The organism is Rhodococcus rhodochrous (assembly GCF_900187265.1).
In the GTDB taxonomy this organism is placed as follows: domain Bacteria; phylum Actinomycetota; class Actinomycetes; order Mycobacteriales; family Mycobacteriaceae; genus Rhodococcus; species Rhodococcus rhodochrous.
On sequence record NZ_LT906450.1, the window covers coordinates 1663847 to 1721377 of the forward strand.

The window sequence follows — 57531 nt, forward strand, 5'->3', positions numbered from 1 at the left end:
ACGGGCGCGCAATTCTGATGTGCACGGTCGATGTCGACGAAGAGCGCTTCACGTCCGGCCGCGAACTGCGGGCTACGCATCCACGCGAGCGTCGCCGCGTCGGGAATCTGACGGCCGAGCTGACGGCGCGCCTGGGGGAGCAGCGCGACGACATCGTCCGGTGCCTGTACCCGTTCGAGAAGTGCGCGCGTACGAGAACTCGTCAACGCTGCGTCGATGGCATCCGCGAAGCGGAGCACCGCGAGAGACACGTGCTGGTCTTCGATTCCGGGCGGAATCGACCCGGCCAGCGACCACGGAGAACCCAGGCGGATCTCCAGGGAATGAGCGGCACGAGAGAAGAGCTCGAGAGTGTCTCGAATCGTGGCCCAAGGCTGAGTGGGTCGTGCGACATACCAGGCGGGGATCGGCGCAATCGGTCCGTCGCCGACCTCGAGGACGGATTCGAAGGCGCGCCACAAGGACTGATCGATGCCGTTGCGGCTGTGGATCTTGTTCGGGTAGTCGGCCAGGGGCGCCAACTTCGACCTGTATTCGGCAACCTTCGCGTCCCAGTTGTGGGAGTTGTAGTACAGGTTGTTGTCGATGGCCGTTTTGAGCTGTTCACGGATTGCGCTCGGGCTCTGGCTCTTCCCGTGCAGATCGAGCGTGAAGTTGCTCAGGCCGACCTTCGAGATGCGCTTCTTGACCACGTCCAGCGCGGCCTGCTTCTCCGCTACGAACAAGACGGTCTTTCCGCGCTCGAGCGCGTGAGCGATCAGATTGGTGATGGTCTGGGACTTGCCGGTTCCGGGAGGGCCTTCGATGACGAATGTGCGTCCGGATGCGGCCAGCGAGACCGCCCGTAGTTGCGATCCATCTGCAGGGATGGGGACGGGAACGGACGCCTCGTCCACCTTCACACTGTCGAGGCTCTCGTTGCCGAGCGGGTCGCGGAACGACTCTCCGGCATGGTGTGTGAGGTGCCGGACGATGGGGCTCTGCTCGAGGATGTCCCAGTGCTCGTTGAGGTCCTTCCACATCCCGAAGGTGCCGAACTGGCAGATCGCGACGGTGGCAACCTCGTCGACCCGCAGGTCGATGTTGTTCTCGACGAGCGCAGCCCGGATACCGCGGAGGGCATGATCGATGTCGAGGCCGCTGTCGTCCAGTTTCGGGGACTCGAGAGCGTCGATCGACACGTTGTGTTTGAGGCGAAGCCATTCGACGAGGCAATGGTTGGGAGTCGCCACCTCGGTGGTGTCGACCGTGATCTGAAACGGCTTCCGCCCGGTTCCGCCGACGATACGGATCGGCAACAAGAAGAGGGGAGCGCGGGCTTCCGCGCCCGTGGACGTGCGGTGGATCAGCGCACCGAGCGTCAGATAGAGGTTGGCGCTGCCGGTTTCCTCGAGCATGGTGCGTGCCGTGCGAGAGAGTTCTTTGAACCGCTTCGCGTACAGGTCGCGTGAAATCGCGCCGTACATACGACGGTCGTCGGTCAGATAGGACAGCAACACATCGGATTCGATCTCGGAGGCGCGCCGTGCACCCTGCAGTTCGTGGATCGACGCCAGTTCGTCGTGCGGGACGAGAGTGATCGCGTGGCCGGAATGGATGATGTCGTCGAGCTCTGAAAGCCCGCCCTGAGGTACGTGAAGATCGATGACCTGGGCCGACGGCCGCAGGTTCAACAGGCGGTTTCGGGTACTCAGATCGAGCAGGGCACGCTTCCACTTGCGAACCCTCGGGGGCGAGTGATCGGTGGTATCGAGAACCAGGTCGTCGGCATTCCTGCCGGCCGTCAGCTCGTCGGGAAGGGTGAGAACGACGTCGTGAAGATCCGCCGGACGAGGCTGAGGTGTCGGCGCAACCTCATCGGTCGAGGGCAGTGGACGAATGCCACTCTTCCTCGCCGCGACGATGTCGACAACACCGTTCAGCTTTTCGGGAGTTGCAAAGTACTCCCGAGCCCGCTTCATCGCACCCTTGAAGTCTCCGGCTTCGGCCTGGTTGTAGTAGACGGCATCCACTGCTACGGCTTTGCCCGACTCGACGAGATTGACGAGTGCGTTCGGCTCGGTCATGGTCGGATGGGGGAGGGACACGTCGCCACTCAGGAACCCGGCGAATGCATGACCGTCGACGAGCCAGAGCAACGGCCGGAGCCCGACCTCTTCGAGGCACGCGGCGTAGGTGACCGCCAAGTCGATGCAGGTACCGAAGCTCTGTTCGAGGACCTGCGCCGTGGTGCGAACCTTCTGTCCGGTGTTCTCGAACGAGGCCGGAGGATCGATGTATCGGATTCCTCGGGCGCGCAGCGATTCGTAGATGGCTGCGGCGATGAGCGCAGCTCGTTCCGGACCGTTCTGGTACCCCTCCAGCGACGAACTGCCGGTGTTCGCGCGCAGTAGCTCGGCAGCATCGCCGAGAACCGACTGCACGGCCGACGTGTTGGGCTGGACGAACGCAGCCAGGCTGTCGTAGAAGATCGGGGCGTTGAACCACTCGTTGTGTGCGAGGACCCGAATCGGAATCGTCAGATGAAGATCGGGTGCCCACATCGTCGACACGGTGACTGCAATGGTCGCCGGGTGCGCTTCGTTCAGTGCACGCAGATAGGGGATCGCAGGGACGAAGCCCGTAAAGTCGTCCCAGTAGGTCTCGGCGCCGTCGAGAAGGTCGCCGTCGTGTGTCCGGGTCCAGACCGGCGCGAGCTCCTCACCATTGCCGAGCATGCGGACGGTGACGGTCGTGTCGACCGCGGGCCTACCGGATGCGTTCGTGACGCGAAGCTCCGAGATCATCGGGACGGAGTTGTGGACCAGTGCCAGGTTGACTGCCGGCTGGAAGAGTATCCGAACCCGGAGCCCGGACTGTTCGTCGGTCTTCTCTTGCCACAACGAGTCGTGTCTCACTACTTCGTTCCACCCCTTCTGTGCACCTGCAGACGTATATCAGCCGGAACCGACGGATCGCCTACTCGCCCCTATCGCTGCGGAACGGCCGAACGTGACATTCGGCAGCTGACGTTGGCGGATGACGTTACTGGAGGCGTGGATACTCTTCCGCCAGGACCGGATCGCGCAGTGAAGACATTCTGCTACCCAATCGACGTGTGTACGCCGCGGAAGGTTACTGTGCACGTTCGTCGCCGCCGACGCGGTGGTGCTCAAAGTTTGCGAGAACGACTGGGTGGTCAACGCCTTTTCGGAACTTGGTCCCGCTTCGGTCCGCACACACGCAGTCGCGCGCCAGGCGGCTCGGCTGCATACGTGTTTTCTGATGATCTTCGTGTCCGCTGCCTGCGGTACCTTCTGGCAGTCGGGCCTGGGTATGGAAAGGGTGGGGTGTGGGACTCAAGGTCGTGTTTCTTCATGGGATCGGTGATGGCGATCCGCGTGCCGGCTGGTTGGAGGGTCTGAATCGAGGTCTGACGCAGGCAGGATACGAACCTCTCAGCCGGGCGGAAACTCTTGCTCCGCGCTACAGTGCGATCCTGTCCACGGACGGGATCGGCGCAAAGATGCCGCCGGTCACCTATCGCGCGAAGGACGACGCATCGGCGCGAATCGAGTTCGCGCGACGGCAAGCCCGTATCCAACGAGCGGTCGGACTTTCGAGTGCTCCCTCAGGTATCGGTGCTCACCTCGTTCCTGACGGTCCGCTGCATGCGGCGCAGGGTTTCGCGGTCGAGAACGTACCCGCTTACGACCTGACCCAGGTACGCCGATATGTGCGCAACGAACCGCTACGTGGCGCAATACTCCGCCACCTGCTCGATCAAGAATTCGGTGATGAAATCGTATTGATCGGCCACAGCCTCGGTAGCGTCATCGCCATCGATCTGCTGGATCACCTACCCGAGCACGTGCACGTGCGTCGTTTCCTCACCATAGGTAGTCCCGCCGCAGCGCCGTCGCTGCACGAGGGTAGCGAACGCCTGCTGAAAAAATTTCCGTACGCGCGAGTCGATGATTGGAGCAACTTCTTCAATCCGGCCGATATCGTCACCGGTGGTCGAGGTCTAGGCTCGACATTTCCCGCGGCCCAGGACTTTGCTATCGACATCGGAGTATTGGAGCACGGAGCCGCCACTTATCTGGGGCATCCAGCAGTAGCAGGACTGGTGGCTCAAGTTCTTCGACCGAGTCGAGACTTGGTCCGTTCCTCCTCAGACGTTGCAGTGCGCATGACCGACACCCAAGCATCGGTGCTGTTGCTCCTGCATTACGGCCACGCAGTGGCAAAGCACATCAAGGACAAAGAGGTTGCCGCACGATTCGCCGGGGCACTGCAGATGCGACAGGACCAGGTGATTGCGGAGATCGAAGAACTCGCTGCAGTGGGTCAACAGCCCTTGCCGGCGGAGCTACGTTGCCTGTCCGAAGGGGACCTGCCGCCGGTTCCGCACCGATGGGAGTTGCACGAAGCGGTCGGCGAACTTGCGGTTCTGGCGATGACGAACGTCGTCGATCCTTTCGAGATCGACATCGATCGGGCTCCCATGCGAGCGATTCCGTACATGGCGGTCGCACTCGGGTTCGGTACTGATGTCGGGGAGAAGGTTGTGCGTGCTACCGAAGACGTTCAGCGTGTTCTCGATCGGCGGGGTGGGGTTCCATGGGGACGAGTGTTGACCGCTGCGGCCGGTGTGGCATTGCTGGCTGCGGGACCGGTCGGATTGATGGTCGCGGCTCCAGCCGGAGCAGCCGGCGCCGCCGCTATCGTCGGGGGTTTGGCAGGGTTCGGTCCGGGCGGGATGGTCGGCGGCTTGGCGATGCTCAGCGGCTTCGCCGGAGCTGGAGCGGCGGTGACCGCTGCGGCGGTGACCGGGGGAGGTGCGGAATCGAATCCCGAAGTCGATCTGAAAACCCTCGTGCTGCGGGTAACGATCGAGCATGCCCGCCGCATGCTTGATCTTCCCTTCGATGGGAGCCTGTGGTACCAGCTTGCCGATGCCCAAACCCGGGTCAGTGCGCAGATCAATCGATATGAAACCTTCAGCGGTCCCAAGTCTCCCCGATTGATAATGCTGCGTCACATCAAGGACTCTCTCGAGCGACTGATGACGTTCGTTATAGACAATGGCCTCGCTCCCAAAGCGATAGCTGCAGGCGACAACGCACCGAACCCTGCATCGGCATCAGAGCAACACCTCGCCATCGAGGCCGGGTCCCGCGTACGTCGATGACCGACCGCATTTATGAAGCGGCGGTGAGATGGCGTGAACTCACCCGACTGGTGTACGCATCAGAAGCTCAGGTCTTTGCGGTCATCGGCGTGGACACGGCTCGGGGGGTCCCGTAACTGTTCGACCTGGGTCTCGACGGAGAGCGCCGATACGCCGAATTCGTTCACGACGGCCGCCCCCGAGCGTTCGTCTATCTCGACCATCCGTCGAGTGGCGGTAAGAAAAAGCGATTCGCGACAGCCCTGACACCAGAACGACTCGATCGCCTACGCACTGAGTTCGCAGCCACCACGATCTGACGCTGCGCGAGATCCTGGCCATCGATGCGACACGACGACGACTTGGGTGGTTCCAGCCCCGCTATCCGGGGCTGGAATGACCCAAATCAGGAGGAGCTGCACCAGCTCGCAATCCACGTCCGCAGGGATAGCTCTACAACGAGTGCACGTGATGGTCGATCATCGCTGCCAGGGAATTCTGTACGGCCCTGGCTCGTCCTCGACCGGAGTTGCGACAGGTGGCTGATGATCCCAACGCCAGCGGTAATGCTTCGATGCTTTCAGTTCGATCACCTCCGGTGGGAGAGTGCGAAGGATCCGTTCGATGTCGCGCCACTCGGCGGTGTCTGCGTCGACGCGGGCCGCGAAGGCTCGGAGCGCGTCGGATGCGGCGTCGGTTTCGGCGAGCCGGCTCATCAGTGCTTCGTCGACGTCTATCCGCGTATCCCAGTCACCGTTGCTCACCTGGTCGGCGCGGATGCGGCGGGTGTCGATGGCGTGTCCGGCGTCCTGGATCCTGCGGACGGCTGCTTCCAGGTGGAGCGGGACGTCCCTCATACGGCATCCGCCCAGGGATCGTCGCCGATGACATATCCGGACTTGGGGGCGTTGTACGTATCGCCTGCATCGGCCACACTGGCGATATCCATGGCGAGTTCGGCTTTCGTCTTGGTGTCGGTGTAGGCGTCGGTTATCGGTGCAAGCTTCTCTTCGAACTTCTCGTTGAGATAACCGGACGGAGATGCCATCGCCGCGAGGAATCCTTCGAGCGCCTCGACCATCTTCTGCACGCTATTGACGAGATCATCGATCTGCGAAGCCGCTTGTTCGATGATCTCGACAATGGCGTTCACCTGGATGTACGTGCCGATCCAGGGGATCTTCTTGACGGCGAACTTCAATGCCTGGGTGGTGTTCTCGAGTGAGACTTCCGCTTCCAGCATCGTGGCGAGTCGCCGAACCCCACTGATTGCAGCATCCCTGACCTTGTCGGAGGTGAAGAAACACATCTCCTTCGCTACTCGGCCTACCGGGCCTTCCCACTCCATAGCTGCCGCTTGGCGTTCAGCGTGCTCGGTGAAACATTGAGCAGCGGCACCGTCCCAATGCGGATCGAGTTGTTCATAACCTGCACGGACGTTGGAACCACATGTCTCCATACCTTCGGCTGCGATGCGATATGCGTCGCCGATACGCTTCAGCTCGTTCCAGTTTCCCGTCAAAGGCTCCACGAACTGCAGGAGCGGACTCCATCCCGTTGCAGCGTGAATCGCGTCGTCTACGTCTCCGAGCCAACCTGCTGCGTCCGCGATGACCTGCCGAATATCCTCGGCTCCTACTTCGGGCAGCGAAAGGTCTACTTCCTCGGCCTTGCGGTAGGTTTCCGGGTCGATGAACGGAGCTGCGGGACCGGGCGCTGGGGTGTACGAGTCGTAGTGGGCGTCGATCAGCTCTTCGAACAGTATGTTCGCGTTGAGAGCGTCGTATGTTCTGGCGTCCTGGTCGGCGTACATCCATGCAGTTCGATTCAGTTCCACACCCGTCGTTCTCGTAACGTCGGACAGATCTGCGTAACGCGTCGACATGAAATCCGCGGTAGCTGCCAGCGGGTCGCTCAGCAGTGCAAGTACCCCTGCCCCCAATCCCTGTTGAACACTGCATTCGGAACGGAGATAGTCCGCCGAAGCCAGTGCGTCGTCTGCAATGTCTTCGAAGAGCACCGCAACACCTGCTACCTGCTTGGGAACTGCTCTGAATTCCTCGTAAACCATTGCTTCATCCTCTGGAATCGAATCAGGTGGGTCGGAGCGTGGCGACGATGTCGTCGGCGACATCGACGTCGTACGCGCCTTCGTTGACCTGCACCATCAACACCACGGTTTGCGCCGTCGCATAGCCCGGGGTGGCAACGATGTCGAACCGGGCGGCGTCGGGTTCGCAACCACTGACCTCCGGAATATCAGTGATACGGGCGGAAATTCGAATGGCGGGGCGGTCAGCGATCTCGAACCATACGGGTGCGGCGTACTCGATTGTCGGCCGCGTGCCGGCGTTGTCGTCGAAGATCCACTCGACGTCTCGGATCCTCTCGGTAGCAACGGTTTCGAGGTCGATATCTCGCGAGCCCGCCACGCCGGACATCGCCAGCCAGCCTCCGTCTTTTTCGGGACAGGACCCGTAGCCGAACGAACCAACGCTGCCGTAGACGGCATGGCCTTCCTCACCGGACCATCCGGAGCTAGCGCCGTGGTCGTTCTTCCAGTCCGCCGGAATCTCATAGGTGAGGCCGTATCTGGTGTCGATCGGTTGCGGTTGCCCTGGCTCGACGTCGATCTTCGGTGGGGGAAACAACATGGAGGGAAAACCCTCCGGAAGGGGAGGTCGCGTGGTCTGCGGTGTGGAGGGGTCCGGTGCCGCGGCGGTGGTCGGCACCAAGGTGGGTACTGACGGGACTTCGGGACCGAGAACCGAGGACACCCGAGGAAGTAGCAGCAGTGCTGTTATCCCGCCGATGATCGGCAACACCTTACGCAGCAGAAACGACTTCACGTGCCCCCCTTCGACTTGATCTCGACCCCCTCGAGACCAGCGCGGAGACTGTAACAGGTGGCCCCATTGGACTCGTCGAGCGTGGTGCGTGGCCGCACGCTGCCGATCGTGGACTTCGCAGGTCGGTCGAGGTGGTGCTGGCCTTGGTAAGTTGCTTACGTCGGCCGGAGTGTCCCAATGATCTCGTCTGCGACACCGACATCGTATGCGCCGTCGATGCCTTCGTGTATCTCGACCATCAGCACCATGGTTTCCGCAGTGGCGTATCCAGGTGTCGCAACAATGTCGAATAAGGCGGCTTCGGGGTCGCACTCGCTGACCTGCGGGATGTCCGTGACGTGGGCGGAGAGTCGGACGGCCGGACGGCCGGCCACCTCGAACCACACAGGTTCGGCGTACTCGACCGTCGGTAGTGTGCCCGCATCGTCGTCGAAGATCCACTCAACAGCTCGAATCTCCTTCGACGCGACGGCAAGAAGGTCGAGATCTCGTGAACCTGCAGCACCCGACATCGCCAGCTGAGCGCCTTCGATCGCCGAGCAGTAATCTTCGCCGAAATGCCCGATTGCCCCGAAGATCGCCCGGTCGTCCTTGCTCGACCACCCGGCAATAGAGCGGTAGTCGTTGGTCCAGTCCGGCGGAATGTCGTACGTAAGACCGTACCTGGTGCTGATCGGTTGTGGTTCGCCCGGAGCGACGGTCATCTGAGGCGGCGGACGCAGCATCGAGGGGAACCCCTCCGGCAAGGGCGGGGGAGAGGTTCGTGGGCCCGTTTGTGTGGATGGAGCGGATGTCGTCGGTACCAAGGTCGGTACCGATGGAATCTCGGGACCCAGGAGCGCGGACACTCGAGGAAGTAGCAGCAGCGCCGTTATCCCACCAATTATCGGCAGCACCCTGCGCAGCAGAAAAGATTTCACGTGCCCCCTTCGACTTGATCTCGACCCCCTCGGGACCGGCGCGGAGACTGTAACAGGCGCAACTCGACGCGCTGAACCGAGGTTCGCTCGCGCTACACGCGGGGCGAGCCTCGGTTCAGCGCGCGAGAGTTAAAGGCACGCAACCGCTCCCGAGCCTATGCGAGACGTCACCAGTGGATGGCGGCCACCGAATCCAGTGGCTCGGCGATCGTCTCCGCCGCGACCTGCAGATCCGCATCACGCATGGCCTGCGGGAACCGCAGCCGGGCGCGTTGTTCGATCTCGGCCAGCGGAACGTGGAAGACCCGGAACTTGTCGAGGTCGAGCACCTCGAGCTGGTCGAGGTTCTCGGCACTGACACTCGTGTGCCCGACGCTCACACCCGGGACGATCGGATCCAGTCGCGTCTTCCGGGGCGGCGTCGCTGCTTCCGGGACGCGATCGAATGCGGGTTCGTACGACCGCTCGATCACATCGGTCGGGACCTTCACACCGTTCACGGTGATGCTCTCGGGAAGCGGGGAGGTGCCCAGTGCTTCGAGAGCCTTGGGCTTCGATACCTTCTTGTTCACTGTGAACTGCACGGCGAGCCCGCCGGTGGGTTTGCCGTCCACATGCTTGTATCCGACGCCGACAGACGAGACGTTCGGATCATCGAGGTAGTCGGCGCCCTTGGTGCGGATGAATTTCCGCAGAGCGACGGTGAGTTCGTCCTTCTCGGGGCGGGGTGTGCGATTCGTCGGCCAGGGAGAGTGCGGCGGCCTGGGCTTCGTCCAACAGTCGCCACTGTCCGGGTTGCGTACTCATTCTCGGGACTCCGAAGCGCGGGTAGTGGTGTACTCGAATTCGAGATGACCCATCAGCCCGATTTGTGTGGAATGAACCCCGCTGAGCGGGGTCGAATCCACCGAGGATCGTCGAAGGAGTGACCGCATGCGTCCGACCGGCATCACCACGAACATCAACGTCCCGGATATCGGGGAGGCGCGGAGCTTCTACGCGGACTATCTGGGGCTGAGCGTCGAAGAGATGAATCTCGGGTGGGTCGCGCGGTTCGCCACTCCGGATGGTCGTGCCGTGGTCCAGTTGGTCAGTGGCGACGAGACGGCTCCCGTGGACTCGGCGATTTCCGTCCACGTCGGCGACGAGGTGGAAGCGGCCTACGAGGAGGCGCAGCGTCGCGGGTTCGAGATCGTGTATCCGCTGACGACGGAGCCGTGGGGAGTGCGGCGGTTCTTCGTGCGCGCACCGGACGGCACGGTCGTCAATATCGTCAGCCACTCCGACGACCCGCGGTAAGGGGACAAGGACGCCGTTCCGATCCGGTGTTCTCGACGGCGTATATGTCGGTCGAGAACACCAGATCTTCCGGCTCGTCGCGCCGTCGCGTGCGGAGGCGAGGAAGTACCCAGTCCTGTAGTACGTCGGCATACATCTGGCGCATCGTCTGATGCGGACCCTGATCGTGTGGGCTCGACCCCGGAAAGCGGGGCCGGATCCACATAAATCAGCTGAGGCCGAGGTCGATGGCGGCGAGTCCGGCTTGCGTGCGGTTGTGGACGTCGAGCTTCGTGTACACGTGCTCGACATGATTGCGGGTCGTCTTGTGGGCGATACCCAGCTCGTCGGCGATCTGCCGGTTCGAATAACCCAGAGCGACGAGTCTGAGGATCTCCACCTCGCGACCCGTCAGTCCCGCAGGCCAGGGCGCGCGTCGCTTCGTCGGGTGCCCCGCCGCGAGCAGCACGGCCTCGACCGCTTCCGTGTCGAACCGGCCTGCTTGTGCGTCGCGGCACATCCGGGCGGCCGTGGCCTCGGCCGTCAGAGCTCTACGATGCGGTCGAGGTTCTCGTAGCCGCTGGTAGGTTTCCGCCGCGGCGAGAATGCGCGCCGTCACGCCCAGGTCGGTGGCCCGGAGTCCGCCGGGATATCCGGAACCGTCGAGTCGCTCGCGATGCGTCACAGCGGGGGCGACGACGGACTCCAGCCCGCCGACGCGGCTGAGGATCCGTCCGGTCAGATACGGATACAAGCGGACCCGCTCCCATTCCGCCGTGGTGAGCGGACCGACCTTCTCCCAGATCTGATTGGGCACACCCATCCGTCCCAGTCCGTGCACGAGACCCGCGCGGTAGAGGAGTTCGACCTCCGCGACCGGAAGTCCGCGATGCCGGCCCGCGGCCGCCGCCAGATCCGCCACGCGTCTCGAATGCCCCAACAGGTAAGGACATTTGAGGTCGACGAAATCCGCCATCGCACGCAACATCTCGTCCAGCTCGGGTCTGCTCAGGGTGTAGTCGTGATCGGATGCCTGCGCGAGCGCCGTAGACCACGCGTCCTGTTCGAGCACACCCGCCGTGATGGCGTCGACGTCGTCGACGAACACCTGCACCACACGTGGGCCGAACTGGGTTCCGCTCCGCGCACGAGCGACAGCGACCGCCTGCACAGGGCCGTCGAGACGGACGTACACCTCCGCGACATCGGCCAGCTGCACGATCTGCATCTCGACAGGAATCTCGTCACCGCGAACGCCAGAAGGTAGCCCCGCACCGTCCCAGCGCTCGAAGGTGAAGGTCAGCATCGCGCTCACCCGAGGGTCCAGCCCGACGCGATCGGAGAGAACACTTGCGGACCCGCAGTGGGACCGGATGAGATCGGACACCTGCCGGCGCGCGGTGAACAGGAAGGCCGTGGCGTGGAGGAAGCGCTCGGCGTACGGCAGTCCCCGCCCGCTGTGCCCCATCAGCATGCGGAAGAAGGGGAGTCCCGTCATGTCCACCGCGTAGGTATCGGCGCGGAACGCGATGTCGTCGCCGAACATCCGAGCCAGTTCGTGGGAGTCCGCGTGGCATCCGATCCAGGCCACCAGGTTGGCGTAGAAGACGACGTCCCGCTGGTCGGCGCTCAGTCCCATCCGGTCGGCGATGCGCGTGGCGATCACTGCCGAGCGCAGCATGTGCTCCATCGGCTGACCGAGACCCAGATCGATGGCGAGGGACAGCGCGGCGACCAGTTCCGCCCGTCGCGGACCGTCACCCGTGGACGTCATGGAATCAGTGTCCTCGCACGATGCCCGGTCCGAAAGATGAGGCAGCGGCCTCATGACGTGCGGACGCCGCGAGCACAGGATCGAAGTACCCGCAATCGAGGAGGACGACATGACCATCACCCCGCACGCAGCCGCCCAGCAGTCCTGCGAACTGCCCCGGGTTTCCGGGGAGCGTTTCGCCGGCTACGCCGTGATCGGCGCGCCGTTCGCGAGCGGCCACTATCTCGCGCTGCGCAGATTCCCGACCAACAGCATCGGCGACGGCTTCACATCCGTGTGGCACCGCGACCCGGACGGCACATGGACGGTGTACAGCGACGTCCCGGCCGAGCTGAGCTGCCCGCGCTATCTCGGTCGCGCGCTGAGCCGGACCGAGCAGACCGACGTGCGCGCCGAGTGGACCGGCCCGGCCGACCTGCACGTGACCGTCGGTACCGAACTGGAGTGGGACCTCCGGATGACCACCTCGCGGGCGACCACCGTCATGAACGCGGCGGGCAGTCTGATGCCCGACTCCCTCTGGCACAGTCCGACGGTGCTGGCCGCGATGGGTCGCGTCGCCGGACCGGTGCTCGGCGCCGGCCGGATGCGACTCGGTGGGCACCTGCCGAACGGGCAGTGGTTCCGGGCCAACCCGCGGCAACTGTGGGCCGCGCACACCGAGCGTGCCGTCGTCCGTGGAGTGGATCTCGGACCGGAAGGTCCACTGACCCGGCAGGACCGCTTCGGCGACTTCCGGCTCCCGCAGCGCGGACTGTTCGCGACGGTGCAGGTCTGGCTCGAACCGTACGACGCCCGGCGCCACCACCCGGCACGTCCCGACACGGTGTATGCGGACGGCGAGTGATCGGTGGGTGTTCCCGGCGGTAACAGCCTCTGGGGCAGAAGTGCCGCAAGGTTTCGTTCGAAAGTCGAGGCAACTCTTGCGCAAATGACACACAATGGATTTCGGTAACGAGTCGTCAAGTGGGAAAGGCAATTCAAGGTCAATTCACCCGCCCGCTCCGGTCTGGCTGACACTTGCGGGAGGCCTGGCGTTTTCGGGATGCGCGATGATCGAAGCAGTCTTGGGAATCCATGCGAGAGACTACGAGCCCGTCGAGGTTCGATCCGTCCCGCCCACACGGACGGACGACGACGCAGGGGGCGGCGTAGAACTCGGAAGACTGCTTGCCGTAGCGACTTTGACGCCTGCGCAGGCCGCGCTGCTCGTCACCGATACGGTCGATCAACTCGAACTCGCGCACACCCGGGGCCACCATCCGATCCGCCTCCGAGGTGACGCCGTGATGGTGTCCGAGGATGGTCAGCTCACCATCGACTGCGTCAAGAACGCGGGCTCCTGGGACGAGGTGCGCGACACGACGGCCGGACTTCTTCGCCGAATCGTGACGAACTGCCGCAACGAAGCGCTCGAGGAGAGGGTGAACGCGGCGATCGCCGAGTCGTCGGATCTCGTCGGCCTGGCGAGACGCGTTCGTTATGCTGCCGCAACCGAATTCGACGAAACCGAGGTAGGAAGGAAACGATCGCAGATCGCCGCGCTCGTCGCGGTGGTGAAGGGACATGCTCGTCCGGTGGACGGTACGGTGGAACGGGCAGACGTGCCGCGCGTGACGGAAGAGAGGACCTTCGTCCCGAATCGACGTCGCCCGCCGGCCGGGACGGTGTGGCATCGCAAGAAGCGACGGCTGCCGCGACGCCGGACGGTCATCGCGCTGGTCGCGATCATCGCGCTCGTCGGGCTGGCGTGGGTAGCTCCCGCAGCGTGGTCGGAACTGAATCGGGGCTGGCACACCCTTCTCGACCCGGTGGACTCGTCGATGGACGACCGGATCGATCCGGTCTCACCACCGCCACCGGTGCCCGAAGCGGCACCGGAGGCGGGCGTGCCGGGTCCCGTCGACACCGGTCTTCCCGCGAACGCCGGACCGATCACGCAGGTCGCCGCGAGCTTCGCGAACGGTCCGTGCGAGCCGGGACGATCGTGCACCGTCCGCGTCGACGTCGGGCTCGACCCTGCGGCGAATATCGGTGCGGTCACGTGGAATCTGACCGTCTACGACCGATGTACGGGCGTGACACTGCCGGGCGGGGCGATCACCCTGCCGGTGCCACCGGGAGGCCCCGAGGCCTACGGCATCGGAAGCGTCGACCTGCCACCCGGGTCGGCACTCGCCGTCGCCGCGGTCACCACCGTCCCCGCAGCGGCCGCGTCCGAGCCGTTGTACGTTCCCGCCGAGAATGCCGCCTGCGTGCCCGGGGGCTCTCGTGACGGCGGATAGGCACCCATCCGATCCCTGGCTCGTCACGGCGGCCGTCGCACTGGTCGCACTCGGCATGCTCAACATGATCTCGACGGGCATGTCGTCGCTCGCCGTACGTCACGCCGTGATCGCCGCCGTGGGACTCGGCGCGATGTGGGCGACCTCCCGCATGAGGATCGCCGCCCTGAGCCGATTCGGTTGGGTGTTGTTCACCGCCTCGGTGGTCCTGCTCGCAGCCGTGCCGTTGATCGGCATCGCGACCAAGGGCGCCCAGCGCTGGCTGGACCTGGGTGTGTTCACCCTGCAGCCCTCCGAGATCGCCAAGCTCGCCCTGGTCATGGTGCCCGCCGCGATACTGGCCGGCGGGTACACGCTCGGCAGATTCGTCGGGGTCCTGATCGTGTCGTCGGTGCCGATCGCATTGGTGGCGTTGCAACCGGACCTGTCGACCGCCGTGGTGCTCGTGGCGACCGTGCTGCTCATGCTGATCCTGGCGAGAGTCCCATTGCGGTCGCTGTTCCCGCTGTTCGCGCTCGGGCTCGCGTCGCTGCCGATGGCCGTGTTGTTCCTGCGTCCGTATCAGCTCGAGCGGATCCACGTCTTCCTGTCGAACGACGCCGACCCGCAGGGATCGGGTTGGGCGGCGTGGCAAGCGGACATCGCGATCGGCAGTGCGGGGTGGTGGGGTCTCGGGCGCGAACCGGACTACGATCTGCGGGCGCAATATCTCCCCGAGTCGGAACACGACCTGGCCTTCGCGAGTCTCGTGTACGGGTGGGGCCTGGTGGCCGGCATCGCCGTCGTGGCGGCCGTCGTGATCATCGTGTGGCGTTCCGTGGTCGCCGCCCGCGTCGCACGCACTCGGGAGGCGGCACTCGTCGCAGCGGGCATCGGCGGTGTGTTCGGGCTGCATACCGTGGTGTCGGTGGCCCAGAGCCTGTCGCTGTTGCCGCACACCGGCATGCCGATCCCGATCTTCAGCTACGGGGGCACCGCCTCGATCATCGGGTTCGTCTCGATCGGGTTGGTGCTCGCAGTGCGCCGCGACGGGGTGACCCGGCCGCTGTGGGTGACCGACCCCAAGAAGCGGCGTCTGCCGCGAGGAGTGTCGGTGGGTGCGCTGACGCTGACGGCCTCGCTCGCCGCCATGTCGGTGTTCGCGTGGCAGATGCAGACCGAGCACGGCACCGAGTTCCGCGCGACGAGCGACACGCAGATGCTGCGCTGCATCCGCCTGCCCGCCGAACGCGGCCACATCCTCGACCGGACCGGCGTTCCCGTCGCGACCAATGTCGCCGAGTACACCGTCGCGGTGGTCGCCCGGATGTTCGCCGAGGGCGTCCCGTCGGCGCGCTACGAACTCGCCGCCCTGCTCGGCATGCCCCCCGAGAAGCTCGACGAGGAACTGCGGAGCAGTACCGGCGGGGACATCCAGGTCGTGCTCGGACGCGTCGGGCCCGAACAGGCCCGGGCGATCGTGGACGCTCAGCTGCCCTGGGTGCTCGTCTACCCGACGGGGCGCAGGCAGTACCCGCACGGAGAGACGCTGGCGTCGCTCCTCGGGTACGTCGGGATCGCGGACGAGCAGGACATGGAGCTCTGGCCGACACTCGCGCTCGGTTCACGGGTCGGCAAGGCCGGGCTCGAGCGCCAGTACGACGCGTTGCTGCGCGGCGTCGACGGTAGGCAGTGCGTGTACGTCGATCCGTCCGGGCGCCCGGTAGGCACGGGGGAGCGGGTGGATCCGATCCGCGGCCACGACCTGCGGTTGCATCTCGATGTCGGCATGCAGCGGGCCGCGACCGACGCGCTCGCCCAGACGGTGCGCACCAGCGGAGGCGACCTCGGCGCGGCGGTCGTGATGGACGCCCGCACCGGCGCGGTGTTGGCGCTGGCCAGCGTCCCCGGCTACGACAACAACGTCTACGGACCCCCGGCCGACCTGGCCGCGATCGCGGCGCAGACCGCGGCATCGGGTCCGGGCCGCATGCTCAACCACGCGGTGCAGACGGCGGCACCACCCGGATCGACGTTCAAGATCGTGACGGCGTCGGCGAACGCAGCGTTCGACGTACTGTCACCGGATGCCTTCCTGGCAGGCGGCGCGGCGTACACCTACGGCGGTCATACCTTCGCCAATTGGCAGCCGATGGGCCCGAACAACCTGCTCGGGGCGATCCAGTGGTCCGACAACGTCTACTTCTACCAACTCGCCGACCTCCTCGGTCCCCACCGCATCGCACAGACCGCCGCCGAACTCGGCGCGGGTGCTCCCTCGGGGATCGACCTGCCCGCCGAATCCTCAGGTTTCGTCGGCACTCCGGAGAACGTCGAGAACATCGGCGGTGCCTGGTATCCGGGCTCGACCCTGCTCATGGGTATCGGTCAGGGCACCGTCACGGCGACCCCGATCCAGGTCGCGCGGTGGACGGCGGGGATCGCGTCGGGGCAGATGGTGACGCCGAAGCTCGCTGCCGCCTACGGACCCGGCGACGCGGTCCCGATTCCTACCGAGCAACCTCGGCCGTTGTCGTTCGCGGACAAGCTCGAACCGGTGCGCGCGGGCATGCGGGCGTCGGCCTCGGCCGGCACCGCCGGTCAGCTCGCGAGCCTGCCGGTCACTGCCGCCGCCAAGACCGGCACGGCAGAGGATCCCTCGGCACCGGGCAAGGGACTCAACGCCTGGTTCTCCGCGGTCGTGCCCGCCGAGTCGCCGGAGGTCGTGGTGACGGCGCTGGTGCGCGGCGGCGGTTTCGGATCTGCCACTTCGGGACCGGTCGTCAAGGGTCTGCTGGAGCGCTACCTCGCGCAGATCCGGAGGCCGAATCCCTGACAGGTCAGGCGGCGTAGGCGGCGATCACGTCGGCGTGTTCGATACAGGAGGTCGCGCCTTCGGCGACGCAGGTGAGCGGCCGCTCGGCGGTCTTGACCGGCAGGCCGAAGGCTTCCTCGAGCAGTTGCGGCACGCCGCGCAGCATCGATCCTCCGCCGATCGCCAGGATGCCTTCGGACATCACGTCGCTGATCGCGCGCGGCGGCAGGTCGTCGAGGCAGCTCGACAGCGTCTGCACGATGCTCGTCGTGGTGGGCCGCACGGCATCCATGATCTCCTCGGTCTCGAGCGTCACCAGACGCGCGCGGCCGGTCGCGGCGTCGCGACCTTCCACCACGAGCGACCGTTCGTCGGCGGTCTCGGGCGCACCCACCTTGGCGCGCTCGGCGGTGAGTTCACCGACGATGATCTGGTGTTCAGCGCGCAGGTACCGGAGGATCGCGCTCGTCAGGTCGTCCCCGGCGATGCGGCAACTGCGGTGCGACAGGACACCGCCGTAGCAGAGAGCGGTGACTTCCGAAGTGCCACCGCCGATGTCGACGACGAGATGGGTCCGGGGCTCGAGCGGGTCGATCCCACACCCGATGGCCCCGGCGACCGGTTCGGGAATCAACCCGACCTTCCGCAGACCGGCCTCGTGTCCGACCTCGAGCAGCGCACGACGCTCGAGCGGCGTGGCCCCGGCGGGAGCCGCGATGACGCCCACGGGCCGGATGCCGTAGCGGCGGCGCGGCGCGAGCTGGGCGAGCACTGCCGTGACGAATGTCCGTGCCGTTTCGAGATCGACGATCACCCCGTCGCGTATCGGGTGGACGGGGGTGATCCCGCCGGGTGTGCGGTCGACGAGGTCGCTCGCCTCCTTGCCGATCGCGAGCGCGCGGCGCGGTTCCTTCGTCCGAACCATCATCAGCGACGGTTCGTTGAGGACTATGCCCTCGTCGGGGGTTCCGACGACGGTGTTGGCTGTTCCGAGATCGATACCGAATCCGCGCACGTCGGCCTCCGAAAGAGTCCAGCAGGGTTGTTTCCGATGATGTGGTGCAGAGGCGTTAGGGGAATGGGGTGCCCCAAAGTTACCGCTGTCGAATAACCTGCAGAGCGGTGTTTGCCGGAATGATATTTTCGTGGCCCGCACAGCGTTCGGGGGGCGACCGGGCTGTGACCTCGGTTCGGGGACGCGCGGCCGTCCGCACTCGATGGTCTGAGCGGTTCCTTTGTCCTGCAATGGAAGCGAGCAACCCGGCGTCTACGAATCGGTTCCAGTCCTAGCCTGGAGAAATGACGATTCTCGTAACGGGGGCGACAGGAAACGTCGGCAGACTCGTAGTGGACGAACTGGTGCGGGCGGGAGCCCCGGGTCTTCGCGCACTGACCGTGGACCCCGCGCGGGCAGCGCTACCCGAGGGCGTGGAGGTGGTGAAAGGGTATGTGGGCAGACCACAATCCCTCGACGGCGTCTTCGACGGCATCGACACTGTCTATCTTGCTCCCGTTCCAGCTGTAGCGCGAGAGGTTGCGGCACTCGCCCGGGATGCGGGTGTGCAACGGTTCGTCACCCTCACCGGAGGACCCGGGACGGAGTGGCACGGCATCGAGGCCGACGTCGAAGCGTCGGGTCTGCCGTGCACACATCTCGAACCGGGGGAGTTCATGGCGAACGCGACCATTTTCGCGGAGCAGATCCGCACGACCGGCCGGGTCCTCGGTGCTTACCCCACGGCGGCGAACGCTCCGATCGCGCTCGAGGACATCGCCGCGGTGGCGGCCCGGGCACTGCTCGACGACTCGCATGCGGGCCGGACGTACGACCTGACCGGACCGGAGTCGCTGACCCACCCGCAGATCGTCCACGAGATCGGACGCGCTCTCGGCTGCGACGTGCCGTTCGTCGAAGTCCCGCGCGAGGAGGCCGAAGCGGTGCTCGCCGACGCGATGGGGGAGTACGCCGGCTGGTACCTCGACGGTCGCGCCGAACTCGTCGGCAACCCGCAACTGCCGACGACGGCGGTCGCGGACGTGCTCGGCCGGCCCGCGACGACCTTTGCGCAGTGGGCCGACGCGCATGTCGACGAGTTCCGCTGAGGTCTATTCCTCTGAGCGCTTCTCCTCTTCGGAGGCAGCGCCGGACGAAACCGGTATCACCGCGGTCATCAGCGTGATCCGCATCCGGTCGTCGTCGGTATCCGTGCGATAGGGGGCAAGGATGTCGGCGAGCCTGTTCTGGATCTCCGCGAGATCGTCGGTGGTGACGTAGAGCGGGGTGGTCCCGAAGCCCAGATAGTCCCGCAGGCTTCGATCGTCGTCCTCGATGAATCTGTCGAAGCTTTCACCGAGCGCGCCCAGGAAGGTGACGAAGGCATTGCGCAGCTCGGCGTCGCTCATGGCGGCGAGGTCGTCGTGGCCGACGTGCGCCATGCGGTCGCCGAGCGCAAGGGTGCGTTCGACGGTTCCACGCACGCGACGTTCGTCGACGACGGTGACGATCTCGGCGTCGATCAACGCTGCGACGTGGCGGTAGAGCGTGGCCTGGGTGACGTCGGGTAGTGCCGACCGGAGTTCGCTCGTGGTCAGCTGCCGTCCTCCGAGTTGCTGCACGATCCGCAGTCGAACCGGATGCAGCACGACTTCCGCGATCGGGGACGTCTTCGCCATCGGTACCTACCCATCATTGTTATCACCGTGATAATGTTCTCAGTGCTGTAGTCAGTTTACCGTCGACGGAAGGTCCGACGTCATGGCCGAAACGACATACGACAACGCAACCCTCCACCTGTCCTTCTCTCGGTGGGAAGCCTTCATGGTCCGCCGATCCGCGATGGAGGTGCCGATCTCGGCGATCACCGGCGTGGAGGTCCTTCCGGGATGGACGTCCGAGATCCTCGGCATCAGATCGGGCATGGTGATCTCCGGCTTCTTGAAGGTGGGCACCTTCCGGCACCCGCGCGGCATCAAGCGCCTGGTCGCCATGAAGCGAGGTCATCCGGTGCTGCGTGTCGCGCTGGGTGGCCCGGGCGTCGAGTTCGACGAACTTCTCCTGAGCTCTCCGGAGGCGTACACCCTCGCGGACGCCCTGCGCTCGGCCGGGGTCCGATGAGCGGCGGCCTCAGTCGGTGAGTTCCGCGAACAGTGCCCGCGCCGCGTCGACGGTGGCGTCCTCATCGCCGGCGATCACGGCATCCACCAGAGCGGTGTGTTCGGGTTCGAAGCCGAGACCGGTGACGCGGACGTGCCGGTCGATGGTCCGCCGGATCGACGGGAGCAGCGAGTCGTAGAACTCGAGGTACACCGCGTTGTGGCTTGCTTCGACGATGCCGCGGTGCAGGGCGACGTCGGCGGCCACCGCGGCGTCGGTGCCGGATCCGGCGAACAGCCGGTTGCGTTCGGTGAGCAACTGCTCGAGACGGGCCACGTCGTCGGGGGTGCGTCGTTGCGCGGCCAGGACGGCGGCAGTGACGTCGAGTGCCTGTCGCAGTTCGAGGACGTCGCGTTCGTGAGCGGTGGCGAAGTATTTGCCGAGGGTGCCGGTGACGTCGGAGGTCGCGATGACATAGGTGCCCGAGCCCTGCCGGCGTTCGAGCATGCCCGTGTGGACGAGGGCCTGCACGGCCTCGCGGACGGTGTTGCGTCCGGTGCCGGTGAACTCGCACAGCTGCGGTTCGGTGGGGATCTTCTCGCCGACCTTCCAGCGTCCGCTGCAGATCTCACTGCGCAGTTGCTCGGTGACCTGCTCGATCAGGTTCGTCCGCTGAACAGGTTTTCCCAAAGTCATCCCATCATCCTATGATTTTCGGCGTGAGTCTTCTTCGTGGTCGTCTGCTGGTGTTCTGTGCGATCGCGATGTCGGCCCTCGTGCTGAGACTTGCGGTCACCTCGTTCAGCCCGCTCGCCGCGCAGATCAGCGAGGAGATCGGCTTCTCGTCCACGGTCGTCGGTGTCTTCGGCATGATCCCGACCGCGATGTTCGCGGCCTTCGGACTCGCCACCCCGGCGCTCGGCCGACGATGGGGACTCGAACGCACCGCGCTGATCGCGATGCTCATGGCCGGCGTGGGCATCGCGACCCGCGCGCTCATGACCGACACGTGGTCGCTGCTGCTCCTGTCGGGTCTCGCGCTGGGCGGGATGGGCATCGGCAACGTCGTCATCCCTCCTCTGGTCAAGCGCTACTTCTCCGACACGCTGGCACTCGTCAGCTCGGTATACATCGTCGGCGTGCAACTGAGCACCATCGTGCCCGCTTTCGTCGCGGTTCCTCTCGCCGACGCCTTCGGCTGGCGCGTCTCGCTCGGGGTGTGGGCGCTCGTCGGATTCGCTGCGGCCGTTCCGTGGGTGTGGGTGCTGCTGCGTCATCGGAACGCCGATGCCGGGGAAGTGGCTCCCGTCGACCGGAACGCCGACGGCAGGGTGTGGCGGTCGCCGGTGGGCTGGGGGATGGCCGGCATGTTCGGCATGACGTCCCTCGTCACCTATTCGATGTTCACGTGGATCCCGGACATCCTCGCCGACGCCGGAGCCAGCCCCGCCTTCGGCGGCGCGATGTTGGGCTTGTTCGCCCTGCTCGGACTGGTCTCCGCGTTCGGCGCTCCGTCGCTGTGCGCGCGGATGACGAATCCGTTCCCCGTAGTCGTCGCGTGCGCGTCGTGCTTCCTCGTCGCCTTCGCCGGCCTGTGGATCGCGCCGATGAGCGTTCCGATCCTGTGGATCGTGCTGCTCGGACTCGGGCCGAGCACGTTCCCGATGGCCCTGACCCTGATCAACCTGCGCTCCCGCAGCCACGCCGGATCCGCCGCTCTCTCGGGATTCACCCAGGGCGTCGGCTACACCGTGGCGTGCCTGGGCCCGCTGCTGTTCGGAGTCTTCCACGACCTCACCTCGGGCTGGACGGCCTCGTTCGCCTTCATGACGGTCGCCGTCGCGGTGTTGGTGACCGGCGCCTATCAGGCATGCAAGCCGCGGGTGGTCGAGGACAGCTGGAACACCCGCCCGATCTCGGTGGGTTAGACACCGCTCAGCGGGGTTCAACCCACCGAAATCGGCTACAGGGCGACGTACTTGGTCTCGAGGTACTCCTCGATCCCTTCCGTGCCCCCCTCGCGTCCGAAACCAGACTCCTTGATGCCGCCGAAGGGCGCGGCGACGTCGGAGATGACGCCACGGTTGACGCCCACCATCCCGGCCTTCAATGCCGACGCGACATGCATCGTCCGGCCGAGGTCGCGGGTGTAGAAGTAGGCGGCCAGCCCGTACTCGGTGTCGTTCGCCGCGGCGACGGCCTCGTCCTCCGACGTGAAGGTGGTGAGGGCGACGACGGGACCGAAGATCTCCTCCCGCAGCACCCGCGCGTCGGCGGGCACCCGATCGAGGACGGTGGGCGGATAGAAGGTGCCCGGACCGTCGGGGACGACGCCACCGGTGAGCAGGCGGGCGCCGCGCTCCACCGCGTCGACCACCAACTCGTGCACCCGGGCGCGCTGCTTCGAGGTGATGAGCGGACCGAGATCGGTGCCCTCGTCGAGACCGTGCCCGACCGTCACCGACTCCATCCGCGCGACCAACTTCGCGGTGAACTCCGCCGCCACCGATTCGGCGACGTAGAAGCGGTTCGCGGCGGTGCACGCCTCACCGCCGTTGCGCATCTTCGCGGCCATCGCGCCGTCGACCGCGGCGTCGAGATCGGCGTCGTCGAACACCACGAACGGCGCGTTGCCGCCGAGTTCCATGGAGGTGCGCAGCAAGTGGTCGGCGGACTGCCGGACCAGCAACTTGCCGACACCGGTGGAGCCGGTGAAGGTGATCTTCCGCAGGCGCGGATCGGCCAGGAGCGGTTCGGTCAGAGGCGCGGCGTCGGAGGTGGGCAGGATCGACAGCACGCCGTCGGGCAGACCTGCCTCGGCGAAGACCTGCCCGAGCAGCAGCATCGTCAGTGGAGTCTCGGCTGCCGGTTTGACGAGAATCGTGCAGCCCGCCGCCAGGGCCGGGCCGATCTTGCGGGTCGCCATGGCCAACGGGAAGTTCCACGGCGTCACCGCGAGCACCGGGCCCACCGGCTCCTTGGTGACGAGGATGCGGCCCGTGCCGGCGGGCGACGTCGTCGTACGCCCCCCGATCCGCACGGCCTCCTCGGCGTTCCAGCGGAGGAACTCGGCCCCGTACGTCACTTCGCCGTGCGCTTCGGCGAGGGTCTTGCCCATCTCCGAGGTGATCGTGCGGGCGAACTCGTCGGCGCGGTCCATCACGAGGTCGAACGCCTTGCGGAGGATCTCGCCGCGTTCCCGCGGCGGGGTCGCCGCCCACGACTCCTGGGCGGCGACGGCCAGGTCGAGGGCGCGCGCGCCGTCGGCGGGGGAGGCGTCGGCGACCTCGGCAAGGAGCTTGCCGGTCGCGGGATCTTCGACGGGGAAGGTCGCGCCGGTGAAGGACTCGGTGAGCGTGCCGCCCAACCACATCAGGGCGGTCACTGTGCCGCTCCCACGAGAACACCGGCGGTGGCGCGCACGGCGTCGGCGAGGACGTCGAGACCGTCGACGAGCAGGTCGTCGGAGATCACCAGCGGTGGCAGTAGACGGATGACGTTGCCGTAGGTGCCGCAGGTGAGCAGGATGACGCCCTCGGCGAGCGCCCGGGCCGCGATCGCCGCGGCGGCCTCCGGGTTCGGATCGCGGGTACCGGGATGCACGAGTTCGACCGCGAGCATCGCCCCGCGCCCACGGACCTCCCCGATCACCTCCACCTCGTCGGCCAGGGCCTGCAGTCGCGGCACCGCGATCTGTTCGATCTGCCGGGCCCGCCCGCACAGGTCCAGCTCGGCCATGCGGTCCAGGGTCGCCAGCGCCGCGGCACACGCGACAGGGTTCCCGCCGTAGGTGCCGCCGAGACCGCCGCCGTGGACGGCGTCGATGAGGTCGGCCCGACCGGTCACCGCCGCCAGCGGCATCCCGCCGGCGACACCCTTGGCGATGGTCACCAGGTCGGGGACGATGCCCTCGGCGTCGCTCGCGAACCACGAGCCGGTGCGGGCCAGGCCGGTCTGCACCTCGTCGGCGACGAAGACGATGCCGTTGGCGTTCGCCCAGTCGACCAGCGCGGGCAGGAACCCCTCGGCGGGGACGATGAAGCCACCCTCCCCCTGGATCGGTTCGATGACGATCGCCGCGACGTTGTGCGCACCGACCTGCTTGTCGATCTGGTCGATCGCCCGCTGCGCGGCCTGCGCACCGCTGATCGGGGTGCCGTCGTGGGCGAGGCCTTCGCGGAAGGGATAGGACGCCGGGACGCGGTGGACGTCCGCGGCGAACGGACCGAAACCGTCCTTGTACGGCTTGTTCTTCGCCGTCATCGCCATCGTGAGGTTGGTGCGGCCGTGGTAGGCGTGGTCGAAGACGACCACGGTGCGGCGGCCGGTCGCGACCCGTGCGATCTTGACGGCGTTCTCCACGGCCTCGGCGCCGCTGTTGAACAGCACCGTGCGCTTGGCGTGGTCACCTGGGGTGAGCTCGGCGAGCTTCTCGGCCACGGCGATGTAACCCTCGTAGGGGGTGACCATGAAGCAGGTGTGTGTGAAGTGCGCGGCCTGATCCTGGATCGCCTTCACCACCACCGGATCCGACGCGCCGACGGACGTGACCGCGATGCCGGAGCCGAGGTCGATGAGGGCGTTGCCGTCGACGTCGAGGACGATGCCGCCGTCGACGTCGGCCGCGTAGACGGGCACGGACGACGCGACACCCGCGCCGACGGCATTGCGGCGACGCTCGGTGAGCGCGGCCGAGCGCGGGCCGGGTAGCTCGGTGACGAGCCGGCGTTGCTGGGGGACGCGGTATTCGATCTCGGGCATCGACGGGCCTTTCGGTACAGCAGGAGGGGGAGGGGATCAGCTTTCGGCAGGGCGGTCAAGCCTTCGGCAGGGCCATGGCGGACAGCAGTTCGTAGCCGACGTGCGCGGCCGCGATGCCGGTGATCTCGGCGTGGTCGTAGGACGGGGAGACCTCCACGATGTCGGCACCGACCAGATTGGTGCCGGCGAACGCACGGAGCATGCGCAGCAGCTCGCGGCTCGTCAGGCCGCCGGCCTCGGGAGTGCCGGTGCCCGGGGCGTGCGCGGGGTCGAGGACGTCGATGTCGACGGAGACGTAGACCGGGCGGTCGCCGATGCGGGCGAGCATCCGCTCGATGGCCGCGGCGACACCGTCGATCTCGATCTCCGGCGAGGTGACGGCGGAGAAGCCCAGCATCTTGTCGTCGGACAGGTCCTTGTCGCTGTAGAGGGGGCCGCGGGTACCGACGTGCATGCTGGCCTCCTTGTCGATCAGGCCCTCCTCCGATGCGCGGCGGAACGGCGTGCCGTGGGTGATCGACGCACCGAAATAGGTATCCCAGGTGTCGAGGTGCGCGTCGAAGTGCACGACGGCGACGGGGCCGTGGCGACGCGCGACCGAGCGCAGCAGCGGCAGGGCGATCGTGTGGTCGCCGCCGATGGTGAGCAGGCGCGTGCCGTCACCGGTGAGGGCGTCGGCGCCGCGCTCGATGTCGGAGACGGCCTCGTCGATATCGAACGGGTTGCACGCGATGTCGCCGGCGTCGGAGACCTGCATCTCCGCGAACGGGGAGACGTCCAGTGCCGGGTTGTAGGGGCGGAGCAGCTTCGACGAGGCGCGCACGTGGGCCGGGCCGAGACGCGCACCGGGCCGGTAGCTCACGCCGGTGTCGAAGGGAACACCGACGATGGCGACGTCGGTGCTGGTGACCTCGTCGAGGCGAGGCAGTCGCGCGAAGGTGCCGGGCCCGTTGTAGCGGGGGATCTGCGAGGCGTCGACGGGTCCGATGGGAGTCATGGGAAGCAGTCCTTCTTCTATGGGAGGAATCAGTCGGTGTAATCGGGCGCGATGCGGTCGAGCAGGCGCAGCATCGCGGCCCACGCGAGGTCGGCGCCCGGATCGACGAAGTCGTCGTTGGTCTCGGTGCCGGTGAACTGGCGGGCGCTGCGTTCACACACCTCCGGCGGGGGAAGCACGAGAGGTCCGGTCGCGGCGGCCGTGACCTGGATCTCGCAGGCCCAGTTCAGATAGAACATGCGCAGGAAGGCCTGGGCCGGGGTGCTGCCCACGGTGAGCAGACCGTGGTTGCGGAGGATCATGACGGGATGGTCGCCGAGGTCGGCGACGAGGCGGGTCTGCTCGTCGAGGCTCAGCGCGACACCCTCGTAGTCGTGGTAGGCGACGCGGTCGTAGAACTCCATCGACATCTGGTTGACGGGCAGCAGACCGTGAGTGGTCGCCGCGACCGCGCAGCCCGCCCGGGTATGGGTGTGCAGGACGCAGTGCGCGTCGGGGCGGGCCGCATGGATCGCGCCGTGGATGACGAAACCGGCCGGATTGACCAGTGCACCGGTGTCACCGACGGGCATGCCGTGCGGATCGACCACCACGAGATTCGACGCGGTGATCTCCTCGAACAGCAATCCGTAGGGGTTGATGAGGAACCGCGGTTCGGGCCCGGGCAGCCGCAGCGAGATGTGCGTGAAGATCAGGTCGGTCATCCCGAAGTGCGCGACCAGCCGGTACACGGCGGCCAGTTCGCGGCGCAGCCGCAGTTCCTCGGAGACGACGGTGTCGGTCACAGCTCGATCACCGCCCTCGAGATCGGCCGGGACACACACGGGAAGAAGCACTTCCCCTCGGCCCGCTCGGTGTCGTCGAGGATGTTGTCGCGGTGGTCGATCTCGCCGGACAGCACCACGACCTCGCAGCTGCCGCACGTGCCTTCGCGGCACGACCACATGACATCCGCACCGGAACGCTCCAGGGCGTCGAGGACGGATTCGTCCTCCGCGACCTCCACGACCGGACCATCGGCGCCGAGTTGCACCGAGCACGCGGACGACTCGCCGGCGGGTGCCGCCGCGGGTTCCGCGGGGGCGGGGGAGAACGACTCGATGCGCAACGCTTCGGCCGGAAGGAGTTCCGTCAGCTCGGTGAGCATGCGTTCCGGGCCGCACGAGTACACGAGCGTCCCCGCGCCGAGACCCGCGCACAGCGCCGCCAGGTCGAGACGCTCACCCTCGGCGGAGGGGTGCAGGTGCACGGGCACACCGGTCGTGGCTAGACGTTCGACGAACCGCGCCGGAGCGTGAGCCGAATACGCGTAGTGCACTGTCACATTCGCGCCGCGCGCGGCGGTGGCCTCGATCATCGGCAGCAGCGGCGTGATGCCGATGCCGCCGGCGACGAAGACGTAGGCCGGGGCGTCCTCGAGCGGGAAGTGCTGCCGTGGACCCTGCACGCGCAGGATGTCGCCGGGTCGCAGCGTGGAGTGCACGTGGGCCGAACCGCCGCGCGAGTCGGCGGCGAGCCGTACCGCGACCGTCCAGCTGCGCAGGTCGGCCGGGTCGCCGCACAGCGAGTACTGGCGGGTGAGACCCTGCGACAGTTCCATGTCGATGTGAGCACCGGGCTCCCACGCCGGCATCGGGTCACCGGACGGATCGGCGAGGGTCACCGACAGGATTCCTTCGGCCTCCCAGGTGATCCCGGTGACGCGCACCGAGCGGGTGCGGGGTGCGCGGTCGGTCGTGCTCTCGAGCAGTGCGGTCATCGGTAGCCTGCCTTCGTTGCGACGCGGTCCTGGAACAGCGCGGTGATCTGATCCCAGTGCGAGACGAGGTTCGTCGAGTCGGAACCGGGGGAGTTGCGGCCGATCTGCAGGCGGTGCAGCATCGGCATGTCCTGTTCGTTGACGTGCCACAGCACCTCGCACAGCTGCGAGCGGGTCTCGGCGAATTCGTCACCGGCAGCGGAGGAGTCGACGAAGATCGCCATGTGCTCGACGGTGCGGTCGGGCGCCTCGGGGTGGTAGCCGATGACCTGGAACCAGTCGGCCTCGAGGAACACCAGCGCGTTCGGGAAGAGGCAGAAGATGTCCTGGCGTTCGAGCCGGTCCTCCGGGACGTCGCCGAGCCACGGCAGCGTCTTCGCGGTCTTCTCGGCCTTGCCCGCCGCGCCACGCGGGTAGCTGCCACCGATGACATCGGGGTGAAGCGCGACGTCGTCGACGTCGAGGGACGCGGTGACCGGTCCGACCTGCGGGTGCACGAACGGCAGGTGGTAGAAGTCGAGGAAGTTCTCCACGACCAGCTTCCAGTTCGCGTCGACCTCGAACCTGCGCTCCCCGGCCAGGTGCAGGCGGGTGAAGTCGATGTGCGACCAGCGGCTCAGCAACGGCCGGAGATGCTCGGTGAAGCTGTCGGCGCACGCCTGCGGGTCGGTTTCGGTCGCCGACAGGTCGATGAAGATCATGCCGGCCCAGGTATGGCTCGCGACCAGCAGCAGGCTCAACCGCTTCGCGACCTCCGGGTCGAGCTTGGAGCGACGCTCACGGGTGTAATACGGTGCCGCCGCGAGGGTTCCGTCGAGTTTGAACGACCAGCAGTGGTAGGCGCACTGGATGCGTCCCTGCACCACGACCGGTTCCTCGGTCAGCGCCATGCCCCGGTGCCGGCACGAGTTGTGGAAGACGCGGATCTGCCCGTCCTCGCCGTGCACGAGCAGCAGCGGTTTGCCGCCGATCGTGACGGGATGCACCGCGCCCGGCTCGGCGACCCAGTGCGCGTAGCCGGCCCACACCCAGCCCGACGAGAAGATGCTCTTCTGCTCCTGGTCGAACTCCTCGGTGCCCGTGTAGGCGCGGGCGGGGACGAGGGCACGACCGGTGGGCAGGTCGGACAGCGGTCCGTCGATCACGACGTTGCCGGTCGAGGTGGTGGTCCGCTCCGGCAGGGGGAACTGCAGGGTGCTCATCGTGACGCTCCTGTGGTCGTGAGGGTGGAAGTACGAGTGGTGGCCTCGGTGAAGCAGGCGACGGCCCGGTCGCGCAGGGTGAGGGCGTCGGCCCACCGGTCGGACAGTTCGACGCCGTCGCGGTCGGTGATGGCGTAGGGGGTGGTGCCGAGTTCGGTGCAGAACATGACCGGCTCGTCGCTGTCGTCGCGGGCGCGGCGTTCGAGGATCGCGGTGAATGCGCGGGTCCACCAGCCGGTGAACAGCTCCTCCCACTCGCGGTGCTGCGGGAAGCCGAGCGGGATCTGCACCTGGCAGCGGGTCGCGACCCGGCCCTGGACGGACTCGGCGCGGGCGAACAGGGCCTCGATGTGCCCGTCGATCTCCGGGGTGGGAGTCACCGGGATCTCACTGCCGGCCACGTAGTGCGACAGGTCGATGGCCAGGTTCACGGCAGGGTCGATGTCCTGCAGCAGCCGCGTGGTGCGGCGCATGTCGTCGGTGAGGGTGTTGCGGTGCGTCTCGAGCTGCATCGCGACCCCCGCGGCCTCGGCGGTGCGGTGCCAGCGGTGCACGGTGTCGACGACGACCGCGTCGTCGGGGTCGAAGACGCACCCGCACACGACCATCCGGTCGGCGCCGATGGTGTCGGCGTAGCGCAGTGCTGCGTCGAGGTCGGTGTCGTCGCGGAGGAAGGCGAAGACCGCCGACTGCAGGTCGCGCTCGCGGAGCAGCGGTGCGAGGACGTCGGCCTCGGGCCTGCCGCGGGCACCGAGATCGACGGCGATCCCGTCGAAGTTCGCCTCGGCGAGACGGTCGAGCTGCTCGGGGAGGGTCCACGGGGTGCCGCGCCACGGCAGATCCTCCATGGCCCACAGGGACTGGAACATCTCGAGTCGGATGCTCATGCGATCACCTCGTGCGGGTTCGTGACGGAATGCGACGGCGCGCCGGTGCGGTACCATTCGACGACGTTGGCGGCCTGCATGCGGACGTACTCGCGGGCCGTGCGGTCGGACAGGTACGCCACGTGCGGGGTCAGCAGGACGTTGGGGTGTTCGGCGAGCCGGTCGCCGGGCAGCGGGGGTTCGACGTCGAGCACGTCGAGGGCGGCGCCGGCCAGGTGACCGGAGTCGAGCGCGTCGGCGAGGGCGTCGGAGTCGACGATGCCGCCGCGCGAGACGTTGATCAGCCACGAGCCGGGCCGCATCGTCGCGAGCAGGTCGGCGTCGAAGAGCTTCTCGGTGGAACCGTCGAGGGGCAGATGGATGGACACGACGTCGGACCGGGTGACCACCTCGGCCAGCGATGCGGGGGTGACACCGGCCGGCAGGTCGCGTCCGGCGCGGTCGTAGCCGAGGATCGTGCCGACGGAACCGGCCGCGAGCGCCGCGACCTCGCTGCCGATGCGGCCGAGACCGACGAGCCCGAGGGTCGTGTCGGCGAGGCGACGGGGTGCGTAGGTGGGGCGGTCGAGCCAGCCGCGACGTCCCGACAGGGCGAAGAAGTCGAGGCGGCGCACCGCGGCGAGGGTCAGGGCCCAGGTGTGGGTGGCGACCTCGGTGGAGGCGACATCCCCGACCGTCGCCACCCAGACGTCGCGGACGGTGGCCGCGTCGACGTCGACGGAGTCGTAGCCGCGCGAGAGCATCGAGACGATGCCCAGGCGGGGGAGACGGTCGAGCAGCTCGGCGTCGACGGGAGCATAGCCGACGAGCAGCGCGGACGCGTCCGCCGCGGCGGCGGCGATCTTGTCGGGGTCGCGGGTCTCGAGCACACGGACCTCGAAGCCTTCGGCCTCCAGCAGGGCGATGCCCTCGCTGGGGTCGAGGTCGTCGAGATCGGTGTAGACCGCGATCGGGGATGCCATGAGGTGCTCCGTCTGGGTCGTGACAGTGGATGTGGGAAATCAGTGGATGTGGGAGAGGAATTCGCGGGTGCGCTCGTGCTCCGGAGCGGTGAAGAACTGCTCGGGCGGAGCCTGTTCGACAATGACGCCGCTGTCGAACAGGGCGACCTCGTCGGCGACGCGACGGGCGAACCGGGTCTCGTGGGTGACCACGATCATCGTCATGCCCTGCTGGGCGAGGTCTTCCATGACGGACAGGACCTCGTTGACGAGCTCGGGGTCGAGAGCCGAGGTGGGTTCGTCGAACAACATCACGGCCGGATCGAGGACCAGGGCCCGGGCGATCGCGACGCGCTGCTGCTGGCCACCCGACAACTCCGACGGGTAGTGCCGCATGCGCTGCGACATGCCCACCCGTTCGAGCATCCGCTCGGCCCGGTGCACGGCCTCGCCCTTCGCAACGCCGTGCACCTCGGTGAGTCCGAGCGTGACGTTGTGGAGCACGTCGAGATGCGCGAACAGGTTGAACTTCTGGAAGACCATGCCGATGTTCGTGCGTTCGCGGGCGAGCTTGCGCTCGGGGAGCGGGATCGATCGCCCGTCCCGTCCGGACTCGACACCGATCTCCTTGCCGTGGAGCAGGATCGACCCGGCGTCGGCGGGTTCGAGCAGCGACATCAGGCGCAGGATGGTGGACTTGCCGGAACCGGAGGGCCCGAGCACGGCCTTGACCTGCCCGGCTTCGATGGAGAAGTCGACGCCCTTGAGGATCTCGTTGCTGCCGTAGGTCTTCCGCAGACCGATCGTTTCGAGCAGTGCGGTGCTGGTCATACTGTCACCGTCTCCTTCGTCGTGCCGGCCGTCGGGGCGGTGGTGACCCCGGACGAGACCCAGCGGTAGCGGCGCTCGATCAGCGTCTGCACACCCATCAGCGCGGTGACGATGACGAGGTAGTAGACGAGTGCGGCGCTGTAGTACTCGGCGTAGCGGAAGGTGTTCGACACCCCGACCTGCGCCGTGGTGAGCAGCTCACGCAGGGAGATGACCGACGCGAGCGAGGTGTACTTGAGCATCGCGATGAACTCGTTGCCCGTCGGCGGCAGCGCGACCTTGACGGCCTGCGGCAGCACGACCTTCAGCATCACCTTGTGCGGGGGCAGGCCGATGGCGCGGGCTGCGAGGCGCTGGCCGTCGTCGACGCTGAGCAGCGCCGACCGCAGGATCTCCGCCATGTATGCGGCCTCGACCACCGCGAACCCGATGAACGCCGCGAGGAAGGGACTGAACCAGTTCTCCCGCAGGGCGGGGAACAATTGGGGGCCGGCGTTCCAGATGATCAGCAGCACCAGCAGGGTCGGGATGGCGCGGAAGAACCACACGTACGCTCCGCCGACGGTGCGGGCGAGGCGGTTGTCGCTGATGCGCAGCAGGGCGACGCCGAAGCCGATCAGCGTCGCGAAGAGCATCGACGCCGCCGCGAGCGCGACCGACAGCCAGGCTCCACGGAAGAACTCCGAGGAGGTCAGCGCGGAGAGGAAGATCTCGAAGTCGAAGGTCATGATGTCAATCCGTCACGACGCGCTCGGGATCGAGACCGTACTCGACGGCGATCTCCTGCAGGGTTCCGCTCTCGGCGAGCGTCCTGATGCCCTCGGCGACAGCAGGACTGAGCGGCGAGTCCTTCTTGGTGAAGACACCGAACTTCGTGTCGACGGGGAAGACGTCCGGCACCGCGGTGAGGGCACCGCCCGACTTGTTCACCATCTCGACGACGGCGACATCGGTCTCGATGAGGGCGTCGGCCTTGCCGTTGGTGACGGCGGCGACGGTCTCGGCGGTCTTGGGGTAGGCCTGGACGGTGATGCCGGGCAATCCGGCCGCCTCGAGTTCCTCCGACAGGGCGCGGATGGTCAGCTCGTTGCTTCCGCCGCCCTGCACGGCGACAGTCTTGCCCGACAGATCCTCCGAGCTGGTGATCGAGGTGTCGCCGCTGCGGACGAGCAGGCCCGGGCCGGTTTCGAGGAAGGCGGCAGCGTCGGCGACCTCGAGGCGCTCCGGGCTCATGTAGAGCGCGGTCCACAGGATGTCGCAGCGACCGGCCTGCAGGCCGGGCATGAGGCCGTCGAATGCGGTGATCTGCCACTTCGCCTCGACCTCCCAGAGGTCGGCGAGAGCGCGGGCGCCGTCGGAGGTGAATCCGATCGGGGTGCTGGTGTCGCCCTCGGCGTAGTACTCCATCGGGGGGTACTCGGGGTCGGTGCAGAAGGTGACCTCACCGGCACGGGCGAGGCCGGCAGGGGCCGCGCCGTCGGCCTCGGTGCCGCCGGATCCACCGCCGCATGCACTGACGAGCAGGGCGAGGCCGGTGCCGGCTGCGAGCAGTCCTACTTTTCTCATCGTTCGATCTCCTGAGGGTGCGGGGGATGTAGAGCAACGAGATCGGCGCTGGTCTGTGCTCGTTCGGTTGGTTCGAAGCATATGGAGTGGGATATGTTCTGACCAAACCGAAAACGAAGCAATCAACGTCACTCGTTGATTTTTCGGAAACGATTTCTGCCCGAGTTGTAGCCGGTAGGCTTACGGATCCGGAGGTGGTTGATGATAAGTGAAGTGATGTTGGTCCGTATTTCGTTTGTAAACATCACATGACCACGCCCGTACCATTTGCCGGGTCCGACCTCGATGCCCGAATCGTCGAGGAACTCCGCCTCGACGGACGCATCGGCCGCAACGAACTCGCAGAGAAACTCGGGGTGTCCCGGCCCACCGTCTCCAAGAGACTGAACGCCCTGCTCGAGAGCGGCCGCGTCCACGTCGTGGGCATCGTCCATCCCTCGACGATCGGACTCGACGCGCTCGGGCACGTCTCCGTCGCGGTCGACAAACCGGTGCGGCAGGTCGCGGCGCGGATCGCAGAACTGCACGACGTCCCCTACGTCTCGCTCACCAGCGGCCCGTATCCGCTGATCGTCGAGATCCGCACGTCCGGAGCCGCGCGACTCGCGTCGTCCCTCGAACGCATCCGCAGCATCGACGGCGTGCAGGAGACGAACACCCTCGTCTATACCGATCTGATCATCGACATCGGCCGGCCCGACAAGGTGCCCGTCACACGCCTCGACCCTCTCGACGTCCGTCTGCTCGGCGTGCTGCAGGACGACGGGCGCGCGTCGTACACCGAATTGGCCGAGGCCGCCGGAACGTCACCGGGCACGGCGCGCATCCGCGTGAAACGCCTGATCGACGACGGTGTGCTCCGCATCGGAGCTCTGACCGGTGGTCAGCACGAGACGGAGGTCGCGGTGGGTTTCGGTATCCGTGCGAGCGGTCGCATCTCGGATCTGGCGGCGGTGATCAAGGAACTTCCGGGTGTGAACTTCCTCGCGAGCACCATCGGACGGTTCGATCTGTTGGGTACCGTTCATGCCACGCGCCTCGAGGATGTCGTGTCGTCGCTCGACACCGTCCGCGCCCTGCGCTCCGTTCTCGAACTCGAGAGCTGGGTCCACTTCCGCACCGTCAAGGAGCGGTACAACAACGTCCCGGTGCTCTCGACCATCCAGGAGGAAACCCCGTGACCGTCGAACTTCCCTGTGCTGCAATCCCGGTGCGCGGCCGCGTGGACGCCGTGGCATCGGAGGTCGCGGTCACGGCCCTGCTGCTCGCGGGCGTCGTGACCGGCGGCACGGTGATGGTGCGCGAACCGCTGGGATTGGAGCCGGACGCCGTGCGCCGACTGCGGGCGGGCGTCGCGCGCACCGGTGCCTATGTCGTCGCCTCCGCCGACGGGTTGACCGCGACGACCCGTTCCACCGCCGGCGAACTCCCGCAGTTCGACGTGACCGTGCCGATGGACGTGCTGCCGCTCTACGCCGTCGCCGCGACCCGCGCAGGCGACGAATGCGCGCTGTCGGCATCGGACGGGACTGCGGCGGCGTGGGCGCCGCTGCTCGTGCAGCTCGGTCTGGGCGTGTGCGTCGAAGGGGAATCGATCGTGGTGGCGCCGGGCCTGGGGGAGCCGGCCGGGGTGGTCGACCACGACGGGGACGTGCGGGTCGCGCTGACGGCATTGCTGGTCGCGCTGCTGCAACCCGGGGTGCAGGTCGTCGACACGACCCCGCTCGACGTCTTCCCCGGCTTCCTCGACCGGTGGACGACGCTGCTCGAGGCCGACGAATATCTGCTGCCGGGTAGCGCACTGTTGCCGTCGGACTACGTCGTCCGGTCCTGAGCCTTCCGGAAACCTCCCATTGAGCGGGCGTGTCCTTGGCTCCTCTCGCGCGGATTGACAGAGTCGCGGGGATGGGTGTCACACAACCGATGTGACGCCCACCGACCCTGTCCCTGCGATCCCAGGAGTGCTGTATGGAGCAGCCTGCGTCGGCCCCGACCGAGGAAACGAACACGGCACGCGACGTACAGAGCCCGCCGTCCGGTGACCTCGCGCAACTGCGGAAGGTCACCCTGTCGAGCCTGCTCGGTACCACCATCGAGTACTACGACTTCCTGCTCTACAGCACGATGGCCGCCCTCGTCTTCGGCGACCTGTTCTTCCCGTCGTCGAACTCGGCGGTCTCGACGATCGCCGCCTTCGGAACACTCGCGGCCGGATACGTCGCGCGACCGCTCGGCGGCCTGGCGTTCGGCCACTTCGGCGACCGGCTCGGACGCAAGTCGATGCTCGTCATCACGATGGTGATGATGGGTATCGCCAGCTTCGCGATCGGCATTCTGCCCACCTACGAACAGATCGGCATGCTGGCGCCCGTCCTGCTCGTGACGCTGCGTGTCGTGCAGGGTGTCGCCGTCGGTGGCGAGTGGGGTGGCGCGGCCCTGATGGTCGCCGAGCACTCCGACGACCGTCGTCGCGGGCTGTGGACCGGACTCATGCAGCTCGGTTCGCCGATCGGATTCCTGTTGTCGACATCGGCCGTGATGCTCGCGACCCTGCTCCCGGACGCCTCGTTCGAGTCATGGGGGTGGCGACTCCCGTTCATCGCCAGCGCCGCGCTCCTGGCAATCGGTCTCTACGTGCGCATGAGCGTCGTCGAGAGTCCGGTCTTCGAGCAGGCTGCGGCGAAAGCGGAGGTCGCCGCCGAGGCGAAACCGCCGGTACTGCAACTGCTCCGACGTCCACGCCCGCTCGTTCTCGCGTGTGCGGTGGGTATCGGCCCGTTCGCGATGACCGCGCTGATCACGTCGCACATCATTGCCTACACGACATCGGTGGGATACAGCTCGTCGACCGTCATGCGGATTCTGGTGCTGATGTCGGTCGTCTCGATCGTCACCATCCCCGGCTTCTCGGCGCTGTCCGACCGCGTGGGACGTCGCGCCGTGAGCCTCACGGGTGCGGCCGTCGCAGTGCTGTACGCCTTCCCGCTGTACATGATGATCAACACGGGTTCGATCGCGCTGCTCACGGTCGCGTTGCTGTTCGGGCAGGTCGTGCAGTCGGCGATGTACGCGCCGCTCGCACCGATGCTGTCGGAGATGTTCGGCACCGACGTCCGGTACACCGGGGTGTCGTTCGGCTACCAGTTCGCCAGCCTGATCGGCGCCGGCTTCACACCGATGATCGCGGCGAGCCTGCTGGTCGCGTCGGACGGATCGAGCCTGCCGCTGAGCCTCATCCTCGTCGGCACCGCGTGTGTGACGATCCTCGCCGCGTGGATCGCGTCGGAGACCCGGGGCAAGAACCTCGCCGCGACCCGGACCGAACAGAACTGACGTCGATTTCGGTGGGTTCGACCCCGCTGAGCGGGGACGAACCCACCCAAGTCGTATGACTGCTCTACTGGAAGGAGATACCGAGAGCAGAGGAGGACCTCGATGAACGACACGAAGCCGAACACCGTCTCCGCGGAGTGGCTGTACGAGCAGTTGGGGGACGAGGACCTCGTCATCGTCGACGCCACCGTGCACCTGAGCACGCCGCCGGACGGGTCCGTGCACATCGAACCCGGGTTGGCGACCTACCTGGAGGAACACATTCCCGGTGCGGTCTACGCCGACCTGTTCACGGATTTCTCCGATCACGAAGCGCCACAGCCGTTCACCGCGGCGTCGTCGGAGCGGTTCGCTACCGCCGCCGGTGCGGTCGGTATCGGGGAGGGACGCCGTGTGGTGCTGTACGACCAGAAGAACGGCATCTGGGCCGCGCGACTGTGGTGGCAGCTGCGGCTCGAAGGCTTCGACGACGCCGCCGTGCTCGACGGCGGACTACCCGCCTGGAAGGCCGCCGGATATCCGGTCTCGGACGAGCAGGTGGTCCCGCACGGTGCGACGTTCACTTCGCAGCACCGGCCCGAGCTCGTGCGGTCGACGGAGGAGATCGCGGCGTCGCTCGACGACCCGAACACACTGATCATCAACGCCCTGGATCCCGCGACCTACCGCGGGGAGAGCCCGTCCTACCCGCGACGCGGGCACATCCCGGGCAGCATCAACATCCCCTTCGGTGATCTCGTCGACCCGTCGACCGGACGCTTGAAGCCGGCGGCGGAACTGCGCGAGATCTTCGACAAGGCGGGCGCTCTGAACCCGGACGTCAAGCCGGTGACCTACTGCGGCGGCGGCATCGCGGCCTCCGGACTCGCGCACGCGCTCGCAGCTGCAGGTCGGTCGGACGTTGCGGTGTACGACGGTTCGCTCAACGCGTGGACCGCCGACGAATCCCTGCCGCTCGTGGAGGGCCCCGACCCCCGCTGATTCCCGAAACTTCGGTGTTCTCGACGTCGTATAGCGCCGTCGAGAACACCGAAGTCGATTTCACCGTTGCATCATTTAGAGCAAACATGATCTAATCGCTGCCACAAGCGAAAGGCGGCGATGATGATCGCATTTCTGAACTCGACGGCGTTCACTGCACTCGGTACGCCCACCACCTGGGCCGAAGTGTTCGGCTTCGTCAGCGGCGCGTGGTGCGTGTACCTGGTGGGGCGGCAGTCGATCCTCAACTGGCCGATCGGTATCGCCAACAACCTCGTGTGGATCCTGCTCTTCGCGACCGCCGGGCTCTACGCCGATTCCGGACTGCAGGTTGTGTACATCGCGCTCGCCGTGTGGGGGTGGAGCAACTGGGCGCGGGGCAGAGACGGGGATGCCCTGCCGGTGACGGGCACGAACACGACCGAGTGGAGCGTGCTCGCGGTCGTCGGTGTCGCTGCGGTGATCGGGCTGACGGCGTTGCTGGAGGTCGCGACGAACTCGACCGTCGCGTTCTGGGACGCGACCACCACCGTGCTGTCGTTGCTCGCGACGTGGGGGCAGGCGAAGAAACGGTGGGAGTCGTGGCTGCTGTGGATCGCCGCCGACCTGATCTACATCCCGCTCTACCTGCACAAGGGACTGACGCTCACGGCACTGCTGTACGCAGGTTTCCTGCTCCTGTGCATTCGGGGCCTGGTTGCCTGGCGACGCTCCATGGCGGTCGAGCGGCAACTGGTGGAGGTGCAGTGATGTATCGGCACGCACTCGTCATCGGGAAGTTCTATCCACCTCACGTCGGTCACCATCACCTCGTCCGGCGCGCTGCGGAAATCGCCGAACGCGTCACCGTCGTCGTCATGTCCTCTGCAGCAGAGACGATTCCGTTGGGTGACCGCGTGTCGTGGATGCGCGAATCACACGCCGTCGACACGCCGGTCACCGTGACGGGAATTCCGTGCGACGCATCGATGGACCTGGAATCGGACACCGTATGGGCCGGGCAGGTCGCCTGTATGAAAGCAGCCGTGCGCACCGTCACCGATGTTCCGGTCGATGCGGTGGTCTCCAGCGAGAAGTACGGTGACGAGCTCGCTCGACGCTTCTCGGCCACGCACGTGTGCGTCGACCCGCTGCGTGTCGCGCATCCCGCCTCCGGCACGGCCTGCCGTGGTGACCTCGCCGGGCGCTGGGACGATCTCGACGCACCGGCCCGTGCCGGCCTCGCGACCCGCATCGTCGTGCTCGGCGCCGAATCCACGGGCACCACCACCGTGAGCCGGGAGTTGGTGCGTCGATTCCGGGCTCGCGGTGGTGTCTGGGAACGAACCGGCTGGGTCCCGGAATACGGACGACAGGCCACCTACGACAAGCTCGGCAGCGGAACCGTCGACGACATCGTTTGGACCGGAGACGATTTCGAGAACATCGCCGTCGAACAGACGCGGCTGGAGGAATGTGCGGCGCGGGAGGGGTCTCCACTGCTCGTCTGCGACACCGACGCGTTCGCGACCACCGTCTGGGAGCGACGCTATCTCGGCACCAGCGAGCGGTCCTGGAGGGGAGTCCGTGACCGGCGGGCGCTGTACCTGCTCACCGATCACGAGGGTGTGCCGTTCGTGCAGGACGGCATCCGGGACGGCGAGCATATTCGCGCGCAGATGACGGAGTGGTTCGTCGATGCTCTGACCGCCACGGGGCGTTCCTGGGTGATGCTCACCGGAAATGTCGACGAGCGGGTGGACCTGGCGGAACGGGTGGCCGATCAGGCCTTGCGACTGGGCTCGCAGTTCGGCGCGCCGCTGTAGAGGTGGATCTCGTCCTTCCCCCTCTCACGTTATACCGGATCCTCGGTCCTCATGAGGATCGAAAATTGGGTCCATACTCGCCCACACAGCATTGAAATCGCAGGTGGGGAGCCGGAATGGGCTACGTACAGAATTTTCGGGAGATCGACCGCACGGCGGTGTCGATCGTGGGTGGCAAGGGAGCGAGCCTGGGGGAGTTGTGGCGCCTCGACGACGTCGACGTGCCCGACGGGTTCTGCGTGACGACGGACGCCTATCGAACGGTGCTCTCCGAGCTACCGCGTGTCGACGACCTGCTCGAGCGACTCGCGAAGGCCGAACCCGACGACATCGCAGCGCTGAGCACGCAGATCCGTACGGAGATCGAAGAGTGCACGATCCCCGGCGACATCGCGGAGGAGATCGCCGCGCGGGTCCGCGAACTCGGGGAGGACGTGCCCGTCGCGGTGCGCTCGAGCGCGACCGCCGAGGATCTGCCGACGGCGTCGTTCGCGGGGCAACAGGACAGCTACCTGGACGTCCGGGGCGTCGAAGACGTTCTCCGGCACGTGCGCAGATGCTGGGCCTCGCTGTTCACCGAGCGTGCCGTCGCCTACCGGGTGAACAACGGCTTCGACCATCGGAAGGTACACATGGCGGTGGTCGTGCAGCGGATGGTGTTCCCGCAGGAATCGGGTGTGCTGTTCACCGCCGATCCCGTCACCTCGGATCGCACGGTGTCCTGCGTGGATGCGGTCGCCGGGCTTGGCGACGACCTGGTGTCGGGTCTGGTGAACGCCGACGCGTACGCGGTGCGTGCCGGCGAGGTCGTGGACCGGACGCAGCGCCAGGAGGCACCGGTGCTGAGCGACACGCACCTCGTCGAACTCGTCAAGCTGGGCAGACGCATCGAAGCACACTTCGGGCGTCCCCAGGACATCGAATGGTGCTTGGCCGCCGGCGTCTTCCACATCGTGCAGAGCCGCCCGATCACCACGCTGTTCCCCGTCCCGGAGGCCGGCGACGACGACAACCACGTCTACCTTTCCGTCGGTCACCAGCAGATGATGACCGATCCGCTGAAACCGTTGGGAATCTCCATGTGGCAGTTGACCAGCCGTGCGCCCATGCGACACGCGGGTGGGCGGCTGTTCGTCGACGTCACGCCCATGCTGGCCTCACCCACCCAGGGGCCGGGCATCGTCGGGATGATCGGCAGTTCCGACCCGCTCTTCGGCGACGCGCTGCGAACCGTGCTCGATCGAGGATTCGTCCCGACGCGCCCGGACGATCCTGCCGCCGCGCGGGTCGGTCTGCCACCCGCCCCGGACGAGATCGACCCTGCCGTCGTGCCCGAACTCGTGGCGCGCAACGAGGCCGCGATTGCCGAGTCGGCGCGTCTCATCGAGAACGAAACCGGTTCGGCGCTGCTCGATTTCATGCGCGCCGACATCCGCGAGCTGCAGGAATCGTTGTTCGGTAAGGAGGTCGGAGAGGTGCTCGCCGCCGGTATGCAGGCCGCCGAGCGGCTCAACGAGCTGGGTCGGGAATGGCTGGGGGAGAAGAACGTTGCGGACGTCATCTCCCGGTCTGTTCCTTACAACGTCACCTCGGAGATGGGGTTGGCGCTGCTCGACGTCGCCGATGCCGCGCGCCCGTACCCGGATGTCGTAGCGTTCCTGCGCCAGGTCGACGCGGAGGGCTTCGACGACGCACGCTTCCTCGACGCACTCGGCGCGCGTGAGGGCGGACCGCAGGTACGAGCGGCACTCGAGGACTTCCTCGACAGGTACGGCAGGCGGTGTGTCGGGGAAATCGACATCACCCGGCCCAGGTGGGGTGAGCGCCCCACGATGCTGGTGCCGATGATCGTGAGCAATCTCGACAACTTCGAACCCGGTGCCGCGACACAGCGTTTCGACGAGGGTCGCCGCCAGGCGGAGGAGAAGAAGCGCGAACTCTTAGAACGCGTGCGGGGCCTCCCAGACGGAGAACAGAAGGCTGAGGAGATCGAGAGGCTCGTCGACCGGGTCCGTGCCTTCGCGGGATATCGGGAGTACCCGAAGTACGGCATGATCGGCCGCTACTTCGTCTACAAGCAGGCACTGCTGCGCGAGGCGGAACGTCTCGTCCGAGACGGAGTCGTTGACGACGAGGAGGACATCTTCTTCCTGCGGTTCGACGAACTCGAGGACGTCGTGCGCGCGCCGCGGCCGGTCGGCGACCTCGTTGCGGAGCGGAAGCGGGAGTTCGCATCGTTCGCCACGCTCACGCCGCCTCGGGTGCTGCTGTCGACAGGCGAGACGCTCACCGGCGCGTACTGCCGTGACGGACTGCCCGACGGGGCGCTACCCGGTATCGCGGTGTCGACCGGTGTCGTGGAGGGCCGCGCCCGCGTGGTCACCGACATGGACCGGGCCGATCTCGAACCCGGTGACATCCTGGTCACGGCGTTCACCGACCCCAGCTGGACCCCGGCGTTCGTCACCGTCAGCGCGCTGGTGACGGAGGTCGGCGGCGTGATGACCCACGGCGCGGTCATCGCGCGCGAGTACGGGCTGCCGGCCGTCGTGGGTGTCGAGGACGCGACCCGCATCATCCGCGACGGACAGCGCATCCGCGTGCACGGCACGGAAGGGTACGTCGAGATCCTGTCCTGAGCCGCGGCGGCGGGACATGTGAGGATTGTCGTCGTCGTGCAGCGGAGGAGGCCGAGTGAAGAGTGTCGAGGCGGCGGAGAGCAGGACGTTGCCGGCCTACGGGGCCGGAGAGATCGACGTGCCCTTCGTCATCGCGGGCATGGACGAGCTCGTCTCCCGCGAGACCCGCTTCGAGGCGCATTCGCATCCGACGCACGAACTGCTGTGGAACGACCGGGGTGCCTCCACCGCGACCATCGGTTCGCGCACGTGGACCATCACCCCGACCATGGGACTGTGGATTCCGGCGGGCATGCTCCACTGGGGAGTCATGCCTGCCGGAACCTGGTACCGCACGGCGCATTTCGGGATCGACTCCGCCCCGTCGTTGTCCGACGGCCCGGTCGCGGTGGAGATGACGCCGCTGCTGCGGCTGCTGCTCGACCGGCTGGCGGACGAACATCTCGGCGACGGGTCGCGGTCGCTGACCGAACGCATGGTGATCGATGTGCTCGCCCCCGCCGAGAACGAACTGATGGTGCAGGTGCCGTCATCGGCGGTCGTGCGGCCGATCGTCGAAGCGATCGCCGAGGACCCCAGTGATCCGCGGACGCTCTCGGACTGGGCGGCCGAACTGGGGGTGAGCACCCGCACCATCACCCGCACCTTCCGGTCGGAGACCGGCCTGAGCCTCGGGCGCTGGGTCGCGGCGGTGCGTGCCCAGCGCGCGGTGATGCTGCTCGGTCACGGCACCGACGTCGACGACGTCGCCGAACAGGTGGGGTACCGATCGGCGAGCGCGTTCGGTGCGGCCTTCCGCAGGGTCACCGGCACGACGCCCGGGATGTTCCGCGCAGGGTGATGTCCCGATCGCTACAGGGGCTGTCCCGATCGAGCGATTGCGCCGGATCTGGTTCGACATTAGATTTAGGCAAACCTCGCCTAACTGCTCGCGGCAGATAGGGCCGAGCCCCCACCCCGTACGAGAGTGAGTTCTGCCTCCATGCGTTCGAAGCGCTTTCTGACGATCGCCGCCGCATCCGTCGCGGTCGCCCTCGGTCTCACAGCCTGTGGATCCTCCGACTCCTCGGACACCGCCGACTCCGGCTCCGCCGGTTCGGGCGAGTACCCGATCACCATCGAGCACGCGCTCGGCACCGTCACCCTCGACGAGAAGCCCGAGCGCGTCGCCACGGTCAACTGGGCCAACCACGAAGTGCCTCTCGCGCTCGGCGTCGTGCCGGTGGGAATGGCAGCCGCCAACTTCGGCGACGACGACGGCAACGGCATGCTGCCGTGGGTCGAGGAGCGTCTCGAGGAACTCGGCGCCGAGACCCCCGTGCTGTTCGACGAGACCGACGGCATCGACTTCGAGGCCGTGTCCGACACGAACCCCGACGTCATCCTCGCCGCCTACTCCGGTCTGACGCAGGAGGACTACGAGACCCTCAGCGAGATCGCTCCCGTCGTCGCGTACCCGGAGGCGCCCTGGGCCACCTCGTGGCGCGACATGATCGAGCTCAACAGCGCCGGGCTGGGCATGGCCGAGGAGGGCAAGGAGCTCGTCGCGAGCCTCGAGCAGGAGATCTCCGACGCGGCCGCCGCCCACCCCGAACTCGAGGGTAAGGCGACGATGTTCCTCACCCACGTCGACACCGCCGACCTGAGCCAGGTCAGCTTCTACACCGCCAACGACACCCGCGCCGCCTTCTTCGAGGACCTGGGACTGGCCACCCCGAAGAGCGTCGCGGACGCCTCCACCGACGACGCCTTCTCCAAGAAGGTCAGCGCCGAGCAGGTCGACGTCTTCGACGACGTGCAGATCATCGTCACCTACGGCGACCAGGAACTCGTCGACGCGCTCGAAGCCGACCCGCTGCTGTCGCAGATGCCCGCCGTCCGCAACGGCTCGATCGTCTTCCTCGACGGCTCCGGCCCGCTCGGTACCGCAGCGAACCCGACGCCGCTGGCGATTTCCTGGGTCCTCTCCGACTACGTCCAGCTGCTCTCCGACGCAGCTGCCAAGACGAACGCGGAGTGACCGCACTACACGACGAGTCGATGCCGAGCGCCCCCGAGAAGGGGCGCTCGGCCATCGGCAATTCCGTCTGGCTTCTCGTTCTGCTCGGTGTGCTCGTCCTGCTGGTGATCGCATCGATCACGATCGGTTCGCGCAACGTCGACTGGGCCGACATCGTCGCGGCCCTCGGCGGCGCCACCGACAACATCGGTCAGGGCGCGATCGCCAAGCGCATCCCGCGCACGGTGCTCGCGCTGCTGGTCGGCGCGGCGCTCGGTCTCGCCGGTGCCGTGATGCAGGGGGTGACCCGTAATCCCTTGGCGGACCCGGGCATTCTCGGCGTCAATATGGGCGCCTCGCTCGCCGTCGTGATCGGCATGGCGTGGTTCGGACTGTGGACGCAGACCTCGATCATCTGGATCGCGATCATCGGTGCCGCCGCTGCTGCGGTGTTCGTCTACACGATCGGGTCGCTCGGGCGTGGGGGAGCGACACCCCTCAAACTCGCCCTCGCCGGTGCCGCCACTTCGGCGGCGCTCGCGTCGTTCGTCACCGCCGTGATCCTGCCGCGCGGCGACATCGCCGGCAGCGTGCGGTCGTGGCAGATCGGCGGCGTGGGCGGCGCGAACTACGACGCCATCTCCCAGGCGCTGCCGTTCTTCGGCGTCGGTTTCGTCATCTGCTTGCTGTCGGCGCGCAGCCTCAATTCGCTCGCGCTCGGTGACGAAATGGCTGCCGGGCTCGGAGAGCGCGTCGCTCTCGCCCGCGGCATCTCGTCGCTCGGTGCGGTGCTGTTGTGCGGGGCGGCGACCGCCATCGCCGGTCCCATCGCGTTCGTCGGCCTCGTCGTGCCGCACCTGTGCCGGTTGCTCATCGGCATCGACAACCGGTGGCTGCTGCCCTTCTCCGCTCTCGTGGGAGCAGGACTGCTGACCGCCGCCGACGTCGTGGGCCGCATCGTGGCGCGACCCGCCGAGATCGACGTCGGCATCATCACCGCGCTCATCGGGGCGCCCTTCTTCGTGTACATCGTCCGACGGCAGAAATTGCGCGAACTGTGACCGCCACACTCGAGACCATCGACACCGGCATCGACGACCTCGCCGCGAGCCGGATACGACGGGGACGCCGACGCCGTCTCGTCATCGCCGTGCTCGCGACCCTCGTGGTCGCGGCCTTCGCGGCGAGCCTGATGTTCGGCCGGACCTTCTACCCGCCCGAGGACGTGCTGCGCGTCGTCCTCGGACAGGACGTGGCCGGCGCGAACTTCGCGGTCGGCCGCCTGCGGCTTCCCCGCGCGGTCCTCGCGGTGGTCGCCGGCGTCTGCTTCGGCCTCGGTGGCATCACCTTCCAGACGATGCTGCGCAACCCGCTCGCGAGCCCCGACATCATCGGCATCAGCTCCGGCGCGAGTGCCGCGGCGGCCTTCGCCATCATCGTGCTCGGACTCGGTGGCACCGGGGTGTCGGCCTTCGCGATCGTCGCCGGTCTCGCCGTGGCTCTCCTGATCTACGGACTGTCCTATCGCGGCGGGGTGGCGGGCACGCGCCTGATCCTCATCGGCATCGGCATCGCCGCCATGCTCGACAGCGTCACGTCCTACCTCCTGAGCACCGCGGCGACGTGGGACCTGCAGGAGACCATGCGCTGGCTCACCGGCAGCCTCAACGGTGCGACCTGGGGTGCGACGGTGCCCGTGATCGTCGCCCTCCTGGTGCTCGGGCCCGTGCTGCTCGTGCAGACACGCAACCTGTCGATGGTCCAGCTCGGCGACGACGCCGCGCAGGCACTCGGTGTGCGGGTCGAACGCACACGCGTGTTCGCGATCGTCTCCGCGGTCGGACTCATCGCGTTCGCCACCGCCGCGGCCGGACCCATCGCGTTCGTCGCCTTCCTGTCCGGCCCGATCGCCGCGCGAATCGTGGGGCGGGGCACGTCGTTGTTCGTCCCGGCGGCACTCGTCGGGGCGCTGCTCGTGCTTGTCGCGGATTTCGTCGGCCAGTACGCCTTCGGCACGCGCTACCCGGTGGGCGTGGTGACGGGTGCGCTCGGCGCGCCCTATCTCGTCTACCTCATCATTCGCTCCAACCGCGCGGGAGGCTCGCTGTGACCGCAACGCACACCCTGATCGCCGAGAACCTCGAGCTCGGCTACGGCAACCGCACCGTCGTCGAGAATCTCGATCTGAATGTGCCGCCGGGACGGATCACGTGCATCGTCGGCGCCAACGCGTGCGGGAAATCGACGTTGCTGCGGTCGATGTCGCGGTTGCTGTCGCCGCGCGGCGGCCACGTCCTGCTCGACGGCAAGGACGTCCACCGCCTGCCCGCCAAGAAGCTCGCCCGCACGCTCGGGCTGCTGCCCCAGTCGCCGATCGCACCCGAGGGCATCGTCGTCGCCGACCTCGTAGGCCGCGGCCGGCATCCGCACCAGCGGGTGCTCTCGCGCTGGAGCCGGGAGGACGACGCGGCCGTGGCCGATGCGCTCGCCGCCACCCACACCACCGAACTCGCCGAGCGTTCCGTGGACGAACTGTCGGGCGGTCAGCGGCAGCGCGTGTGGATCGCCATGGTGCTGGCGCAACAGACCGACCTTCTGCTGCTCGACGAACCCACCACCTTCCTCGACGTGAGCCACCAGGTGGAGGTCCTCGACCTGCTCACCGACCTCAATCGCGACCGCGGCACGACGATCGTCATGGTCCTGCACGACCTCAACCTCGCCGCGCGATACGCCGACCACCTCGTCGCGATGGCCGACGGCAGCATCTACGCATCGGGAGATCCGTCCGAGGTGCTCACCGGCGAGACGGTGAAGGCGGTCTTCGGTCTGGACAGTCGCGTGATCTCCGATCCGGTCTCCGGCAAGCCGCTCGTCCTGCCCGTGGGGCGGCACCACATCATGTGATCGTCCATCCGCTACAAGAATCGCCATCCGCTACGGAAATTTCTGCAGCGGATAGCAGAAGTCGTAGCGAATGCGCCGTCGTGGCCGGGGGGATCGATCGCGCGAACCTATGAGGGATGGGCACGTCCGATCCGTCGACGCCGACACCTACAACGAGGTCTCGCAGGGTCGTGATGGACACCCTTCGCGGCTTCGGCACGGTCGTCGACGTGCTCGGCTGGGACGAGGCGTTCATGGGAGTGCAGACCGACGATCCGGAGGCGTTCGCGCGCGAGGTGCAGGCCGCCGTGCTCGACGCGACCGGGCTGCACTGTTCCGTCGGGATCGGCGACAACGTCCTGCGCGCGAAGATCGCGACGGGATTCGGGAAGCCCCGCGGGATCTTCCGGTTGACGCGCGACAACTGGTTCGCGGTGATGGGGGAGCGCTCACCCGATTCGTTGTGGGGCATCGGCTCACGCACGGTGAAGAAGCTCGACGCCCTGGGCATCCGCACGGTCCGCGAACTCGCCCGTGCTCCCGTCGACGAGATGGCGGCGCGGTTCGGACCCAAGACCGGGCCGTGGCTCGTCGGCCTCGGCGCCGGTGCGGGCTCGACGGAGGTGTCGGCGGAGCCCTGGGTCGCACGGTCGCGCAGTCGGGAGACGACCTTCCAGCACAACGTCGGCGACTGGAACGCGATCGCCGAGTGCGTACGCGGCCTCGCGGCGCGAGCCGTCGACGACGTCCGCGGAGAGGGACGGGAAGGAGTGCGGGTCGCGCTGAAGATCCGCTACGCGCCGTTCGTCACCCACACCGCGAGCGTCGCTCTTCCGTCACCCACCACGGATCTCGCGACCGTCACGGAGGCGGCCGTCGGACTGCTCGACCGGTTCGATCACGAACGCGAGGTCCGGCTCGTCGGAGTGCGGGTGGAGATGACGCCACCGGAGAACGGGCGGTCGCTCTAGCGGCTGGCAGACTGGCCCGGTGCGATCGGTGACCAGGACACGGGGACCTCTACGACCACCGGAGGCCGCTGCAGCGGCGGTCTTCGGGACGTTGACCGCTGTGCTGTCGGTCGTCACGGGGCTGATACCTGTCGGTGTCGCCCAGGTGCTCGTCGCGCTCCCCGTCGCCTTCCTCGCGGCCACCGGGCGACTGCGCGCGATCGTCGCCGCGACCGTTGCCGCCGGAGTGGTCGCGCTCGTGGCCGGCGGACCGTTCGCCGTCGCCGCGGTCGTCGTCCTCTCCGGTATCGGAACGCTCGTCGGGTTCGCGCACCGCCGGTGGGGTCACGCCGCGGTGTTCATGGTGCTGGCCGGATCCGTCCCGGCCGGGTTGCTGCTCGCCGCCGCCGTCTGCGGTCTGCTGCTGGTCTTCGACCGGACCCGGGTACTGCTGCTCGAGGCGCTCGAAGCGTCGATGCGCGGGACGATCCGGGCGTTCGAGGCAGCGGGTGCGGGTCAGCAGTTCGTCGACACCTGGGACCGGACCCTCGAGATCATGGTGCGTCTGTGGTGGGTGTGGATCGGTGGCGCAGTGCTCGTCGGAACCGTGGGCACCGCACTGCTGTGCTTCGGGATCTTCCGGGTGGTGGCGCTGCGCAGTACGTGGGCGACCCGATCCGTCGACTGGCCCGAGCAGGACCCCACGGCCGACCCGGATCCGCTGCCCGTCGCACTGCGCCTGGCCGGCTACCGGTATCCGGGAACCGAGCGCGACGCCCTGTCGGACATCGACCTCACGATCGGAGCCGGGGAGTTCGTCGCGATCGTCGGCGGCAACGGCTCGGGCAAGTCGACACTCGTGCGGCTGCTCGCGGGACTCGAGCCGACCGTCGGCCTGGTCGACCGGCCCGGACCCGTCGGGCCGGGACGCCCCGGTGGCACCGCGATGATCCTGCAACATCCCGAGAGCCAGGTGCTCGGTCGCACGGTCGCCGAGGACCTGCGGTGGGGGATCGACGACGTCGACGTCGAGGATCTGCTCGCCCGCGTCGGCCTCGCCGGGATGGAGGACCGCGCCACGGAGGATCTGTCGGGCGGGCAACTGCAGCGACTGGCACTGGCGGGCGCACTGGCCCGGCGACCCGCGTTGCTCATCGCCGACGAGATCACCGCGATGGTCGACGCGGACAGCCGCGCGGACCTGATCCGATTGCTCTCGGACGTCGCGCGGGACGGTACCGCGGTCGTGCTCGTCACCCACCTTGACGACGAGGCCCGCGCCGCCGACCGCATCGTGCACATCGCCGACGGCCGGATCGTCCCGCAGATCGCGCCGCCGCCCCTGCCGGCGCCGGTCCCGGCGACCGCCCCGTCCTTCCCACAGCCGGTCCTCGAACTACGGGATGTCACGCACGTCTACGCGGCCGGAACACCCTGGGCGCACACCGCCCTGCGCGAGGTGTCGCTGACGATCTGCCGCGGCGAAGGGGTGCTCGTCGTCGGGGAGAACGGTTCGGGCAAGTCGACGCTCGCGTGGATCGTCGCCGGACTGATGCGTCCCACGCACGGAACGGCCGTCCTGCACGACACCCCGACCGCCGACCTGCACGGGGAAGTGGGCATGGTCTTCCAGCAGGCCCGGCTCCAGTTGCAGCGACCGACCGTCGCGCAGGAGATCTCCGAGGTGGCCGGACTTCCGCACACCGACCGCGGTTACGTCGCCGCCGTCCTGCACCGGGTGGGTCTGCGTCCCGAACTGATCGACCGGCCGATCGATCGGCTCAGCGGCGGAGAGATGCGGCGGGTCGCGATCGCCGCCCAGCTCGCCCGCACCCCGCGGGTGCTCGTGCTCGACGAACCGCTGGCCGGGCTGGACCTGCGGGGCCGCCGCGAAGTGGTGTCGATCCTCGCCCATCTACGGGCGGTCGAGCACGTCACCGTCGTCGTCATCTCCCACGACCTGCACGGCATGGAGGAGGTGTGTTCGCGCACCGTGGTGCTCGCGGACGGACGCATCGTGGAGCAGACGGGAGCGGTGATCGCATGAGTCGCACTCGTACGCGGCAGCGCCGCCCCGTCATCCTGCTGCGGCCGGTACCGCGGGAGACACCCCTGCACCGGGTGTGGGCGGGTACGAAGGTGCTGTCGGCAGCGGCGCTGTCGGTGGCGGTGAGTTTCGCGCCGAGCTGGACCGGGCTCGGAATCCTGCTCGCCGTGCTGGTCGCGGGCGTGCTCGTCGCGCGGATCCCGCGCGGGGTGGTCCCGACGATTCCGTGGTGGGTGTTCGCGGTCCTCGCCGTCGGCCTGGTGCTCAACGCCGCCGGCGGCGGACTCACCGCCTACGTCCGGACGATCCTGCTCGGCGTGGGGCTGCTGGTCCTCGCGTCGCTGGTGGGGTGGACGACGCGGCTGTCCGATCTCGTCGACGCCCTGCCGGTCCTGTTCGCGCCGCTGCGGTTGTTGCGGCTGCCCGTCGACGAATGGGTGACGGTGTGCGCGCTGGCGTTGCGGATGCTGCCGACCGTGCGTGCCGAGATGCGCGTGCTGTTCGCCGCCCGCAAGGTGCGCGGCCGGCCCGGCTTCCGCAATCCGGCGGGATGGTGGCAGGAGGTGATCGACGCCGTCGGCGCGGTGGTGTCGGTGTCGATGCGGCAGATCCGCGATCTCGGCGACGCACTGTCGGTGCGGGGTCCTCGATCGGCGACCCGCCCACCGCTGCGACTGCGGCTCGGGGACATCGTCACGGTGCTGGTCGTGGCGGGTGCATGCACTGCGATCACCGTGTGGGGCTGACCGTCAGTTGCGGTTGTCCGAAGCGGTGTTCTTCGCGCGCGAGCGGATGCGACGGACGAGCCCGTAGGCGATTACCGCGACGACGACGGCGATCACGACGTACTGCAGCACCGAGGCATACGGTTCCACCGCGCTCCAGTTCTCGCCGAGTTGATAGCCGGCCAGCACGAAGATCGAGTTCCAGATCAGACTGCCCGCGGTGGTGAAGGCCAGGAACTGCCAGATCGGCATCTGCGTGACACCCGCGGGGATGGAGATGAGGCTGCGGAAGACCGGCACCATCCGGCCGAAGAAGACGGCCTTGCGTCCGTGCCGCTCGAACCACGCCGTCGAACGGTCGAGGTCGTCGACGTCGACGAGCGGCAACTTCCGCACCGCCCTGCGGATCCGGTCCTCACCCACCCAGCGGCCGATCGAATACAGGCCGAGAGCGCCGACCACCGAACCGAGCGTTGTCCAGAACAGCGCACCGAACAGGGTGAAGCTGCCCAGGCTCGCCGCGAACCCGGCGAGCGGCAGGATGACCTCGCTGGGCAGCGGAGGGAAGAAGTTCTCGAGTGCGATCGCGATGCCGGCACCGACACCGCCGAGGCGGTCCATCAGGTCGAGCGCCCATCCCGCGAGACCGTCGGTGGGGGCTGACTGTGACTCCGCGACACTCATCCACCCGACCCTACCGAGGGGTCGTCGAGCTTTCCGCTCGTGCGGATCGAAACGGTTCCGGTCCGCTCGACCGGAGAGAAGGATGGCGGGGTACTTCGCTCTCCTCCGGAGGGCCGATCCGGAAGGTGAACTCCAGTGACGATCGTTGTCGTCGCGGGCAACCCGAAGCCCGCATCCCGCACTCTCGACGCCGGAGCCCGCCTCGCCACGGCGCTCACCGGACGAGAGCCCGATCACGTTGTGGACGTGATCACACTCGGCGCGGGACTGCTCGGTTGGGGCGACGAGACCGTCGCCGCCGCGGTCGAGACCGTCGCGGCCGCCGATCTCGTGGTGTTCGCGAGTCCCACCTTCAAGGCCACCTACACCGGCGTCCTCAAGTTGTTCCTCGACCAGTTCGCCACCGGTGACGGGTTGCGCGACGTCGTCGCGGTGCCGCTCATGCTCGGCGCAGGTCCTGCGCACGCGCTGGCACCCGACCTGCTGCTCAAGCCCGTCCTGGTGGAACTGGGCGCCACGACCCCGGCGCCCGGCCTGTATCTTCACGATTCGACCTACACAACCGATACCCGTATCGCGGACTACGCCGAACGCTGGTCGCCGGTGCTGTCCGCCGCACTCCGAAACGAGGCCGCCTCATGACCACTCTCGACGGACCGTCTCTGCGTCAGGCATTTGCGCACGTCCCCTCGGGCGTCGTCGCGATCTGCGCGGAGGTGGACGGAGAGCGGATCGGGATGGCGGCGAGCACCTTCGTGCCGGTCTCGCTCGACCCGCCGCTCGTCTCGTTCTGCGTGCAGAACACCTCGACCACCTGGCCGCGACTGTCGTCGCTCCCGCACCTGGGCATCAGCGTGCTCAGCGAGGAGCACGACGGTGCCGCGCGGGTGCTCGCCGCGAAGAACGGCGACCGCTTCGCCGGTATCGACATCGAGAGCCGTGAGGGCGGCGCGCTGTTCGTGTCCGGCACGAGCGTGCGCATGGACGTGACGGTGGAGCAGGAGGTTCCGGCGGGCGATCACGCGATCGTCGTGCTGCGCATCAACGAACTGCTCACCGACGCCGACGTCGAACCCATCGTGTTCCACCGCAGCTCGTTCCGTCGCCTGCTCGCATCCTGACCCGCACACGAACGATTTCGGTGGTTCCACCCCCCGCTCAGCGGGGCCGGGACCACCGAAATCGTGTTCACTCCTCGCGTTCGAACGTCACGAGTATTCCCTCGACGCCGCCGGGACCGACCCGTCCCTTGATGTCGGCGGAGGTGATGGCCTTCAGACGCCACCCGGCGCGGGCGTGGTCGTTGAGGATCTTCTCGAGTTTGTCGCCGGACATCTTGCCGCCGAACATGCCTTCGCGGATCTCGACCACCTTGTACGAGTACATCGGCCCACAGTACGGCCGAACGCCGGAATCCCGTCGGAATCCCCGGTCGTATACGACACTGGGAGACGGGGCTTTCGAAATCCGGAGGCAGCAGTGGAGACGATGCCGGACCGTCGGACTCTCGAATCCGCCGTTGCGTCGGCGGGCCGCGCGCCGTCGCTGCACAACAGTCAGCCGTGGCGGTGGGTTCTGGACGCGGACGGGCTCACGCTGTTCAGCGACAACGATCGCATCCTGCCGGCCACCGATCCGTCCGGTCGCCAGATGTTGCTGTCCTGCGGAGCGGTGCTGCACCATCTTCGGACGGCATTGATCGCCCGACACTGGGCGACGGAGGTCGAGCGGATGCCCGACCCGACGAATCGTCGCTGTCTCGCGACCCTGCGCTTCCACCGGACCGACGCGGTATCAGACATCGACCTCCGGATGGCAGAGGCGATCGGTCACCGGCGTACCGAACGGTTGCCGATGGAGGCTCCACCGCAGTGGGAGCAGACCGAGAGCGCTCTGCAGACGCTCGTCGAGTCCACCGGTGTCCACCTGAGCGCGATCGCCGAACACGAGCGACCTGCACTGGAAGAGTTGTCCCGTCGCATCGGTGGTGAGCGTCGCTCCGATGCGGCCTACCAGACGGAACTTTCCTGGTGGGCCGGGCACGGGATGTACCCGGACGGAATACCTCCCGACGCACTCCCTCCGGGGCAACGCACGGTGGCGACCGAACGGGAGTTCCCTCCCGGCAGCGCGACCGGCGACTCGGCCGAAGCCGAGGACCGGGCCGCAATACTTCTGTTGTCGACCACGACGGACACGCGGCTCGACTGGCTGCGGAGCGGTGAGGCCCTGTCGGCCGTGCTTCTCGCGTGCACCGCCCGCGGGCTGGCCACGTGCTCCGTCACGCATCTGACGGAGTCGGAATCCGCACGAGTGTTCCTGCGTGACACAGCCCGGATCGAGGGTGCGCCGCAAGCGATGATCCGGGTCGGTGTCCGCTCGGGGCCGGTTCCGGATGCGGCGACGCCGCGCCGTCCGATCTCCGAGATTCTGTTCCGGACGCATCCCTGACAGGAACTTCGGTGGTTCCGACTGCGCTCAGCGACGTCGAGGACACCCGAATCGACTACGAAACGGGCACCTGCGAGAACAGTCCGGCCGGCCGCGACAGCCCGTAGTGGTCGCGGAGCGTGGTCCCTTCGTACTCGGCGCGGAACACTCCACGACGTTGCAGGATCGGTACGACCTCGTCGACGAAGACCTCGAACGAGCCGGGCAGATAGGGCGGCATGATGTTGAAACCGTCTGCGGCACCCGCCTCGAACCACGCGACGATGCGATCGGCGACATGCTCCGGTGTGCCGACGACCGTGCCGTGACCGCGGGCCCCGGCGAGGCGGTGCAGGAGCTCGCGCAGTGTCAGGCCGGGATCGCGCTCGACGAGGTCGAAGATGATGCGTGATCGGCTCTGCGCTCCCTGCACGTCCTCGGGGCGGGGCAGAGCGTACAGCGGCACCGGGCCGTCCAGCGGGAAGCCCGACAGGTCGACGTCGTCGAACCTCGCAGACAGGTGTGCCAGTCCGACCTCGGGGATCGACAGGTCGGCGAGATCCTGTTCGATGCGTCGCGCCTCGGCCTCGGTGGACGCCACGATCGGGGAGAGGCCGGGCAGGATCTTGACCGCCTCGGGATCGCGGCCGAATTCGGCGGCCTGCTGCTTGACGTCGCGGTAGAACAGGCGCGCATCGTCCAGGTCGACCTGCGCGGTGAAGATGGCTTCGGCGTAACGCGCCGCGAATGCGCGGCCGTCCGCTGAGGATCCGGCCTGGACCAGTACGGGTCGGCCCTGTGGGGAACGTGCGGCGTCGAGGGGTCCACGCACCCGGAAGTGTGCGCCCGCGTGGTCGATCCGGTGCACCCTGCGCGCATCGGCGTATACCCCGGTGTCGCGATCGAGCACGACCGCGTCGTCCTCCCAGCTGTCCCACAATGCCGTTGCGACGTCGAGGAATTCGGCGGCGCGGGCGTAGCGCTCCGAGTGGCCGGGTCGGCCGTCGACACCGAAGTTGTAGGCGGCGGCGGACGACCAGGACGTGACGATGTTCCAACCCGCACGTCCACGGCTGATGTGGTCGAGCGAAGCGAACTGGCGCGCAAGGTTGTACGGCTCGGTGTAGGTCGTCGAGACCGTGCCGATGAGCCCGATCCGTTCGGTCGCCAGGGCCAGCGCGGACAGCAGCGTCAGCGGTTCGAAACTGCTCTGGGCCACCCGGTCGTAGTGACGACCCACGGCCGGGACGTCCGCGAAGAAGATCGAGTCGAACTTCCCGCGCTCGGCCGTCTGCGCAATCTCACGGAAGTAGTGGACGTCGTCAACCCGTTCGGGTGCCGTGCCGGGCAGACGCCAGGACGCCTCGTGATGACCGGCGCCGGTGATGAACACGTTGAGATGGAGCTGAGAGGGCAAGGTGGACACCTTCCGAAGTCCCGACAGGAATCCGTTCCAGTGCAGTCCATTTCCGGCGAGGAACGAACCGTTGCGATCACCGTGATTCCTGGGGCACCCGCCGAGGCGGCCGATTGCGATCACCTCGATCACAAGGGTGGCTCGGCCGTGCGGGCACTCCTTACTGTCGGCGACCATGACGAGCAATCACACGCTTCGACGTCGGGTCGGGGTGAGCTGATCGTGGCAACCATCCTCGACAAGGCGCGCAGGACGACACCGGATGTCGCGGACACGCCCGAGACGACCGGGGCATCGGGACTGATCGATCCCACCGCGATCAGCCGGAAGACCCGCAGTTCGTCCCGCGTTCCGCGTTCGGCCCAGCGGCTGCTCGGGCCGGTCCTGCTCGTCGTGGCCTGGCAACTCACCGCGTCCAGCGGCCTGTCCGGCGAGAACGTCCTTCCCCGGCCTCTGTCGGTGCTCACCGCGGCGTGGCGACTGATCGCCAACGGGGAACTGCAGGAACACATGACGATCAGCCTGCTGCGGGTCGGCAACGGCCTGCTCATCGGCATCGTGCTCGGCCTGGTCCTCGCGCTGGTCTCGGGACTGTCGCGGGTCGGTGAGAACTTCGTCGACGCCAACATGGAAATCCTGCGCGCCGTACCGAATTTCGCGCTCGTTCCGCTGCTCATCGTGTGGTTCGGTATCAGTGAGACCCCGAAGGTCCTGCTCATCACGCTCGCCGTGGCCGTCTCGATCTACATCAACACGTTCTCCGCGATCCGGAGCGTGGATGCCGGACTCGTCGAAGCGGCACGATCGTTCGGTGTCCAGCGCCGCGAACTGATCCGTCGGGTCATCCTCCCTGGCGCGCTGCCCGGCTTCCTCATCGGCCTGCGGCTCGCCCTGACCGGTGCGTGGTTGTCGCTGATCTTCGCCGAGACCATCAACGCCAAACGTGGTCTGGGACGGATGATGAGCGACGCGCGCGAATACTTTCAGCTCGACGTGGTCTTCGTCCTGATCGCCGTCTACGCGATCCTCGGTCTGCTCTCGATCTTCATCGTGCGCGCCCTCGAAGCTCGCCTGCTCACGTGGAGGAGGTCGTTCGATGGCAACTGATGTGACCGAACGGACCGCGCTCGATTCCGTCGTCGTCGCCCGCGGTGTGCGGCGCGTGTTCGGCGAGCAGGTGGTGCTCGACGGCCTCGATCTCGACATCGCCCCCGGAGAATTCGTCGCGCTGCTCGGCCGGAGCGGCTCCGGCAAGTCCACCTTCCTGCGGGCGCTGGGAGCGCTGGACCCCGACGTCGAGGGGTATCTCCGGGTGCCGGCGAAACAGGCCATCGTCTTCCAGGACCCCCGGCTGCTGCCGTGGCAGAAGGTGCTGACGAACGTCAACATCGGACGACCGGACAACGCCCGCACCCGGGCCGAGGCGCTCGACGCGCTCGCCGAGGTCGAACTCGAGAGCAAGGCGAAGGTCTGGCCGCGGACGTTGTCCGGGGGAGAGGCGCAGCGGGTCGCCCTCGCCCGGGCACTCGTCCGCGAACCGCAACTGCTGCTGCTCGACGAACCTTTCGGCGCTCTCGACGCACTCACCCGGATCCGCATGCACGGCCTGCTCGAGAAGCTGGTGGCCAAGCACCGGCCCGCGGTGCTCCTCGTGACCCACGACGTCGACGAGGCGATCCTGCTCGCGGATCGCGTCATCGTCCTCACCGACGGGGTGATCTCCCTGTCGTCGCAGGTCGAGGTGCCGCGCCCGAGGGGGCGCGACTCCCGCGAGTTCGTCGCCCTGCGACGCCGCCTGCTCACCGAACTCGGTGTCGGCGACCAGCCCGACGCGCGCTGAGCGTGCTGTGTCCCGCGCGCTGAGCGCGGCCCGTGTTCCCCCTACGTCCGGACAGCAGGTCCGGACGCCTCCCGAGAAGGATCGACTGTGTTTCGTAGTGTTCGCTCGCGATGGCTCGTGGTGCCGTCGCTCGCAGTGCTGTTCGCGGCATCCGCGTGCGGCCTCGGCGGTGCCGACGGGCAGGAAGCCCTCGCCGAGGCCACCATCGCGCATACCGGCGACGACATCCCCGACGGTGTGAAGCTCGTCGTCGCCGAGCAGAACGCGACCCGCTCGCAACCCCTCTACCTCTCCGGGGCGGGGGAGGATCTGCCGTACGACCTCGAGTTCGCCGATTTCAGCGGTGGTCCGGCCGTGATCGAGGCGTTGCGCTCCGGTGCCGCCGACATCGGTGCCCTGGGTGAAGCACCCATCCCGATCGCGGTCGCGAACGGGATCACCGACATCGTCGCGATCGCACTGGAAGCGAATCCCGGCAGTAGTGGCGGTTACTTCCTGGTGGCGCAGCCGGGTAGCGACATCGAGACGGTGGCCGACCTGAAGGGCAAGAAGGTCGCGTACCCGCCCGGAACGGGCCGGCACATGATCGTCGCGGGCCTGCTGGCGAAGGCAGGACTCGACCCGAAGACCGACATCGACGCGGTCGAACTGGCCGGCGCGGAGGTCGCTCCGACCTTCTCCTCCGGAGCCGTGGACGCCGCGATC

The 57531-nt window shown here is 67.4% G+C and carries 53 protein-coding genes (2 of these 53 only partly in view); 29 read left to right on the top strand and 24 right to left on the bottom strand.

Annotated elements, in window-relative coordinates:
- Nucleotides 1-2897 carry the beginning of a DUF4011 domain-containing protein gene (locus tag CKW34_RS07595; RefSeq protein ID WP_059383595.1) on the bottom strand. 3118 nt of this gene lie to the left of the window's left edge, so only the first 2897 of its 6015 coding nucleotides appear in the window; it begins with the start codon at nt 2895-2897; its stop codon lies beyond the left edge, outside the window.
- A 434-nt stretch (nt 2898-3331) separates the two neighbouring features.
- Between CKW34_RS07595 and CKW34_RS07600 the strand changes: the two genes are divergently transcribed.
- Complete coding sequence (locus CKW34_RS07600; RefSeq protein ID WP_174479659.1) at nt 3332-5173, top strand: alpha/beta hydrolase family protein; 1842 nt, start codon at nt 3332-3334, stop codon at nt 5171-5173.
- Between the two features lie 458 nt (nt 5174-5631).
- On the opposite strand, the gene CKW34_RS07605 is transcribed toward CKW34_RS07600, so the two are convergent.
- The 5 genes from CKW34_RS07605 to CKW34_RS24640 all read right to left on the bottom strand — a co-directional run bounded on the left by CKW34_RS07605 (nt 5632) and on the right by CKW34_RS24640 (nt 9535).
- A complete protein-coding gene (locus CKW34_RS07605; protein ID WP_059383596.1) occupies nt 5632-6009 on the bottom strand; it encodes a hypothetical protein in 378 nt (125 codons plus the stop codon).
- Nucleotides 6006-7223, bottom strand: coding sequence for a hypothetical protein (locus CKW34_RS07610; RefSeq protein WP_064059917.1), 1218 nt, complete (start codon nt 7221-7223; stop codon nt 6006-6008). The genes CKW34_RS07605 and CKW34_RS07610 overlap by 4 nt, the downstream gene beginning before the upstream one ends.
- Before the next feature lie 22 nt (nt 7224-7245).
- Nucleotides 7246-8001 carry a hypothetical protein gene (locus tag CKW34_RS07615; protein WP_231921843.1) on the bottom strand — a complete coding sequence of 252 codons (756 nt, stop codon included), beginning with the start codon at nt 7999-8001 and terminating at the stop codon, nt 7246-7248.
- 155 nt (nt 8002-8156) lie between these two features.
- Complete coding sequence (locus CKW34_RS24285) at nt 8157-8705, bottom strand: hypothetical protein (RefSeq protein WP_059383598.1); 549 nt, start codon at nt 8703-8705, stop codon at nt 8157-8159.
- A 383-nt stretch (nt 8706-9088) separates the two neighbouring features.
- Nucleotides 9089-9535 carry a hypothetical protein gene (locus CKW34_RS24640; RefSeq protein ID WP_059383599.1) on the bottom strand — a complete coding sequence of 149 codons (447 nt, stop codon included), beginning with the start codon at nt 9533-9535 and terminating at the stop codon, nt 9089-9091.
- Between the two features lie 319 nt (nt 9536-9854).
- Here CKW34_RS24640 and CKW34_RS07630 point away from each other — a divergent pair, with 319 nt between their 5' ends.
- Nucleotides 9855-10220 carry a VOC family protein gene (locus CKW34_RS07630; protein WP_059383600.1) on the top strand — a complete coding sequence of 122 codons (366 nt, stop codon included), beginning with the start codon at nt 9855-9857 and terminating at the stop codon, nt 10218-10220.
- A 208-nt stretch (nt 10221-10428) separates the two neighbouring features.
- Here the strand turns inward: CKW34_RS07630 and CKW34_RS07635 are convergent, their stop codons facing one another.
- The gene (locus CKW34_RS07635) at nt 10429-11973 is read right to left on the bottom strand and encodes an HD domain-containing phosphohydrolase (RefSeq protein ID WP_059383601.1); all 1545 of its coding nucleotides are present in this window, start codon (nt 11971-11973) and stop codon (nt 10429-10431) included.
- A gap of 109 nt (nt 11974-12082) precedes the next feature.
- On the opposite strand from CKW34_RS07635, the gene CKW34_RS07640 reads away from it, so the two are divergent.
- The 3 genes from CKW34_RS07640 to CKW34_RS07650 all read left to right on the top strand — a co-directional run bounded on the left by CKW34_RS07640 (nt 12083) and on the right by CKW34_RS07650 (nt 17073).
- Nucleotides 12083-12820: a hypothetical protein gene (locus CKW34_RS07640; RefSeq protein ID WP_231921845.1), complete on the top strand. Its 738-nt coding sequence runs from the start codon at nt 12083-12085 to the stop codon at nt 12818-12820.
- Nucleotides 12821-13157: 337 nt separating this feature from the next.
- A complete protein-coding gene (locus CKW34_RS07645) occupies nt 13158-14258 on the top strand; it encodes a hypothetical protein (protein ID WP_059383603.1) in 1101 nt (366 codons plus the stop codon).
- Nucleotides 14245-17073 carry an FtsW/RodA/SpoVE family cell cycle protein gene (locus tag CKW34_RS07650; protein WP_059383604.1) on the top strand — a complete coding sequence of 943 codons (2829 nt, stop codon included), beginning with the start codon at nt 14245-14247 and terminating at the stop codon, nt 17071-17073. The genes CKW34_RS07645 and CKW34_RS07650 overlap by 14 nt, the downstream gene beginning before the upstream one ends.
- Nucleotides 17074-17077: 4 nt before the next feature.
- Here CKW34_RS07650 and mreB read toward each other — a convergent pair whose 3' ends face one another.
- Entirely contained in the window at nt 17078-18067 is a 990-nt protein-coding gene (gene mreB, locus CKW34_RS07655; RefSeq protein WP_059383605.1) for a rod shape-determining protein, read from the bottom strand.
- A gap of 284 nt (nt 18068-18351) precedes the next feature.
- On the opposite strand from mreB, the gene CKW34_RS07660 reads away from it, so the two are divergent.
- On the top strand, nt 18352-19155 hold the full coding sequence (locus tag CKW34_RS07660; protein ID WP_059383606.1) for an NmrA family NAD(P)-binding protein: 804 nt from the start codon (nt 18352-18354) through the stop codon (nt 19153-19155).
- A 3-nt stretch (nt 19156-19158) separates the two neighbouring features.
- Here CKW34_RS07660 and CKW34_RS07665 read toward each other — a convergent pair whose 3' ends face one another.
- Entirely contained in the window at nt 19159-19725 is a 567-nt protein-coding gene (locus tag CKW34_RS07665) for a helix-turn-helix domain-containing protein (RefSeq protein ID WP_059383607.1), read from the bottom strand.
- A gap of 82 nt (nt 19726-19807) precedes the next feature.
- Here CKW34_RS07665 and CKW34_RS07670 point away from each other — a divergent pair, with 82 nt between their 5' ends.
- Entirely contained in the window at nt 19808-20167 is a 360-nt protein-coding gene (locus CKW34_RS07670) for a hypothetical protein (RefSeq protein WP_059383608.1), read from the top strand.
- A 9-nt stretch (nt 20168-20176) separates the two neighbouring features.
- On the opposite strand, the gene CKW34_RS07675 is transcribed toward CKW34_RS07670, so the two are convergent.
- Nucleotides 20177-20842 carry a FadR/GntR family transcriptional regulator gene (locus CKW34_RS07675; RefSeq protein WP_059383609.1) on the bottom strand — a complete coding sequence of 222 codons (666 nt, stop codon included), beginning with the start codon at nt 20840-20842 and terminating at the stop codon, nt 20177-20179.
- Nucleotides 20843-20853: 11 nt separating this feature from the next.
- Between CKW34_RS07675 and CKW34_RS07680 the strand changes: the two genes are divergently transcribed.
- A complete protein-coding gene (locus CKW34_RS07680) occupies nt 20854-22074 on the top strand; it encodes an MFS transporter (RefSeq protein WP_059383610.1) in 1221 nt (406 codons plus the stop codon).
- A gap of 35 nt (nt 22075-22109) precedes the next feature.
- On the opposite strand, the gene CKW34_RS07685 is transcribed toward CKW34_RS07680, so the two are convergent.
- From CKW34_RS07685 to CKW34_RS07735, 11 genes are read right to left on the bottom strand one after another with little or no spacing between them, the layout of a single operon-like run.
- Nucleotides 22110-23519, bottom strand: coding sequence for an NAD-dependent succinate-semialdehyde dehydrogenase (locus tag CKW34_RS07685; RefSeq protein ID WP_059383715.1), 1410 nt, complete (start codon nt 23517-23519; stop codon nt 22110-22112).
- An 8-nt stretch (nt 23520-23527) separates the two neighbouring features.
- Nucleotides 23528-24907, bottom strand: a complete 1380-nt coding sequence (gabT, locus tag CKW34_RS07690; RefSeq protein ID WP_059383611.1) for a 4-aminobutyrate--2-oxoglutarate transaminase — start codon at nt 24905-24907, stop codon at nt 23528-23530.
- 55 nt (nt 24908-24962) lie between these two features.
- A complete protein-coding gene (gene speB / locus CKW34_RS07695; RefSeq protein ID WP_059383612.1) occupies nt 24963-25904 on the bottom strand; it encodes an agmatinase in 942 nt (313 codons plus the stop codon).
- Nucleotides 25905-25933: 29 nt separating this feature from the next.
- A complete protein-coding gene (locus tag CKW34_RS07700; RefSeq protein ID WP_059383613.1) occupies nt 25934-26689 on the bottom strand; it encodes a class II aldolase/adducin family protein in 756 nt (251 codons plus the stop codon).
- Nucleotides 26686-27663, bottom strand: coding sequence for a PDR/VanB family oxidoreductase (locus CKW34_RS07705; RefSeq protein WP_059383614.1), 978 nt, complete (start codon nt 27661-27663; stop codon nt 26686-26688). Before CKW34_RS07705 ends, CKW34_RS07700 begins: the two co-directional genes overlap by 4 nt.
- Nucleotides 27660-28865: an aromatic ring-hydroxylating oxygenase subunit alpha gene (locus tag CKW34_RS07710; RefSeq protein WP_059383615.1), complete on the bottom strand. Its 1206-nt coding sequence runs from the start codon at nt 28863-28865 to the stop codon at nt 27660-27662. Before CKW34_RS07710 ends, CKW34_RS07705 begins: the two co-directional genes overlap by 4 nt.
- On the bottom strand, nt 28862-29752 hold the full coding sequence (locus tag CKW34_RS07715) for a sugar phosphate isomerase/epimerase family protein (RefSeq protein WP_059383616.1): 891 nt from the start codon (nt 29750-29752) through the stop codon (nt 28862-28864). Before CKW34_RS07715 ends, CKW34_RS07710 begins: the two co-directional genes overlap by 4 nt.
- A complete protein-coding gene (locus CKW34_RS07720) occupies nt 29749-30714 on the bottom strand; it encodes a C-terminal binding protein (RefSeq protein ID WP_059383617.1) in 966 nt (321 codons plus the stop codon). Before CKW34_RS07720 ends, CKW34_RS07715 begins: the two co-directional genes overlap by 4 nt.
- A 39-nt stretch (nt 30715-30753) precedes the next feature.
- Entirely contained in the window at nt 30754-31524 is a 771-nt protein-coding gene (locus CKW34_RS07725) for an amino acid ABC transporter ATP-binding protein (protein WP_059383618.1), read from the bottom strand.
- Nucleotides 31521-32252, bottom strand: coding sequence for an amino acid ABC transporter permease (locus CKW34_RS07730; RefSeq protein WP_059383619.1), 732 nt, complete (start codon nt 32250-32252; stop codon nt 31521-31523). The genes CKW34_RS07725 and CKW34_RS07730 overlap by 4 nt, the downstream gene beginning before the upstream one ends.
- 4 nt (nt 32253-32256) lie before the next feature.
- Complete coding sequence (locus tag CKW34_RS07735; protein ID WP_059383620.1) at nt 32257-33090, bottom strand: transporter substrate-binding domain-containing protein; 834 nt, start codon at nt 33088-33090, stop codon at nt 32257-32259.
- A gap of 248 nt (nt 33091-33338) precedes the next feature.
- Between CKW34_RS07735 and CKW34_RS07740 the strand changes: the two genes are divergently transcribed.
- The 15 genes from CKW34_RS07740 to CKW34_RS07810 all read left to right on the top strand — a co-directional run bounded on the left by CKW34_RS07740 (nt 33339) and on the right by CKW34_RS07810 (nt 50476).
- Nucleotides 33339-34271: an Lrp/AsnC family transcriptional regulator gene (locus CKW34_RS07740; RefSeq protein ID WP_059383621.1), complete on the top strand. Its 933-nt coding sequence runs from the start codon at nt 33339-33341 to the stop codon at nt 34269-34271.
- Nucleotides 34268-34924, top strand: a complete 657-nt coding sequence (locus CKW34_RS07745; protein ID WP_059383622.1) for a hypothetical protein — start codon at nt 34268-34270, stop codon at nt 34922-34924. The genes CKW34_RS07740 and CKW34_RS07745 overlap by 4 nt, the downstream gene beginning before the upstream one ends.
- 134 nt (nt 34925-35058) lie before the next feature.
- Entirely contained in the window at nt 35059-36423 is a 1365-nt protein-coding gene (locus CKW34_RS07750) for an MFS transporter (protein ID WP_059383623.1), read from the top strand.
- 102 nt (nt 36424-36525) lie between these two features.
- Nucleotides 36526-37404 (top strand): sulfurtransferase, encoded by an 879-nt coding sequence (locus tag CKW34_RS07755; protein ID WP_059383624.1) that lies wholly within the window; start codon nt 36526-36528, stop codon nt 37402-37404.
- A 120-nt stretch (nt 37405-37524) separates the two neighbouring features.
- Nucleotides 37525-38154, top strand: coding sequence for a nicotinamide riboside transporter PnuC (gene pnuC / locus CKW34_RS07760; protein ID WP_016692110.1), 630 nt, complete (start codon nt 37525-37527; stop codon nt 38152-38154).
- A complete protein-coding gene (locus tag CKW34_RS07765; protein ID WP_059383625.1) occupies nt 38154-39209 on the top strand; it encodes an AAA family ATPase in 1056 nt (351 codons plus the stop codon). The genes pnuC and CKW34_RS07765 overlap by 1 nt, the downstream gene beginning before the upstream one ends.
- 116 nt (nt 39210-39325) lie before the next feature.
- Nucleotides 39326-41848: a phosphoenolpyruvate synthase gene (locus tag CKW34_RS07770; RefSeq protein ID WP_016692108.1), complete on the top strand. Its 2523-nt coding sequence runs from the start codon at nt 39326-39328 to the stop codon at nt 41846-41848.
- Nucleotides 41849-41903: 55 nt separating this feature from the next.
- Nucleotides 41904-42689 carry a helix-turn-helix transcriptional regulator gene (locus CKW34_RS07775; protein ID WP_059383626.1) on the top strand — a complete coding sequence of 262 codons (786 nt, stop codon included), beginning with the start codon at nt 41904-41906 and terminating at the stop codon, nt 42687-42689.
- A 141-nt stretch (nt 42690-42830) separates the two neighbouring features.
- Nucleotides 42831-43868 (top strand): iron-siderophore ABC transporter substrate-binding protein, encoded by a 1038-nt coding sequence (locus tag CKW34_RS07780; RefSeq protein ID WP_059383627.1) that lies wholly within the window; start codon nt 42831-42833, stop codon nt 43866-43868.
- A gap of 20 nt (nt 43869-43888) precedes the next feature.
- Nucleotides 43889-44908: a FecCD family ABC transporter permease gene (locus CKW34_RS07785; protein WP_059383716.1), complete on the top strand. Its 1020-nt coding sequence runs from the start codon at nt 43889-43891 to the stop codon at nt 44906-44908.
- On the top strand, nt 44905-45957 hold the full coding sequence (locus tag CKW34_RS07790) for a FecCD family ABC transporter permease (protein WP_059383628.1): 1053 nt from the start codon (nt 44905-44907) through the stop codon (nt 45955-45957). Before CKW34_RS07785 ends, CKW34_RS07790 begins: the two co-directional genes overlap by 4 nt.
- Nucleotides 45954-46754 (top strand): ABC transporter ATP-binding protein, encoded by an 801-nt coding sequence (locus CKW34_RS07795; protein ID WP_059383629.1) that lies wholly within the window; start codon nt 45954-45956, stop codon nt 46752-46754. The genes CKW34_RS07790 and CKW34_RS07795 overlap by 4 nt, the downstream gene beginning before the upstream one ends.
- Before the next feature lie 173 nt (nt 46755-46927).
- On the top strand, nt 46928-47704 hold the full coding sequence (locus CKW34_RS07800) for a DNA polymerase IV (protein WP_436839757.1): 777 nt from the start codon (nt 46928-46930) through the stop codon (nt 47702-47704).
- Between the two features lie 28 nt (nt 47705-47732).
- Nucleotides 47733-49730: an ABC transporter ATP-binding protein gene (locus tag CKW34_RS07805; RefSeq protein WP_197700695.1), complete on the top strand. Its 1998-nt coding sequence runs from the start codon at nt 47733-47735 to the stop codon at nt 49728-49730.
- Nucleotides 49727-50476 carry an energy-coupling factor transporter transmembrane component T family protein gene (locus tag CKW34_RS07810; protein ID WP_059383631.1) on the top strand — a complete coding sequence of 250 codons (750 nt, stop codon included), beginning with the start codon at nt 49727-49729 and terminating at the stop codon, nt 50474-50476. The genes CKW34_RS07805 and CKW34_RS07810 overlap by 4 nt, the downstream gene beginning before the upstream one ends.
- Before the next feature lie 3 nt (nt 50477-50479).
- On the opposite strand, the gene CKW34_RS07815 is transcribed toward CKW34_RS07810, so the two are convergent.
- Nucleotides 50480-51139 carry a DedA family protein gene (locus CKW34_RS07815; RefSeq protein ID WP_059383632.1) on the bottom strand — a complete coding sequence of 220 codons (660 nt, stop codon included), beginning with the start codon at nt 51137-51139 and terminating at the stop codon, nt 50480-50482.
- A gap of 135 nt (nt 51140-51274) precedes the next feature.
- Here CKW34_RS07815 and CKW34_RS07820 point away from each other — a divergent pair, with 135 nt between their 5' ends.
- Entirely contained in the window at nt 51275-51781 is a 507-nt protein-coding gene (locus tag CKW34_RS07820) for an NADPH-dependent FMN reductase (RefSeq protein WP_059383633.1), read from the top strand.
- Nucleotides 51778-52260, top strand: a complete 483-nt coding sequence (locus CKW34_RS07825; RefSeq protein WP_016692074.1) for a flavin reductase family protein — start codon at nt 51778-51780, stop codon at nt 52258-52260. Before CKW34_RS07820 ends, CKW34_RS07825 begins: the two co-directional genes overlap by 4 nt.
- 67 nt (nt 52261-52327) lie before the next feature.
- Here CKW34_RS07825 and CKW34_RS07830 read toward each other — a convergent pair whose 3' ends face one another.
- Nucleotides 52328-52525, bottom strand: a complete 198-nt coding sequence (locus CKW34_RS07830) for a DUF4177 domain-containing protein (protein ID WP_059383634.1) — start codon at nt 52523-52525, stop codon at nt 52328-52330.
- Nucleotides 52526-52627: 102 nt separating this feature from the next.
- On the opposite strand from CKW34_RS07830, the gene CKW34_RS07835 reads away from it, so the two are divergent.
- Entirely contained in the window at nt 52628-53590 is a 963-nt protein-coding gene (locus tag CKW34_RS07835) for an Acg family FMN-binding oxidoreductase (protein WP_059383717.1), read from the top strand.
- Nucleotides 53591-53645: 55 nt separating this feature from the next.
- On the opposite strand, the gene CKW34_RS07840 is transcribed toward CKW34_RS07835, so the two are convergent.
- Complete coding sequence (locus tag CKW34_RS07840) at nt 53646-54995, bottom strand: LLM class flavin-dependent oxidoreductase (RefSeq protein ID WP_059383718.1); 1350 nt, start codon at nt 54993-54995, stop codon at nt 53646-53648.
- Between the two features lie 213 nt (nt 54996-55208).
- Here CKW34_RS07840 and CKW34_RS07845 point away from each other — a divergent pair, with 213 nt between their 5' ends.
- The 3 genes from CKW34_RS07845 to CKW34_RS07855 all read left to right on the top strand — a co-directional run.
- On the top strand, nt 55209-56093 hold the full coding sequence (locus tag CKW34_RS07845) for an ABC transporter permease (protein ID WP_080968354.1): 885 nt from the start codon (nt 55209-55211) through the stop codon (nt 56091-56093).
- Entirely contained in the window at nt 56083-56826 is a 744-nt protein-coding gene (locus CKW34_RS07850) for an ABC transporter ATP-binding protein (RefSeq protein ID WP_059383635.1), read from the top strand. Before CKW34_RS07845 ends, CKW34_RS07850 begins: the two co-directional genes overlap by 11 nt.
- A gap of 87 nt (nt 56827-56913) precedes the next feature.
- On the top strand, nt 56914-57531 hold the 5' portion of the coding sequence (locus CKW34_RS07855; protein WP_231921847.1) for a PhnD/SsuA/transferrin family substrate-binding protein. The gene runs 453 nt beyond the window's last position; the window shows 618 of its 1071 coding nt (coding positions 1-618); its start codon is at nt 56914-56916; its stop codon lies beyond the right edge, outside the window.

Bases quoted from the DNA above. Each gene is read 5' to 3' on its own strand.
- CKW34_RS07850 (WP_059383635.1), top strand. From the start codon at position 56,083: ATGGCAACTGATGTGACCGAACGGACCGCGCTCGATTCCGTCGTCGTC.
- CKW34_RS07830 (WP_059383634.1), bottom strand. From the start codon at position 52,525: ATGTACTCGTACAAGGTGGTCGAGATCCGCGAAGGCATGTTCGGCGGC.
- CKW34_RS07640 (WP_231921845.1), top strand. From the start codon at position 12,083: ATGACCATCACCCCGCACGCAGCCGCCCAGCAGTCCTGCGAACTGCCC.
- CKW34_RS07675 (WP_059383609.1), bottom strand. From the start codon at position 20,842: ATGACTTTGGGAAAACCTGTTCAGCGGACGAACCTGATCGAGCAGGTC.
- CKW34_RS07715 (WP_059383616.1), bottom strand. From the start codon at position 29,752: ATGAGCATCCGACTCGAGATGTTCCAGTCCCTGTGGGCCATGGAGGAT.
- CKW34_RS07825 (WP_016692074.1), top strand. From the start codon at position 51,778: ATGACCACTCTCGACGGACCGTCTCTGCGTCAGGCATTTGCGCACGTC.
- CKW34_RS07730 (WP_059383619.1), bottom strand. From the start codon at position 32,252: ATGACCTTCGACTTCGAGATCTTCCTCTCCGCGCTGACCTCCTCGGAG.
- CKW34_RS07815 (WP_059383632.1), bottom strand. From the start codon at position 51,139: ATGAGTGTCGCGGAGTCACAGTCAGCCCCCACCGACGGTCTCGCGGGA.
- CKW34_RS07670 (WP_059383608.1), top strand. From the start codon at position 19,808: ATGGCCGAAACGACATACGACAACGCAACCCTCCACCTGTCCTTCTCT.
- CKW34_RS07800 (WP_436839757.1), top strand. From the start codon at position 46,928: ATGGACACCCTTCGCGGCTTCGGCACGGTCGTCGACGTGCTCGGCTGG.
- CKW34_RS07770 (WP_016692108.1), top strand. From the start codon at position 39,326: ATGGGCTACGTACAGAATTTTCGGGAGATCGACCGCACGGCGGTGTCG.
- CKW34_RS07740 (WP_059383621.1), top strand. From the start codon at position 33,339: ATGACCACGCCCGTACCATTTGCCGGGTCCGACCTCGATGCCCGAATC.
- CKW34_RS07785 (WP_059383716.1), top strand. From the start codon at position 43,889: ATGCCGAGCGCCCCCGAGAAGGGGCGCTCGGCCATCGGCAATTCCGTC.
- CKW34_RS07835 (WP_059383717.1), top strand. From the start codon at position 52,628: ATGCCGGACCGTCGGACTCTCGAATCCGCCGTTGCGTCGGCGGGCCGC.
- CKW34_RS07605 (WP_059383596.1), bottom strand. From the start codon at position 6,009: ATGAGGGACGTCCCGCTCCACCTGGAAGCAGCCGTCCGCAGGATCCAG.
- CKW34_RS07610 (WP_064059917.1), bottom strand. From the start codon at position 7,223: ATGGTTTACGAGGAATTCAGAGCAGTTCCCAAGCAGGTAGCAGGTGTT.
- CKW34_RS07735 (WP_059383620.1), bottom strand. From the start codon at position 33,090: ATGAGAAAAGTAGGACTGCTCGCAGCCGGCACCGGCCTCGCCCTGCTC.
- CKW34_RS07660 (WP_059383606.1), top strand. From the start codon at position 18,352: ATGACGATTCTCGTAACGGGGGCGACAGGAAACGTCGGCAGACTCGTA.
- CKW34_RS24285 (WP_059383598.1), bottom strand. From the start codon at position 8,705: ATGACCGTCGCTCCGGGCGAACCACAACCGATCAGCACCAGGTACGGT.
- CKW34_RS07665 (WP_059383607.1), bottom strand. From the start codon at position 19,725: ATGGCGAAGACGTCCCCGATCGCGGAAGTCGTGCTGCATCCGGTTCGA.
- CKW34_RS07720 (WP_059383617.1), bottom strand. From the start codon at position 30,714: ATGGCATCCCCGATCGCGGTCTACACCGATCTCGACGACCTCGACCCC.
- CKW34_RS07750 (WP_059383623.1), top strand. From the start codon at position 35,059: ATGGAGCAGCCTGCGTCGGCCCCGACCGAGGAAACGAACACGGCACGC.
- CKW34_RS07725 (WP_059383618.1), bottom strand. From the start codon at position 31,524: ATGACCAGCACCGCACTGCTCGAAACGATCGGTCTGCGGAAGACCTAC.
- CKW34_RS07685 (WP_059383715.1), bottom strand. From the start codon at position 23,519: ATGTGGTTGGGCGGCACGCTCACCGAGTCCTTCACCGGCGCGACCTTC.
- CKW34_RS07710 (WP_059383615.1), bottom strand. From the start codon at position 28,865: ATGAGCACCCTGCAGTTCCCCCTGCCGGAGCGGACCACCACCTCGACC.
- CKW34_RS07765 (WP_059383625.1), top strand. From the start codon at position 38,154: ATGTATCGGCACGCACTCGTCATCGGGAAGTTCTATCCACCTCACGTC.
- speB (WP_059383612.1), bottom strand. From the start codon at position 25,904: ATGACTCCCATCGGACCCGTCGACGCCTCGCAGATCCCCCGCTACAAC.
- CKW34_RS07680 (WP_059383610.1), top strand. From the start codon at position 20,854: ATGATTTTCGGCGTGAGTCTTCTTCGTGGTCGTCTGCTGGTGTTCTGT.
- CKW34_RS07705 (WP_059383614.1), bottom strand. From the start codon at position 27,663: ATGACCGCACTGCTCGAGAGCACGACCGACCGCGCACCCCGCACCCGC.
- pnuC (WP_016692110.1), top strand. From the start codon at position 37,525: ATGATGATCGCATTTCTGAACTCGACGGCGTTCACTGCACTCGGTACG.
- CKW34_RS07630 (WP_059383600.1), top strand. From the start codon at position 9,855: ATGCGTCCGACCGGCATCACCACGAACATCAACGTCCCGGATATCGGG.
- CKW34_RS07755 (WP_059383624.1), top strand. From the start codon at position 36,526: ATGAACGACACGAAGCCGAACACCGTCTCCGCGGAGTGGCTGTACGAG.
- CKW34_RS07780 (WP_059383627.1), top strand. From the start codon at position 42,831: ATGCGTTCGAAGCGCTTTCTGACGATCGCCGCCGCATCCGTCGCGGTC.
- gabT (WP_059383611.1), bottom strand. From the start codon at position 24,907: ATGCCCGAGATCGAATACCGCGTCCCCCAGCAACGCCGGCTCGTCACC.
- CKW34_RS07810 (WP_059383631.1), top strand. From the start codon at position 49,727: ATGAGTCGCACTCGTACGCGGCAGCGCCGCCCCGTCATCCTGCTGCGG.
- CKW34_RS07635 (WP_059383601.1), bottom strand. From the start codon at position 11,973: ATGACGTCCACGGGTGACGGTCCGCGACGGGCGGAACTGGTCGCCGCG.